The following is a 52,117-nucleotide window of genomic DNA, read 5'->3' as shown; positions in this document are numbered from 1 at the left end:
GCGTCGAAGTCCATACCGATCGCCTTGGTGAATTCGCTGCCCGCATCGGCGAGCATGGTGATCCCGGCGGCATTTGCCCCGGTTGCCTCACCCCAGGCCTTCATCACGAAGGGGTCGTTGACCGAAACGCAGATGATCTCGTCCACGCCTTTTGCGTCAAACTGATCCTTGGTGCGGATGAAGCTGGGCACGTGGGCCGAATGGCAGGTCGGGGTAAAGGCTCCCGGCACCGCGAAAATCACGACCTTTCGGCCTTTTGTCTTGTCGGCCAGAGCGACCGGCTCGGGGCCTTTTTCGCCGAGTTGTACCAGCGTGGCCTCGGGAAGCGTATCGCCTTTGGATATTGTCATCATGGTCCCCCTGTTGGTGAATTGCCTTTTGCGTTGTGACGCATATAGGGTCGCGCCACAATATGTCCTGCATCTACCAGAGGTCTAGAAGTCATGAGTCACATCGTCGTCGTCGGAGCAGGACAAGCCGGATCATCCCTTGTGGCAAAGCTGCGCAACAGCGGATTCGACGGCCGCGTGACGCTGATCGGGGCCGAACCGGTGCCCCCTTATCAGCGCCCGCCCTTGTCCAAGGCTTATCTGCTGGGCGACATGGAGGCCGAGCGCCTGTTCCTGCGACCCGAAAGCTTCTACGCCGATAATGACATCGATCTGCGTATGGGCGCCTCGGTCACCGCGATCGACCGCCACGGCAAGACGCTGCACATCGGAGACGAAGTGCTGTCCTATGACCAGCTGGCGCTGACCACCGGGTCCGAACCGCGTCGTCTGCCCTGCGCCATCGGCGGCGACCTCGAAGGCGTCTTCGTGGTGCGCACCCTTGCCGACATTGACGCGCTGGCGCCGCGCGTGACGGAAGGCGCCCGCGCGCTGATCGTGGGCGGCGGCTATATCGGGCTCGAGGCGGCGGCGGTGGCGGCCAAGCGCGGCGTACAGGTGACGCTGGTCGAAATGGCCGACCGCATCCTGCAACGCGTGGCCGCGCCGGAAACCAGCGACTATTTCCGCGCCCTGCATATGAAGCACGGCGTGACGATTCGCGAAGGCGTGGGGCTCGACCGGCTGGTCGGCGATGGCGACCGGGTCACCGGGGCGGTGCTCGCTGATGGCAGCGAGATCGAGGTCGATTTCGTGATCGCAGGCGTCGGCATCGCGCCCTCGACCACCTTGGCCGAACTGGCCGGTGTGACGCTGGAAAATGGTATCCGCGTCGACGCCTACGGTCGCACCTCCGATCCGCACATCTGGGCGGCGGGCGATTGCGCCTCGTTCCCGTATCGCGATGGCCGGATTCGTCTGGAAAGCGTGCCGAACGCCATCGATCAGGCCGAGGTGGTGGCCCGCAACATGATGGGCGAACAGATTGCCTATCAGGCGAAACCTTGGTTCTGGTCTGATCAATACGACGTGAAATTGCAGATCGCTGGTCTGAACACCGGCTATGACCATATCGTGACCCGCCCGGGCGACGGCACCACCGTGTCGTTCTGGTACTACGCGGGCGAGACGCTGCTGGCGGTGGACGCAATGAACGACCCGCGCGCCTATATGGTTGGCAAGCGCCTGATCGAGGCCGGAAAATCCCCGGATCCGGAGGCCATCGCCAACCCCGAAACCGAGCTCAAGACCCTGCTGAAACCGTGAGGATCATCGCTGGCCGGTTTCGCGGACGCGCGCTGACCCCGCTGGGCAAGGGCGACGCTGGCGCGCATCTGCGCCCCACGCCCGACCGGGTGCGCGAAAGCCTGTTCTCGATCCTCGCCGCCCGCGGGGTGGTGGATGGCGCCCGGGTGCTTGACCTTTTTGCCGGAACCGGCGCTTTGGGGCTCGAAGCCCTGTCGCGCGGGGCCGATCACGTCACCTTCGTCGAAAACGGCCGCACCGGCGCCAGCCTGATCCAGCGCAACGCCAAACTGCTTGGCGTCGCAGACTCAACCCACCTTCTTCGCATGGATGCCACCAAGCTGGGCGCAAACACCGCTCAGCCCGCTGATCTGGTCTTTCTCGATCCCCCCTACGGCAAGGGCCTTGGCGCCCGCGCGCTGACCGCCGCCCTAACGGCGAAGTGGATCGCCCCCGAGGCACTGATCGTCTGGGAGGAAAACGCCCCGCAAACCGCCCCCGACGGCTTCGACCTTGTCGATACCCGCCGCTTCGGCGACACGACGCTCACGCTCATCACAGCGCGCTAAATCCTTCTTTGGGGCCAAATATCCCGGGGGACTCCGCGCAGCGGAGGGGGGCAGAGCCCCCGTCCTCCCCAACCACACACGCCGCTCAATAGGTGGGGTGGAACCGCCCCGCAGGCGACAGTGTGAAAATTTCGACCCCGTCGGCGGTCACGCCCACGGAATGCTCGAACTGCGCCGAGAGTGATTTGTCGCGGGTTACCGCTGTCCAGTCATCGGCCAGCGTCTTGGTTTCCGGGCGGCCCAGGTTCACCATCGGCTCGATGGTAAAGAACATGCCCTCCTCCAGAACCGCGCCGGTGCCGGGACGGCCATAGTGCAGAACGTTGGGCGGCGCATGGAACACGCGACCCAGCCCGTGGCCGCAGAAATCGCGCACCACGCTCATCCGGTTGGCTTCGACAAAACTCTGGATCGCGTGGCCGATGTCGCCGAAGGTGTTGCCGGGCTTCACCATCTCGATACCGCGCATCAGCGCCTCGTGGGTCACCTCGATCAGCCGCTCGGCCTTGCGCGGCAGCTTGCCGGCCACATACATCCGGCTGGTATCGCCAAACCAGCCATCCACGATCACCGTCACGTCGATGTTCAGGATGTCACCATCTTTCAGAGTTTTTGGGCCGGGAATCCCGTGGCACACCACATGGTTCACTGAAATGCAGCTGGCGTGCTGATAGCCCTTGTACCCGATCGTGGCCGAGGTCGCGCCAGCGGCCTCCACCATCTCGGTGATCTTGCGGTCGATTTCTTCCGTGGTCTGACCGGGAAACACGTGTTCGGCAATATCATCCAGTATCCGCGCAGCTAGGGCGCCGGCGGTATGCATTCCGGCAAAATCCACCGGATCGTAGATGCGGATGCCGTCCCGAGTGAGCCGGCCACGAAGTTCGTTGTTCAAGTATCGCTCCTTCGATGCTGGCCCATTATGTAATCAAACGGGCGCGAAAGTGCCAGAGGGCGTCACGTCACATTCGGCAGGGCCGTGCCCAACTGCACGCCGCTTGGGTCGATACGGGTTGCGTAGCACAGGATTTCAACATTTTCGCGTCGGGCCGCAGCGCAGGCTGCGGCATACCCCGGGTCGATATCGCGGGCCAGATCGAAGCGCGTGCAATCCGTGCGCTGGACCAGATAGAACAGCATCGCCCGGTGCCCCGCCCGCGCCATCGCTGCCAGCTCGGCCATGTGTTTCGCCCCGCGCGCGGTCACGCTGTCGGGGAATTCGGCCAGCCCCGGTTGGCGCGACAGGGTTACCGATTTCACCTCGAGATACAGATCGGGCAGGCCCGGCTCGCTCAACAGGAAGTCGATACGGCTGTTTTCGCCGTATTTCACCTCTGCCCGCTGGGTACCATAGGCGGCCAGTTCGGGTATCTGCCGCGCCTTTAGCGCCGCGCGCAACGCTCGGTTCGGCACCGACGTGTCGACCCCGGTGAAATGCCCGTTTTCGTGTTCCACCAGCCGCCAGCCGAATTTCAGCTTCTTCTTCGGGTCGTCGTTCGGCTCCAGCCAGATCCGCGTGCCTGGTTCGGACAGCCCCATCATTGAGCCGGGGTTGGCGCAATGGGCCACGACCTCTTGCCCATCGTCCAGTCTGCAATCCGCCAGAAAGCGTTTGTAGCGACGGATCAGCCGGGCGGGCACAAGAGGGGTTTGAAAGCGCATGGCGCGCGGCCTATACCCACAGAAAGATACACGCAAGGGAGCCGCCAGATGCCAAATCCAACCGCCGCGATGCTGGTGATCGGCGATGAAATCCTGTCGGGCCGCACCCGCGAATCCAATATGAACCACCTCGCGGTCCAACTGTCGGCCCACGGCGTCGATCTGAAAGAGGCGCGCATGGTGGCCGATGATCACCCGCGCATCGTCGAGGCGGTGCGCGCGCTGTCGTCGCATTACGATCATGTCTTTACCTCGGGCGGGATCGGCCCGACCCACGATGACATCACCGCTGACGCCATTGCCGAGGCGTTCGGCGACCGTATCGACGTGCGCGAAGATGCCCGGGCGCTGCTGGCCGAACATTACGCCCGCACCGGGCGCGAGCTGAACGCTGCCCGCCTGCGCATGGCGCGCATTCCCGACAGCGCCGCGCTGATCGAAAATCCCGTGTCCATTGCGCCGGGCTTCACTATCGGCAACGTGCATGTGATGGCCGGTGTGCCCTCGGTGTTCGAGGCGATGGTGGCTAGCGTTCTGCCCACGATCACCGGCGGCGCACCTTTGGTTTCGGAAAGCCTGCGGGTGGATCGGGGCGAAGGAGATATCGCTGAGGCGCTGGGCGAACTGGCCGCGCGCTACCCGGATGTGTCGATCGGATCCTACCCGTTTCTGCTCGATGGGCGCCACGGGTCAAACATCGTGTTTCGCGGCGCGGATGGTGCGCGGGTGCGGTCGGCATTGGCCGAATTGGCGGCGCTGATGGGCGAGCCGGAATGACGCAGCCCGATTGGTTTGCCGCACTCGACGGGACATGGCCTGCGGCAGAGTATACGCAGCTTGGCCCGCTGACCCTGCGCCGCGGGCAGGGCGGGGGCAGCCGCGTATCGGCCACCACTGCGGCCCCGGGGTGGGCAGAGGCCGATCTGGAGCGTGCCGAAGCCGCGATGCGTGACATGGGCCAGCCCTGCATTTTTCAGGTGCGCCCCGGTCAGGACGATCTGGACACAGCACTTGCAGATCGCGGGTACGAGGTGATGGACCCGGTGACCATTTTCGCCTGCCCGGTCGATGACCTGTGCGATATCCCGATTCCGCGCGTTACCGTGCTGCACATCTGGGAGCCGCTGGCGCTGATGCGTGAAATCTGGGCCGAGGCCGGAATCGGCCCTGCGCGGATCGCGGTGATGGATCGCGTCAGGGGGCCCCGTACCGGGATGCTGGGGCGCTGGAACGAAAAGCCCGCTGGCGTTGGCTTTGCCGCGTGCCACGGCGAAGTCGCCATGGTGCACGCGCTCGAAGTGCTGGCACACCAGCGGCGCAATGGCATGGGCGGATGGTTCATGCGCGCGGCGGCCTTCTGGGCGCGCAAATCCGGCGCGCGCTGGATGTCGGTCATGTGCACCGAGGCGAATGGCCCGGCCAATGCGCTCTATCGCAACCTTGGTATGCAGGCCGTGGGCCACTACCATTACCGCATCATGCCCAAGGAGGAGCCCAATTGACCGATACCCGTCCGCCCACCGCCCTGAACCTGCCGATGGTCGATCCGCTGCCGGCCGAGACGCAGAAATATTTCGATATCTGCATGGAAAAGCTGGGCATGGTGCCGAATGTGCTGAAGGCCAATGCTTTCGATATCGCCAAGCTCAACGCCTTCACCGCAATGTACAACGATCTGATGCTGGCCGACAGCGGCCTCAGCAAACTTGAGCGCGAGATGATCGCCGTCGTGGTGTCGTCGGTGAACAAGTGCTTTTATTGCCTCGTTGCCCATGGCGCGGCGGTGCGCCAGCTGTCGGGGGATCCGACGCTGGGCGAAATGCTGGTCATGAACTGGCGTGTCGCGGCGCTGGACGCGCGCCAGACCGCGATGCTGACCTTTGCCGAAAAGGCCACGGTGGCCAGTGCGACGATCACCGAGGATGACAGGCAGGCCCTGCGTGAAGTCGGGTTCAGCGACCGCGATATCTGGGACATCGCCAATGTCACCGGCTTTTTCAACATGTCCAACCGCGTGGCCAGCGCGACAGGCATGTATCCGAACGATGAATACCACGCGCAGGCGCGCTAGGATGCGCCATGCGGCGGCTTTGGTGGCGGCCTGTATGGTCGCCGCCCCGCCGGTGCTGGCGCTGGATCTGGCACTTCCGAAAGGGGCCGAGCAAATCTCGGACAGGGCCAGCCCGCTCGACAGCTACGCCCTGCCAACCGGCCCTTTCGCCGAGACCGGCCTTCCCGTGCGCCGCATGGAAGGCAGGGTTGACCGTCAGACCTGGCGGATTTCGGGCACCGGGCTGACCACGTTGCAAATCCTTGCGGCGCTGCGAAAGCAGGTGCTGGCGGCGGGCTACGAGGTCGTCTTCGAATGCAACGACGTCGACTGTGGTGGCTTTGATTTCCGTTTCGCGACCGAGGTTGTGCCTGCGCCCGACATGCATGTGGATGTGCGGAACTATCGCTTTCTCTCGGCCACGCATGGAGACAGCGAAGCCACGGGCATCCTTGTCAGCCGCACACGCAACGCGGCATATGTTCAGATCATCCTTGTCAGTCCGGATGGCGCTTTGCCGCTGGGAATGGCACCAAGCACTGCGCCAGACGTGCAGACGCCGGTCGGGTCAAGTGCCGATGCCAGTTTTGCAGACAGGCTGATCGCACAGGGCCATGTCGCGCTGGACAGGCTGACGTTTGCCACGGGCTCCGACGCGCTTGCGCCGGGCGAGTATGCCTCACTCGACGCGTTGGCGGAGTTTGCTCAGGAAAACCCCAATGCGACCATGGTGCTTGTGGGGCACACCGATGCGGTCGGCGCCCTGGAGCAGAACATCTCGCTGTCGCGGCGCCGCGCGCAATCGGTACGCGCACGCCTGATTGACCGCCATGAAGTGTCTGCGGATCGGCTTCAGGCTGAAGGTATGGGATACTTGGCGCCGGTGGCGTCAAACCTGACTGCCGAAGGGCGCGAGTTGAACCGGCGGGTCGAGGTGGTCCTGCTTTCGAGGTAGTGGACACCCGAACGTGGTAGGGGGCTCTGCCCCCGTCCCAGCGGGACTCCCCCGGAGTATTTTCGGAACAGTGATGCGGAAAAGTGCCACCAGCCTCTTTGGGGGTCAAATATCCCCGCCGGAGGCATTGCGCGGTAGCGCAATTTCGCCTGTCTCCACAACAAAAGGCCCCCGCGCCGAGACGCGGGGGAGGTTGGTTGCCAAGGGAAGCAACGAGAAATCTGTTACCAGTCCGAAGGGCCTTTTTCGGCAAAGGCGTTCACCAGGAAGTCGATGAAGGCGCGGACCTTGGGCTGGGTGAAACGGCCCGGCGGGTAGACTGCATAGATGCCCTGGGTTTCGACCGGAAGGCTGGGCATGGCGTATTCCACGAGCCCTTTTTCCATTGCCTCCGAGAACAGGAAGCTGGGCAGGTAGGCGATGCCAAGGCCCGAGATCGCGGCATTCAGCAGCGATTGACCGTCGTTCACCGAGAGCCAGCCAGCCGTCCGGACTTGCCGTTTCTCACCCGAGGGAGCGGTGAGTTTCCAGACATTCCCGGACGACTGATTCGAATAATGCAGCAGCTTGTGTTCGTTCAGATCGTCGATTTTCTGCGGACGTCCGTATTTTTCGAAATAGGCGGGGCTGGCGATCATCGCCTTGGTGGTTTCGGTCAGCTTGCGGGCGCGCAGGGTGCTGTCTTCCAGCTCGCCGATGCGGACGGCCATGTCGAATCCTTCCGAGATCAACTCGACGTAGCGGTTGTTCAGCACCATGTTCACGGTGATTTCCGGGAAATCGGCCAGGAATTCGGACAGCACCGGCGAGAGGTGGTTCACGCCGAAGTCGGTTGCGACCGAGATGCGCAGCAGGCCCGACGGCGCCGATTGCATCGAGGTGACCAGCGCGTCCGCTTCGCCGGCATCGTTCAGGACGCGGCGGGCGCGGTCGTAATAGGCGAGGCCGATTTCGGTCGGGCTGACGCGGCGCGTGGTGCGGTTCAGCAGGCGGGCGCCCAGCCGCGCTTCGAGGCTGGAGACGTGTTTCGATACGGCGGATTTGGAAATGCCCATTTTCTTGGCCGCGTCGGTAAAGCCGCCTTGGTCCACAACGTTCGCGAACGCTTCCATTTCGGTCAGACGGTCCATGCTCATCCCTCGGGTCAGTCTTTTCGGTTCTCGAGGGTCGTTATCCGGGCCAATCTGGGCAAGATCGGGGCGCGGATGGGATAATAACAGGGTATTCGCGCCATCGTTGAAGCGCTGGAAACGGGTTAAAGCCGGGTTTCTTCCTGTGGGAACAAGTGGTTGAACGCGATTAGACCGTTTTGGGGCACCCGCAGGGCTCGGCTGCCGGGCTGGCGCACCATCCAGCCCAATGTTTCGAATCTCGCCAGCATGGCGCGTCCGATCCGGCCTGCCAGATGGGATTGACGCGCTGACCAGTCAAGACATTCGCGGCAAAGCGGGGCGCGGCTGCGGGGTAGGGTGGCCAGGTCGATCCCCAAATCGCCCATCAGCGCCACGCCGGTATGGGTCAGTGTCAGCCCCTCGCGCCCCAGCGACAGCGCGCCTTGGCGACGCATGGCGGCAAACATCTGAACGCCAAGATCGCCGGCGAGGTGATCGTAACACACACGCGCCTGCCGCAGCGCCGCGTCGCGTGGGCCGGGGCGGCTGCGCAGTTGGCCGGTGCTGGCGGCCAGCCCCATCAGGCCCTCCAGGGCCTGCGCCACCTCTGGCCCGGCCAGTTCGACATAGGCGTGCCGCCCCTGTTTTCGCCGCCGGATCAGCGCGCCGTCTTCGAGCCGGTTCAGGTGCGCGCTGACGGTCTGCGGAGTGACCCCGGCCTCGGCCGCCAGTTCCGACGCGGTCAGCGCATGGCCCGCCATCAGCGCCGTCAGGATGTTGGCGCGCGCCGGGTCGCCGATCAGCGCGGCAAGGGTCACGATGTCGGGGCCGTGTTTCATGCTTCGACGGTAATCGAAGCATCGCGGTTTCAAAAGCCGCTATCGAGGCCCGGCACAGGAAAGGAACTCACATGCTGACTTGCATCATCCGCTATCACATCGATCCGACGAAACGCGCGCAATTTTCCGAATACGCCCGCAACTGGGGCACGGCCATCCCGCGCTGCGGTGCCGATCTGGTCGGGTATTTCGCCCCGCACGAAGGATCATCCACGCTGGCCTATGGCATTTACCACGTCAAAAGCCTTGCCGGTTACGAAGCCTACCGCGCCCGCCTGGCCGACGATCCGCTGGGGCGGCGGAACTATGACTTTGCGCAGCGCGAGAAATTCCTTTTGCGCGAGGATCGGACATGGCTGAAGCTGGTATCGACACCAGAAGGGGAGCAGCCATGATCGCCATCATTTTCGAAGTCACCCCGGCCGAAGGCAAGCAGGCCGAATATCTCGACATTGCCGCCGCGATGAAACCGCTGGTCGATCAGATCGACGGGTTCATCTCGGTCGAGCGGTTCCAGAGCCTGACCACGCCGGGCAAGCTGTTGTCTTTGTCATTTTTCCGGGACGAAGCCGCGGTGCAGGAGTGGCGCGCGCTGACGGCGCACCGCTCGGCCCAAGCGCGGGGTCGGGGTGGCGTGTTTGCCGATTACCGCCTGCGGGTGGCCCATGTTCTGCGCGATTATGGCCTGACCGATCGCGCCGAGGCGCCCGAAGACAGTCGGGCGGCCCATGGCGGCTTGGGCAATTAGCCTTCGTAGTCGGGGTAGATGAAACCGTCGACCGGATAGACCCGCCCAAAGTTGCCTTCATAGCTTTCGACGCGCACGGCGGACCAGTCGTTCTTGTCCGATACGTCGATCACGGCCATGTTCTGCGAAATCTTGTTGCGGTGCCAGTTGGCATGGTCGACCACGATGTTTCGGCTGTCGATCACGCCGGAGACGACGGCGACATGCCCAAGGGGCAGCTTGCTGGTGCCCGAGAACGCCATCACCGCGCCAACCTGCGGCTTGTTCCCGCGGCTGAACTTGTCCTGTGCCTGCGCCCACCATGTGCGGGCATTGCCGCGAATGTCGATCCCGCTGACGTTGCGCGCATAGGGCACGCACCAGACACGCTGGCCAGCGGCACGCAGTTTCTGTGCCGCCTGGAACGCCATCGCCTGGCGGTCTGGGTCCAGTCCTGAGGTCTGCTCCTTCGTGGTGCAGGCTGCAGTGGTTAGTAGAAGTGCAAATACGATCATAAGCGCGCGCAAAGGCGTGCTGGCGTTGGTAACGCGCATGTCCCGTCCCGAAGTCGTTGTCCCTGTGCCCGCCATCCCCGACAGACGCGCAGACCTTCCGGGATTCCGTTGCGGAATCCTAGAGGGTCTTGGCGCAGTTGGCAGATTCTTGCCAATCACGCGACAATCTCGGGAACCTGACTAGAGCGCAGCTGCCAGTCGGGTGCCCTGATCGATGGCGCGCTTGGCGTCCAGTTCTGCCGCCACGTCGGCCCCACCGATCACATGCGGCGTTATCCCGCGCGCGATCAGGGCATCGGCGAGGCTGCGTTCGGGCTCCTGTCCGGCGCACAGCACCACGGTATCGGCGGCGATGACGGTCGGCGTCTCGCGCGCCTCGCCAAAGCTGACGTGCAGCCCGTCGGCGTCGATGCGTTCATAGTTTACACCGCCGACGAAATTCACATCCTTCATCTTCAGGGCCGCGCGGTGGATCCAGCCGGTGGTCTTGCCCAGCCCCTTGCCATGCTTGGTCTTCTTGCGCTGCAACAGGGTGACATCACGGGCCGGCTCCTCGGGCGTGGGGCCTTCGGGGGCCAGACCACCGCGATGGGCTGCAGGGTCCGCGACGCCCCATTCGCGCATCCATAGCGGCAGGTCCTCGGTCGGGCTGGTGCCCTCGTGCACAAGGAATTCGGCCACGTCAAAGCCGATTCCGCCTGCGCCGATCACGGCCACCTGTTTGCCGGGGGCAACGTTGCCGCGCAGCACGTCGATATAACTGGCAACATTGGCCGCATCGCTGCCCGGAATGCCGGGATCACGCGGGCGTACACCGGTGGCGATCACCACCTCGTCGAACCCGGCCAGGTCGTCGGCGCTGGCCACTGTGCCCAGCCGCAGAGTGAGTCCACTGGCCGCGACCATACGGCGATACCAGTCGACCAGACCGTGGAATTCTTCTTTTCCCGGGATCTGCTTGGCCAGGTTCAACTGGCCGCCGATCTCGCTGTCCTTCTCGAACAGGGTCACCTCATGGCCCCGTTCGGCCGCCGTCAGCGCGGTCGACAGCCCCGCCGGGCCTGCCCCCACCACGGCAATGCGCTTGGACGATTGCGTCTGCGCGACCACCAGTTCGGTTTCGTGACAGGCACGCGGGTTCACAAGGCAGGAGGTCAGTTTGCCGCCGAATGTATGGTCCAGACAGGCCTGATTGCAGGCGATACAGGGCGTGACCATCTCGCCCGCGCCGCGCTCGGCCTTCGCCACGAAATCCGGGTCCGCCAGCATCGGCCGCGCCAACGACACCATATCGGCGCAGCCATCCGCCAGCACCTGCTCGGCCACTTCGGGCGTGTTGATCCGGTTCGAGGTGATGACGGGAATGCCCACCTTGCCCATCAGCTTTTGCGTAACCCAGGCAAAGGCCGCGCGCGGCACGCTGGTGGCGATGGTCGGGATCCGCGCCTCGTGCCAGCCGATGCCGGTATTGATGATCGTGGCGCCCGCCGCCTCGATGGCCTGCGCCAGCTGCACCACCTCGTCGAAGGTCGAGCCATTGGGCACAAGGTCGATCATCGAGAGCCGATAGATGATAATGAACTCTGGCCCCGTCACCTCGCGCACGCGGCGCACAATCTCGATGGGCAGGCGGATGCGGTTTTCGTAAGAGCCACCCCAATCGTCGGTGCGCTTGTTGGTGTGGGTTACGATGAACTGGTTGATGAAATACCCCTCCGATCCCATCACCTCGACTCCGTCATAACCGGCCTGCTGCGCCAGCCGCGCGGCCTCTGCGATGTCTGCGATCTGCTTTTCGATTCCGGCCTCGTCCAGCTCGTTCGGCGGGAAAGGCGAGATGGGGGATTTCACCGCGCTGGGCGCGACGCACTTCGGACCAAAGGCATAGCGCCCGGCATGCAGGATCTGCATCGCGATCTTGCCGCCCGCCGCATGTACACGGTCGGTGACAACGCGGTGGTTCTTCACGTCCGTGTCGCTGGTCATCATCGCCGCCCCCGGCGCGACCGAGCCTTCAAGGTTCGGCCCAATGCCACCGGTGACCATCAGCGCCACGCCACCGCGCGCCCGCGTGGCATAGAATTCCGCCACCCGGTTCCAGTCGCCGGTTTCTTCCAGCCCGGTGTGCATGGACCCCATCAGCACGCGATTCTTCAGCGTGGTAAACCCAAGGTCCAGCGGTGACAGAAGATGCGGATAGGTGGCCATGTGTCGCTCCCTCATATGACACACGCAGGATTGCGGGGCGGGGCCGGCTTGTCACCTGAAACGCCGCGTAACGGGGTTGATTGCGCGCGCCGCTTGCGGCACCACGGGCGCGCGTTTCCATGAAAGGTGCCCGACATGACGCCCGAGCAGATTGCCCAATTGCCCTACCGCCCCTGCGTCGGCGTGATGCTGGCCAACGCCGAGGGCGCGATCTTCGTCGGTCAGCGCCGCGACCGCGACACCGACGCCTGGCAGATGCCCCAGGGCGGCATCGACGCGGGCGAAACCCCGGTACAGGCGGCGCTGCGCGAGCTGGGCGAAGAAACCGGTCTGACCCCCGACAAGGTGAAAATCGTCGCCGAGACCGAAGCCTGGCTAACCTATGACCTGCCGCACGACCTGGTGCCAAACATCTGGAAAGGCCGCTTTCGCGGGCAGGAGCAGAAATGGGTGCTGATGCGCTTCACAGGCGAAGATGCCGACGTGAACATCAACACCGAGCATCCGGAATTCTCGGAATGGCAATGGCTGCCCCACGCCGACCTCGTCGCCAATATCGTCCCCTTCAAACGCGAGGTGTACGAACGGGTGCTGGCCGAATTCACCCCCGCGCTTGCGCAGCTCTGACGCCTGCTCTGATCCCCGCGTCCCTGTTTCTTTTCGGCAAGAATACGCGAATCCCAACCGCAGCCCCGGCGCCCGCTGCGGCTTAGGTCACGCAAAGACCGGCATATGCGGCCCGGCATCTGTCGGAAGATCGCCGGTCAGGCGCGGATCGGGCAGCACCTCGACCCGTTGCCGCCAGGGGGTGAACCCGCTGCGGCGATAGAAGGCCAGCGCGCGGGGATGATCCATCGTGCAGGTGTGCAGATGCAGCCGCGCCATGCCGTCGTGGGCGAAAGCCGTGTCAATCGCATGGCTCATCAGAAACCGGCCGGCCGTGGTCCCCGTCAAATCGGGCGCTACTCCGAAGAATGCGATTTCGCAGGCGCCGGATTCGCGGAAATCCAGCTCGAGCAAGGCCACCGCCAGATCGCCTTGGCGCAGGACGTAGACCTCGACATTCTCATCGCCCAGAATCGCGGCAAGGTCCGGCTGCGGCATCTTCAGCCGCGACACCCAGAGCCAGTCCTGCCCACCCACCCGGCTGAACAGTTCCCTGTACCAGACGACATCGGGGCGGCGCACGCGCGCCAGATCGATCCCGTCAGGCAGAGCCACTGTCGCGCCTCGCGCGGGGGGCGCGGTCATCTCCAGATCCGTGACGACAGTTGCCAGATGCCCGGGTGGGACAGCGTGAAACCCCGGCTCCAGCGCCATTACAGCAGCCCGGCGTCGCGCAGCAACTGAGGCATGTCGGCCTCGGGGCGGGGGCCGATGTGCGAAATCACCTCGCCCGCGCAAGCGCAGCCGATGCGCGCGCAGGTTTCCAGATCCAGCCCGCGGGCCATGCCGAACAGGAACCCGGCGGCGAACTGGTCGCCCGCGCCGGTGGCATCCACCGGCACGACTTCGGTCACATCCACGTCGATTCGGGTGTCACCTGCCACAACCGTCACCCCATCGCCCGAGCGGGTGCAGACCACCAGCGGGCAGATTGCGGCGGTCTTGGCAATCGCCTCTTCCGTGTCGTCGGTTTCAAACAGCGAGCGGATCTCGGCGGCATTGCCGATTACGAAGTCCAGGTCGTGTTCGATCAGCGACAGGAAATCGGCGCGGTGGCGTTCGACGCAGAAAGGATCAGAGATCGCGATGCCGGTCTTGCCGCCATTGGCGCGGCAGTCGCGCGCGGCTTCGAGGAACGCAGCTTTTCCCTTGTCCTTGTCGAACAGGTAGCCTTCGAGGAACATGATCGCCGCGCGGCCTGCCACCTCGTTCGGGACGTCCCCGGAATCGAGCTCTGACGAAATCCCGAGGTAGGTGTTCATCGAGCGTTCGCCATCGGGCGCGACAAAGATCATCGAGCGTGAAGTCGGCAGCGCCCCGCCCGCCACCGGCGGGTTCACGAAGTCGATGCCGTTGTCGTTCATCGCGTCGGCATAGAACCGCCCCAGCGCGTCGTCATTCACGCGCCCGATAAATGCGGTGTCCAGCCCCAGTGCCCCGGCGCCCGCGATGGTATTGGCGACCGATCCGCCCGGTGTCTGGACCCGCGTTTGCATGGCGGCGTAAAGCACCTCGGCGCGGTCGCGCTCGATCAGCTGCATGATGCCTTTCTCGATGCCCATATGGTCGAGAAAGCTGTCGTCGGCCTGGGAAATCACATCGACAACGGCATTGCCGATTCCGACCAGATCATAGGGTTTCATAGGGTCTTTTCCTCGAATTGGCACAGGTCTTTGATCAGGCAGGCGGGGCATTTAGGTTTGCGCGCCACGCAGGTATAACGCCCGTGAAGGATCATCCAGTGATGCGCGTGCAGCTGGAAATCGGCGGGAATATTGTCTTCGATAGCGCGTTCCACCGCCTCGACCGTCTTGCCCGGCGCGATGCCCGAGCGGTTGCCAAGGCGAAAGATATGCGTATCCACCGCCTGCGACGGCTGCTGCCACCACATGTTCAGCACCACGTTCGCCGTCTTGCGCCCGACGCCGGGCAGCGATTGCAGCGCAGCGCGGGAATTGGGCACCTCTCCGCCATAGTCATCGACCAGGATCTGCGACAGCTTGATGACGTTCTTGGCCTTCTGGCGGAACAGGCCGATCGTCTTGATGTGCTCGGTCAGACCCTCGAGCCCAAGGTCGAGCATTTTTTGCGGTGTATCGGCGATCTTGAACAATTCTGCCGTCGCGCGGTTCACGCCCGCATCCGTTGCCTGCGCCGAAAGCGCCACGGCCACGACAAGCGTATAGGCGTTCACATGGTCCAGCTCGCCCTTGGGTTCGGGTTCGGCTGCGTGAAAGCGGGTAAAGATCTCGCGGATCGTGTGGTAATTTAGCTGTTTTGCCATCGCGGGCCTTAATGCCGTGGCGCAGGTCGCGCCGCAACGGGAAATGCGCCTTTGCTCATGAAACGGGTCGCAGGGGCGGGGGCGGGCGCGCTATCTTGCGTAGAAAGGAGACCCCGGCGATGAACATTCAGACCACGGAAGACGGCTATCATTATCATGTCATGCGCCGCGCGTTGGACGAGATCGACGCAGGCGGCAACCTGACACTGGACGAATTGGCCGCGCGGATGGACATGAGCCCGGCGCATTTTCAGCGCCTGTTCTCGGCCTGGGTCGGAGTGTCGCCCAAGCGGTATCAACAATACCTGACGCTGGGCCATGCCAAGGCGCTGCTGGCCGAGCGGTTTACCACGCTCGAGACATCGCTTGCGACGGGGCTGTCAGGGTCAGGGCGGCTGCACGATCTGTTCCTGCGGTGGGAGGCGATGAGCCCCGGAGACTTCGCCAAGGGCGGCGGAGGGCTGACGATATACTGGGGCTGGTTCGAGAGCCCGTTTGGCCCCGCGCTGGTGATGGGCACCAAGCGCGGCATCTGCGGCATCGGCTTTGCGGCGGAAACCACCGCCGAGGCGACGATGGAAGATCTGACCGCGCGCTGGCCCAAGGCCGACTATGTCGAAGACCCGATGATGCTGCGGCCTTGGGTCCTGACCGCCTTTGGTGCGGGTGAGGGCGCGCTGGAGCGCGCGCCGCTGTTCCTGATCGGTGCGCCGTTCCAGATCAAGGTGTGGGAGGCGCTGCTGGCGATCCCTTCGGGGCATGTGACGACCTATTCGGAAATCGCGGGCGCCATCGGCCATCCCAAGGCGGTGCGCGCGGTGGGCACGGCGGTGGGGCGCAACCCGATCAGCTGGCTTATTCCGTGCCACCGGGCGCTGCGGAAATCCGGCGCCTTGGGTGGCTATCACTGGGGGTTGCCGGTGAAACGGGCGCTGCTGGCGTGGGAGTCGGCCCGCGAGGATACCCGCGCCGACGCTTAGCGCGCGATCACGTTCCGGCGATTTGCCGCCGATTGCGCGCGATAAAGGCTGCGCCGCGGCGCGCGGCGGTGGTATCACGCGGCAAAGCCCGGGCTTCGGGCGATGCAACGAACAGGTTTCGACATGACATTCACCAAAGCAACCATTGCCGCTGTCGCGGGCATGCTGACCCTTGGGGCCTGCACCGATCCGGGGATGCTGGGCGATCCGGCGGATCCAAACCGCAACCGCAATCAGGGTGTCCTGCTGGGCGCAGGCCTTGGCGCCGTGGTCGGTAACCTGACCGGCGGCGACACCAAGGCGACCGTTGCGGGCGCCGTGCTGGGCGGCGTGGCGGGCGGCCTTGTCGGCACCGAGCTTGACAAGCAAGAGGCCGAGCTGCGCGCCAGCATGGGCAACGACCGGGTGCGCATCACCAACACCGGCGACCGGCTGATCGTGACCCTGCCGCAGGACATCCTGTTCGCGACCGACAGCTTTACCGTCAGCCCCGCGCTGACGCCGGACCTGCGCGCCGTGTCGCAAAGCCTGCAATCCTATCCCAACTCTACCGTGCAGGTGGTGGGCCATACCGACAACACCGGCGAGGCCGCCTATAACCAGGACCTGTCAGAACGCCGCGCGCTGGCCGTGGCGACCGTGCTGATGAACTCGGGCACGTCGCCCAGCCGCATCATGACGATCGGGCAGGGGGAAAACACGCCCGTCGCGTCGAACCTGACGCCCGAGGGCCGGGCACAGAATCGCCGGGTCGAGATCGTGATTCTTCCCAACCGCTGATTGCCGGCAGAAGGGCTGTTAACCGCGTTTCCCCGGGCCATCGCGCCCGGGGATTTGCGTTTCAGGGCCAAAAATCCCGGCCCGCGCGCCATTGATGGGGGATTCCCCTTAGGATGGCCCGATCAGGGGTTGCTTTGCGGGCGGCGTCAGAGTAGTGGAGCCGCTCATCATGAACTCCATCGGACTCAGGGTGACCCTTTGGGGGCTCTCCGGTGATGTGGAAAGGACGAAGGCGATGAACGCCAAGGAACTGCGTGACAAGACGCCGGATCAGCTTCGTGAAGAGCTGGCCAATCTGAAAAAAGAAAGCTTCAACCTGCGCTTTCAGCAGGCCACTGGCCAGCTGGAGAATGCAGCGCGAATCAAGGTTGCGCGTCGCAACGCGGCACGGGTTCTGACCGTGCTGAACGAAAAGGCCGCCTCGGCGGCTGCGTCGGAATAAGGAGCCCGAAAGATGCCCAAACGTATCCTGCAAGGCACCGTGACCAGCGACGCCAACGCCCAGACCGTGACCGTTCTGGTGGAACGTCGTTTCACCCATCCGGTTCTGAAGAAGACCATCCGTAAATCCAAGAAGTACCGTGCCCATGACGAGGCCAACAGCTTCAAGGTGGGTGACACCGTGCGCATCATCGAATGCGCGCCCAAATCGAAGACCAAACGCTGGGAAGTGCTGACCTCGGAAACCACCGAGGCGTAAGCGCCAACAGTTTAATCGAAACCCTGGGGGTAAGGCCCGCAAGGCCCCCCAAAGGTCGGGAGACACCATATGATCCAGATGCAGACCAATCTGGATGTTGCTGACAACAGCGGCGCTCGCCGTGTTCAGTGCATCAAGGTCCTGGGTGGTTCCAAGCGCAAGTATGCGTCCGTTGGCGACATCATCGTCGTCTCGGTCAAGGAAGCCATCCCGCGCGGCCGCGTGAAGAAAGGTGACGTCCGCAAGGCCGTCGTCGTGCGCACCGCAAAAGAAGTTCGTCGTGACGACGGCACCGCCATCCGCTTCGACCGGAACGCGGCTGTCATCCTGAACAACAACAACGAGCCGGTCGGCACCCGTATCTTCGGGCCGGTGGTTCGCGAGTTGCGCGCCAAGAACTTCATGAAAATCATCTCGCTTGCTCCGGAGGTGCTGTAATGGCCGCGAAACTCCGCAAAGGTGACAAGGTCATCGTTCTTGCCGGCAAGGACAAGGGCAAGGAAGGCACGATCGCCAGCGTCGACCCCAAGGCCAACAAGGCCGTGGTAGACGGGATCAACATCGCCATCCGCGCCACCCGTCAAAGCCAGACCAGCCAGGGCGGCCGCCTGCCCAAGGCCATGCCGATCGACCTGAGCAACCTGGCCCTGATCGACGCCAACGGCAAACCGACCCGCGTCGGTTTCAAGATCGAAGGCGACAAGAAAGTGCGTTTTGCTAAGACCACGGGGGACGTGATCGATGCTTGATACTGCCAAGTACACCCCGCGCCTGAAGGCCGCCTTCAACGACACGATCCGTGCCGCGATGAAGGAAGAATTCGGCTACAAGAACGACATGCAGATCCCGCGTCTGGACAAGATCGTTCTGAACATCGGCGCTGGCGCCGAAGCCGTGCGTGACAGCAAGAAGGCGAAATCGGCTCAGGAAGACCTGACCGCCATCGCCGGTCAGCGCGCCGTCATCACCAAGGCCAAGAAATCCATCGCCGGTTTCCGCGTTCGCGAAGACATGCCGCTGGGTGCCAAGGTGACGCTGCGTGGCGACCGCATGTACGAATTCCTCGATCGTCTGATCACGGTGGCACTGCCCCGCGTCCGCGACTTCCGCGGCGTTTCGGGCAAATCGTTCGACGGCCGTGGCAACTATGCCATGGGCCTGAAGGAACACATCGTTTTCCCGGAAATCAACTTCGACAAAGTCGACGAAGTCTGGGGTATGGACATTGTCATCGCCACCACGGCGAACACCGACGCAGAAGCCAAGGCGCTGTTGAAGCTTTTCAACATGCCCTTCAACTCGTAAGCGCGGAAAGGATTAGTAGACATGGCTAAGAAAGCAATGATCGAACGCGAAAAGAAGCGCGAGCGCCTGGTCGAGAAATACGCCGCCAAGCGTGCCGAGCTGAAAGCGATCGTGAACGACGAGAGCAAGCCCATGGAAGAGCGGTTCCGCGCTTCCCTGAAGCTGGCGAAGCTGCCCCGCAACAGCTCGGCAACCCGGTTGCACAACCGCTGCCAGCTGACCGGCCGTCCGCACGCCTATTATCGCAAACTGAAGATCAGCCGGATCGCGCTGCGTGAACTTGGTTCCGCAGGCCAGATTCCCGGCATGGTCAAGTCCAGCTGGTAAGGAGGGCAAGAGATGAACGATCCTATCGCAGACATGCTCACCCGTATCCGCAACAGCCAGCTGCGCGGCAAATCCACCGTCATGACCCCGGCCTCGAAGCTGCGGGCGTGGGTGCTGGATGTGCTGGCGGACGAAGGCTATATCCGCGGCTATGAAAAGGTCACGGGCGCCGATGGTCACCCCGCGATCGAAATCAGCCTGAAGTACTACGAAGGCATTCCGGTCATCCGCGAAATCAAGCGGGTTTCGAAGCCGGGTCGCCGCGTGTACATGGGCGTCAGCGACATTCCGCAGGTCCGTCAGGGTCTGGGCGTGTCGATCGTGTCGACGCCCAAGGGCGTGATGTCGGATGCAAACGCACGCGCGGCCAACGTTGGCGGCGAAGTGCTCTGCACCGTATTCTAAGGAGATCGCAATGTCTCGTATTGGGAAAAAGCCGGTCGACCTGCCCAGCGGCGTCAGCGCCAGCGTGTCGGGCCAGACCATCGAAGTGAAGGGCCCCAAGGGCACCCGCAGCTTCACCGCGACCGACGACGTCACGATCACCGTTGACGACAACGTGGTGAAAATCGACCCGCGCGGCAAATCCAAGCGCGCGCGTCAGCAGTGGGGCATGAGCCGCACGATGGTTGCCAACCTGGTGACCGGCGTGACCGATGGTTTCAAGAAAGAGCTTGAGATCACCGGTGTGGGTTATCGTGCCACCGTTCAGGGCAACTCGCTGAAGCTGAACCTGGGTCTGTCGCACGACGTGGACTTCGTTGCCCCCGAGGGTGTGACGGTGACCGCGCCGAAGCAGACCGAGATCGTGGTCGAAGGCATCGATGAGCAGCTCGTTGGTCAGGTCGCGGCGAACATCCGCGCCTGGCGGAAGCCCGAGCCCTACAAGGGCAAAGGCATCCGTTACAAGAACGAGTATATCTTCCGCAAGGAAGGCAAGAAGAAGTAAGGACGCAACAGATGGCAAACAGCAAAAGACAACTGTTCCTCAAGCGCCGCCTGCGCGTCCGGAACAAGCTTCGCAAGGTGAATGCCGGTCGGGTTCGTCTGACCGTTCACCGCAGCAACAAGAACATCAGCGTCCAGCTGATCGACGATGTGAAGGGCGTGACGCTCGCCTCGGCCTCGTCGCTGGAAAAGACGCTGGGTATTGTCGGCAAGAACAACATCGAAGCCGCGACAAAAGTGGGTTCGGCAATTGCCGAGCGCGCCAAGCAGGCCGGTGTGGAAGAAGCCTACTTCGACCGCGGTGGGTTCCTGTACCACGGCAAGGTCAAGGCTCTGGCCGATGCAGCCCGCGAAGGCGGTCTGAAAATCTAAACGGTTCGGGGCTGGCCATGTGCCGGCCCCGTCCAACCCTGCAGACGGCGCATCGGTGCCGTCTCGATGATCCGGGGGCGCCTGTCGCCCACCTGGATTGACCCATCCGGCGCCGATGCGCCACCAAGCTGAAGGAGCCCGAAATGGCCCGTGAAGACAACCGTCGGGGCAACCGCCGCGACCGTGAGGAAACCCCTGAATTCGCCGACCGCCTGGTCGCAATCAACCGGGTTTCGAAAACCGTTAAAGGTGGTAAGCGTTTCGGCTTTGCCGCGCTTGTCGTCGTTGGCGACCAGAAGGGCCGCGTTGGGTTCGGCAAGGGCAAGGCCAAAGAGGTGCCCGAAGCCATCCGCAAGGCGACCGAGCAGGCCAAGCGCCAGATGATCCGCGTTCAGCTGCGCGAAGGCCGCACGCTGCACCACGACATGGAAGGTCGTCACGGTGCCGGCAAGGTCGTGATGCGCACCGCGCCGGAAGGGACCGGTATCATCGCCGGTGGTCCGATGCGTGCCGTGTTCGAAATGCTGGGCATCAAGGACGTTGTGTCCAAGTCGATCGGCTCGCAGAACCCCTACAACATGATCCGCGCCACCATCGACGGGCTGAAGAAAGAAGCTTCGCCGCGTTCGGTTGCCCAGCGTCGTGGCAAGAAAGTGGCCGACATCCTGCCCAAGCGTGAAGACGCGCCGCAGGAAAGCGCCCAGGTTGCCGAGGAGGCTTGAGTTAAATGGCGAAAACTATCGTTGTGAAGCAGATCGGCTCGCCGATCCGTCGCCCCGCCAAACAGCGTGCCACGCTGATCGGCCTGGGCCTGAACAAGATGCACAAAACCCGCGAGCTGGAAGATACCCCCAGCGTACGCGGCATGGTGGCTTCGATCTCGCATATGGTCGAGATCATCGAAGAAAAAGAGTAATCGCGAGATACGGGGGGCCAGCCCCCAGCGCGAGGGACAGAGAGCGCCCCGGCCATCGGCCGGGGCGTTTTCGTTTTTCGCCCAGCGTTGCCGGAATTGCATAGCGGGCAGACCGAAACGCACATTGTCCATGCGCAGGGCACGCAATATGCTGCATCGCAGAAACACCATTGGTGTCGCGCAGGGGAGGGCGCCGCACCGCAGACGTATAGGACGACCGAAATGGCACATGTCATCAATACTTCCCCGGTAACTTTCGCCGACCGTATCGCCGCCGCAAAGGCTGGCATCAAACTGGCGATGGCGCGCCGCGCCGCATACCGCCGCACCTATAACGAACTGGCGGGCCTGTCCGACCGCGATCTGGCCGATCTGGGCCTGCACCGCTCGGCGATCCGCCGCCTCTCGCTGGAAGCAGCACAGCGCGTCTGACGCGCACGGCATCCCCACTCACGAACACATGCCGCGACAACCCGCCACTGGCGGGTTGTTTCGATTCCGCCTGTGCGCTCTTGCACGTGGGCGGCGATGCCATTATACGCGCCCGGTGGCCGTGCGGCCGCATGGACTAGATGAACCAGAAACGCCGTGGTTGGCCCGTTACGCTTCGGGGGTCACATCCGGCAAGGAGAAGCGACATGAAACTTCACGAACTGCGCGACAATGACGGCGCAACCAAACGCCGCCAGCGTGTCGGCCGTGGCCCGGGTTCGGGCAAGGGCAAGACCGGTGGCCGTGGTATCAAAGGTCAGAAATCCCGTTCGGGTGTGGCCATCAACGGCTACGAAGGCGGCCAGATGCCGCTGTACCAGCGCCTTCCCAAGCGCGGCTTCAACAAACCGAATCGCAAAGCCTATGCCGTTGTGAACCTGGGCCTGATCCAGAAGTTCATCGACGCCAAGAAGCTGGATGCCGGTGCAGAAATCACCGAAGACACGCTGGTTGCCAGCGGTCTGGTGCGCCGCAAGCTGGATGGCGTCCGGGTGCTGGCCAAGGGTGAATTCTCGTCCAAGGTGACCCTGAACGTGACCGGTGCTTCGAAATCGGCGATCGACGCCGTTGAAAAGGCTGGCGGTTCGCTGACGGTCGCAGCAGCAGCCGCGACCGAGTGACGGGTTGTGAGCGGAGTTGCCTCCGCTTACATATTCCCTAGTTTTCCATAGCGCCGCCTGAGCCGGAAAACGGTTCAAGGCGGCGTTTCACCATAAAGAGACCTGTTTCATGGTATCAGCAGCGGAACAAATGGCAGCCAACACAAGCTGGGCTGCCCTGGGCAAAGCGACCGACCTTCGCAACCGCATCCTGTTCACGCTGGGCCTGCTGGTCGTTTACCGTCTGGGCACCTTCCTGCCCGTGCCGGGAATCGACGGCGTTGCCCTGCGCGAGTTCATGGAGCAGGCGGGGCAGGGCATCGGGGGCATGGTTTCCATGTTCACCGGTGGCGCGCTTGGGCGCATGGGCATCTTTGCGCTTGGGATCATGCCCTACATCTCGGCCTCGATCATCGTTCAGCTGATGACGGCCATGGTGCCGCAGCTGGAACAGCTGAAGAAAGAAGGCGAACAGGGCCGCAAGAAGATCAACCAGTACACCCGCTATGGTACGGTGCTGCTGGCCACTGCGCAGGCCTACGGCCTTGCGGTGTCGCTGGAATCCGGCGATCTGGCGACCGATCCGGGCCTGTATTTCCGTCTGGCGTGCATGATCACGCTGGTTGGTGGCACGATGTTCCTGATGTGGCTGGGTGAACAGATCACCGCGCGCGGCATCGGCAACGGCATCTCGCTTATCATCTTCGTCGGCATCATCGCCGAAGTGCCCGCCGCCATCGCGCAGTTCTTCGCCTCGGGCCGCAGCGGCGCTGTGAGCCCCGGTGTAATTGTCGGCGTAATCGTGATGGTCATCGCCACGATTGCCTTCGTGGTGTTCATGGAGCGCGCGCTGCGCAAGATCCACATTCAGTATCCGCGCCGCCAAGTGGGGATGAAGGTATATGATGGCGGGTCGTCGCACCTGCCGGTCAAGGTGAACCCGGCGGGCGTGATCCCGGCGATCTTCGCCAGCTCGCTGCTGCTGCTGCCGACCACCATCTCGACGTTCAGCCAAGGCGCGGCCTCGGGCACTGTGATGTCGTGGATGCTGGCCAACTTCGGCCCCGGCCAGCCGCTGTACCTGCTGTTCTTCGTCGCGATGATCGTGTTCTTCGCCTATTTCTACACGTTCAACGTATCGTTCAAACCCGATGACGTCGCGGACAACCTGAAGAACCAGAACGGCTTTGTGCCCGGTATCCGGCCCGGCAAGAAGACTGCAGAGTACCTTGAGTATGTCGTGAACCGCATTCTGGTGCTCGGCGCGGCCTATCTTGCGGCGGTCTGTCTGCTGCCGGAAATCCTGCGCGGCCAGTTTTCCATTCCCTTCTATTTCGGCGGCACCTCGGTGCTGATCGTAGTTTCGGTAACGATGGACACAATCCAGCAGGTGCAAAGCCATCTGCTTGCGCATCAGTACGAAGGATTGATCGAGAAATCACAGCTGCGGGGACGCGGCAAGAAACGCACGAAACGGAGTCCGGCGCGGCGATGAACATCATTCTCTTGGGGCCCCCCGGGGCAGGTAAAGGTACTCAGGCCAGCAAACTGGTGGAAACGCGTGGCATGGTGCAGCTGAGCACTGGTGACATGCTGCGCGAGGCGAAGGCCAGCGGCACCGAAATGGGCAAGCGCGTGGCCGAGGTCATGGACCGCGGCGACCTTGTGACCGACGAGATCGTGATTGGCCTGATCCGTGAAAAGCTGGAAGCAGGCGGTTCCGCCGGGTTCATCTTTGATGGCTTCCCGCGCACGCTGAAGCAGGCCGATGCCCTGGGTGAGCTGCTGGAAGATATGGGCCAGAAGCTGGATCACGTGATCGAACTGCGCGTCGAGGACGAAGCCCTGGTGCACCGTATCGTCAACCGCGCTGAAGAGGCGCGCGCCGCCGGTCAGCCCGTGCGTGCCGACGACAACGAAGACTCGCTGCGCACCCGCCTTGCGGCCTATTACAAAATGACTTCGCCGCTGGTCGGTTACTACTATGCCAAGGGCCTGTATTGCCGGGTCGACGGCATGGCGCAGATGGAGGCCGTTCAGGCCGAAATCGGCCAGGTTCTGGACGGTACGCGCGCCATGGCGGACGCCGACGCCTGATCGCATGACGGGGCAGGCGGCATGTTCCCGCCGCCCCTTGACGATCGGCGGAAAACCCCATATCGACCCACATCTCGCAAGAGAATCAATTTGTGTGCGATTCCTTTATGGGCGCATGACGATCACCTCATACTGCTGGGCCCGCTGGCGACACTGCCAAGGTCAAGCGTTGTGAAAAAAGGGTCTGGAACTACGGACCCGCAACGAAAAGGAAAGTGAAACGTGGCACGTATTGCCGGCGTCAATATCCCGACTGCAAAGCGGGTTCCCATCGCCCTCACCTATATCACCGGAATCGGCCATACCTCGGCCAAAGCAATCTGCGACGCGGTTGGCATCGACCAAACCCGCCGCGTGAACGAGCTGAGCGATTCCGAAGTTCTGCAAATTCGTGAACACATCGACGCGAACTATACCGTCGAAGGCGACCTGCGCCGCGAAGTGCAGATGAACGTCAAGCGTCTGATGGACCTGGGCTGCTATCGCGGTCTGCGTCATCGCCGCAACCTGCCCGTTCGCGGTCAGCGTACCCACACCAACGCACGCACCCGCAAAGGCCCCGCAAAGGCCATTGCCGGCAAGAAGAAGTAAGGGGGCGCACAGATGGCACGCGACAAGACCCGTACCAAGCGCAAGGTTTCCAAGAACATCGCCGCTGGCGTTGCGCATGTGAATTCTTCGTTCAACAACACCAAGATCCTGATCTCCGACGTGCAGGGCAACGCGATCTCGTGGTCGTCCGCCGGTACGATGGGCTTCAAGGGCTCGCGCAAATCGACCCCCTATGCCGCGCAGATGGCCGCAGAAGACGCGGGCCGCAAGGCACAGGAACACGGCGTGAAAACGCTGGAAGTCGAAGTGCAGGGGCCCGGTTCGGGCCGCGAAAGCGCCCTGCGCGCTCTGGCGGCTGTCGGGTTCAACATCACCTCGATCCGCGACGTGACGCCGATGGCGCACAACGGCTGCCGCCCGCCGAAGCGCCGCCGCGTCTGATTGCGTATTTTTCTGCTGGGGCTGCGTGGAATCACGCGGCCCCAGTCTGGCATTTTGAAACCTCGGGAGTCTGAACCAGCGATGGTCATGGGGTTCAGACAGGAATGGAGGGCTACATGATCCACAAGAATTGGCAGGAGCTGATCAAGCCGACCCAGCTTGAAGTCAAGCCGGGCAACGATCCTGCGCGTCAGGCGACCGTCGTCGCAGAACCGCTGGAACGCGGCTTTGGTCTGACGCTGGGCAACGCCCTGCGCCGCATCCTGATGTCGTCGCTTCAGGGCGCCGCGATCACCAGCGTCCAGATCGACAACGTGCTGCACGAATTTTCGAGCGTGGCCGGTGTGCGTGAAGATGTGACAGACATCATCCTGAACCTCAAGCAGGTCAGCCTGCGCATGGAAGTCGAAGGGCCCAAGCGCCTGTCGATCAATGCCAAGGGCCCCGCCGTCGTCACCGCCGGTGACATCAGCGAAAGCGCCGGTATCGAGGTTCTGAACCGCGATCACGTGATCTGCCACCTTGACGATGGCGCCGACCTGTTCATGGAACTGACCGTGAACACGGGCAAAGGCTATGTCTCGGCTGACAAGAACAAGCCGGAAGATGCGCCCATCGGCCTGATCCCGATCGACGCGATCTATTCGCCGGTCAAGAAAGTCAGCTATGACGTTCAGCCCACCCGTGAGGGCCAGGTGCTGGACTATGACAAGCTGACCATGAAGGTCGACACCGATGGTTCGATCACGCCGGATGATGCCGTGGCCTATGCCGCGCGTATCCTGCAAGACCAGCTGTCGATCTTCGTCAACTTCGACGAACCGGAATCGGCTTCGCGTCAGGACGACGACGACGGTCTGGAGTTCAACCCGCTTCTGCTGAAGAAAGTGGACGAACTGGAACTGTCGGTGCGTTCGGCGAACTGCCTGAAGAACGACAATATCGTCTACATCGGCGACCTGATCCAGAAGACCGAAGCCGAGATGCTGCGCACCCCGAACTTCGGCCGCAAGTCGTTGAACGAGATCAAGGAAGTGCTGTCCGGCATGGGTCTGCACCTTGGCATGGATGTCGAGGACTGGCCGCCCGACAACATCGAAGATCTCGCCAAGAAATTCGAAGACGCGTTTTAAGCGCGTCTTCCCAATGCCCGGGTCTGCCGGGGATATCAGGGCAATCCCGCCCCAACAGAGCCGCTGACACGCATCGGCGGCCGTACAAAGCATAAGTCAAGGAGACTACCAGATGCGTCACGCAAGAGGTTACCGCCGCCTGAACCGCACCCACGAGCACCGCAAGGCGCTGTGGGCGAACATGGCCGGCTCGCTCATCGAGCACGAACAGATCAAGACGACCCTGCCCAAGGCAAAGGAACTGCGTCCGATCATCGAAAAGATGATCACGCTGGCAAAGCGTGGCGACCTGCACGCCCGCCGTCAGGCCGCTTCGAAGCTGAAGGAAGATCAGTACGTCACCAAGCTGTTCGACATCCTCGGCCCCCGCTACAAGGATCGTCAGGGCGGTTACGTCCGCATCCTGAAAGCCGGATTCCGCTATGGCGACATGGCACCGATGGCGATCATCGAATTCGTCGATCGTGACCGCGACGCCAAAGGCGCCGCAGACAAGGCCCGCGTTGCGGCCGAGATGGAAGCTGAAACCGCGGAATAATCCCGCGGCGCAAGCTGACCGAATAAAGAAAGGGCGCCGCATCCGCAGCGCCCTTTTTTTGTGCCTCGATACCCGTGTCAGGCGGCGTCGAGTTCTTTCTTCACCAGGTCTTCGATCTTGTTCACCGGGTGATTGGTCAGCGTTTTTGGCACTTCGGCGATGATCTTGTCGGTCACCTCCTTGTGCATGTCGTCGCGCAATACGCCCAGAACCTGCGGCGAGGCGACGATCACCAGTCGCTCGAACTCGCCTTTGTGGGCCATCTCGTACAGCTTGTCCGACAGGTCTGACGCGAACCGCTCTTTTGCCAGTTCGTGCCAATCGGTGTCGTCAAGCGCCGAGCGTTGGTTCACACCCGTGTCGTTCATGCGTCCCGGCCGGTTGGCCGATTGCTCGCGGTCCGACGGGTTGTCCTGCTCTTCGCTGCCTTCAAAGTCCAGATTGGGGTTCTCATGGTCGGTCAGGTTGCGCAGAAACAGCGCCTTTTCACTGTCGGCCACAACCACCAGCGTGCCTTGTTTCAAACGTGCCATGATGTCCTCCTATGATCCGGTGCCGTGGTGGCCGCCCAGGTTGCCTTCGCCTTTTTCGTCGGATTTGGTGACCCGCGTGGCGCCGGGGCGGTCCTGTTCTGCGCGTTTCAGCGCGTCGCGTGTGCCAACCTTACGCTCCAGATTGCCGCCAGCGCGGCCCTGCTGGCCCGGTGTTTCGGCATCGTCGAGGTAGTCCTTGGTTTCCTGACGCCCGTCCTGTGACCGATATCGCTCTGCCATGTCGTCCTCCTGTGTTTGCCTGGGGAATGAACGCCCCGCCGCGGGGGCGGGTTCCGACGGGCCGCTTGCATCGGCGGCGCATGGTTTGCATATCGGGGGCATAACGCGAAAGGTTCGACATGCTGCGACATATCCTTGCCCTTGTGGTGCTGGCCCTGCCGTTGACCACCCCTTCCAACGCCCAGACGCAGGTACCGCAAAGCCAGACGGAAATTGCGCTGGGCTTTGCGCCGCTGGTGAAACAGGCCGCCCCCGCCGTGGTGAACATCTACGCCAGCCGCGTGGTCGAAACCCGCGCCAGCCCCTTCGCGGGCGATCCGTTCTTTGAACAGTTCTTCAAGGGCTTCGGCCAAAGTCGCCCGCGCGTGCAGAACTCGCTTGGCTCTGGCGTGATCCTGTCAGCCGACGGCATCGTGGTGTCAAACTTCCACGTTGTTGGCATGGCAACCGAGATCCGCGTCGTCATGACGGACCGGCGCGAATATTCGGCCAAGGTGATCCTGGCCGACCGCGAATCCGACCTTGCGATCCTACAGTTGGACGGCGCGGCGGACCTGCCGCATCTCGACCTGCGCGATTCCGACAAGGTCGACGTGGGCGAGCTGGTGCTGGCCATCGGCAACCCCTTCGGCGTCGGCCAGACTGTCAGCAGCGGAATCGTCTCGGGTCTCGCACGGTCTGGCATCGCCACGGGCAACGCCCGCGGCTATTTCCTGCAGACCGATGCGCCGATCAATCCCGGCAACTCGGGCGGGGCGTTGATCGACGTGAACGGGCGGCTGATGGGAATCAACACCTCTATCCTGTCACGCTCGGGCGGGTCGAATGGGATCGGTTTTGCCATTCCATCGAACCTTGTCGCGGAATTCGTGCGCCAGGCGCGGGCCGGGAACGCAGCCTTCGAACGCCCTTGGGCCGGTATGGCAGGGCAGGCGGTTGATTTCGATCTCGCGGGCTCGCTTGGCCTTGGCGTGCCGGGCGGCGTGCTGATTTCCGACATTCACCCCGACAGCCCTTTCGCGGCCACCGGGTTCCGCGTGGGCGACGTGATCACCCATGTCGGCGGAGAGCCGGTGAATTCCCCGGCCGAGATGCTGTTCCGCATGACGATCACCGGGATTGGCGGCAAAACAACCGTGTCGCGGGTGCGGGATGAAGAAACATCCGAGATCGAGGTGGCGATGATCGCTGCGCCCGATACGCCCCCGGCGGAGGAAACCGCACTGGACGACACGACCCCCTTGCCGGGCCTCAACGTCGCCCGCGCCAACCCGGCCACCATCGCCCGCTTTGGCCTGCCGCTGACCCTGACCGGCGTTCTGGTCACCGATCCGGGGCCCTATGGTGCGCGTGTCGGGCTGCGCACAGGCGATGTGATCGCTTCGATCAACGGGGCCGAGGTCGAGGCCCCCGGCGATGTGGCACGCATCCTGGCCGCCTCGGGGCGCGGCGTGCGGATGGAGGTGCTGCGCGGCGGCCAGCGCATCGGCCTGCGGTTCCGGATCTGACCATGGCCGACCTGTTCGATACCGGCGCTACGCCAACCGCTCCGTCCCCCCGCAATCGCCCGCTGGCCGACCGGCTGCGCCCGGCCGCGCTGGATCAGGTCATCGGGCAAGCGCATATCCTGGGCCCCGATGGCCCGCTGGGCGCGATGCTGGCGGCCAACAGCCTGTCGAGCCTGATTTTCTGGGGCCCACCCGGCGTGGGCAAGACCACCATCGCCCGGCTGCTGGCGGATGCCACGGACCTGCATTTCGTCCAGATCAGCGCCATTTTTACGGGCGTCCCCGATCTGAAAAAGGTGTTCGAAGCTGCCCGCATTCGCGCGGGAAACGGGCAGGGCACGCTCCTGTTCGTCGACGAAATTCACCGTTTCAACAAGGCGCAGCAGGATGGGTTCCTGCCGCATATGGAAGACGGGACGATCCTGCTGGTGGGGGCAACCACTGAAAACCCGTCGTTCGAGCTGAACGCCGCCTTGCTCAGCCGCGCCCAGGTGCTGGTGCTAGAACGGCTGGACCACGACGATCTGGAACGCCTCGCGGGCCGGGCAGAGGCCGAACTCGGGAAACCGCTTTCTCTGACGCCGTCCGCCCGCGAACGCCTGATTGAAATGGCCGATGGTGACGGCCGGGCGCTGCTGAACCTCGTCGAACAGGTCGCCGCCTGGACGGTCGATGCACCGCTTGATCCGCAGGCGCTTGGCGCGCGGCTGATGCGGCGCGCCAGCAAATACGACAAGTCGGGCGAAGAACACTACAACCTCATCTCGGCGCTGCACAAATCGGTGCGCGGGTCCGACCCGGACGCCGCGCTCTACTGGTACGCCCGCATGCTGACCGGAGGCGAAGACCCGCGATTTCTCGCGCGTCGCCTCACGCGCATGGCGGTGGAAGACATCGGCCTCGCCGATCCGCAGGCCCAGACGGTCTGCCTGCACGCCTGGGAAACCTACGAACGCCTCGGCAGCCCCGAAGGCGAATTGGCGCTGGCGCAGGCGGTCATCTATCTGGCGCTCGCCCCTAAATCGAACGCAGGTTACGTCGCCTACAAGGCGGCCATGCGCAGCGCACGGGAAACCGGCAGTACGCCACCGCCAATGCATATCCGGAATGCCCCGACCAAGCTGATGAAAGAGCAGGGCTACGGCGCCGGCTATGCCTATGACCACGACGCCGAGGATGCCTTCTCGGGGCAGAATTATTTCCCCGACGACATGCCGCGCGCCGAATTCTATGCACCCGTCGAACGCGGCTTCGAACGCGATCTGAAAAAGCGGCTCGACTGGTTCACGCGCCAACGCGCGACGCGCGAGGGCCAGACGTAGCAAACCGCGCGGGCGCGCGGTGCCTCCGGCGGGGATATTTGGACCCCAAAGAAGCAGGTCTCCCGGCCGCCCTTTCATTATTCCTCAAATACTCCGGGGGAGTCCGCGCAGCGGGCGGGGGCAGTGCCCCCTTCCGAAGCCTGTGTCGCTTGACTCCATCGCGCGGTCGCGCGACAGACGCGGCATGTACACAACCCTTCCCCTTGTGGCCCTTGGCGGTGCCATTGGCGCCAGTCTGCGGTACCTCTCCGGCATCGGCATCGCGCGTCTGTTTGGCGCGTCCGGCTTCCCTGTGGCCATCCTCTCCGTCAACATCCTGGGCTCGTTTCTGATGGGGGTGTTCGTGGTGGCGGCGGCGCAGCGCGGCCTGACGCACGTCAGTCCCTTCGTAATGACGGGCGTGCTGGGCGGTTTCACCACTTTTTCGGCCTTCTCGCTGGAAACGGTCACGCTGATCGAGCGGGGGGCGCTGGGACAGGCGGCGCTTTACATCACTCTGTCGGTGGGGTGTTCCGTTGGCGGCTTGATGTTGGGCATGATCCTTGCGCGCGGAGTATTCGCATGAGCGGCGTTCAGACCATTACTGTAGAAGATGGCGATCAGCGGCTGGACCGCTGGCTGCGCCGGATGTTCCCGCACATCAGCCAAGGCCGCATTGAAAAGATGTGCCGCAAGGGCGAAATCCGTGTCGATGGCGGGCGGGTCAAGGCCTCGACCCGGGTTGAAAACGGCCAGCAGGTGCGCCTGCCGCCGCTGCCGGACAGCGACAACCGTCCGGCGCCCGAGCCCACCCGCATTTCAGAGGCGGATGCCCGCATGATCCGCGATTGCGTGATCTATCGCGACGCCCATGTGCTGGCGTTGAACAAGCCCGCCGGTCTTGCGGTGCAGGGTGGCAGCGGGCAGCGGCGCCATGTCGATGGCCTGTCCGAGGCGCTGTGTTTCGACCTGGATGAAAAGCCGCGCCTCGTGCACAGGCTCGACAAGGATACCTCGGGCGTTTTGCTGTTGGCGCGCACCCGTGCCGTGGCGGCCGACCTGACGGCCGCCTTCCGGCATCGCGAAACCAAAAAGATCTACTGGGCCGTCGTCGCCGGGGTGCCGCACCCCAAGGCAGGCCATATCCGCACCGGGCTGGTGAAAGCGCCCGGGCATGGGTCCAAGGGCGAAGGCGAGAAGATGCTGAATGTCCACCCGCGCGATATCGACTCGACCCCGGGCGCCAAGCGCGCGGTGACCGATTACATGGTGATCGAAGCGGCAGCCAAGCGTGCTGCCTGGATGGCGCTGAATCCGATCACGGGCCGCACGCACCAGCTGCGCGCGCATATGGCCGAGCTGGGGCATCCCATCGTGGGCGATGGCAAATACGGCGGTTCGGGGCAGGACAACCTTGGCGATGGCTGGGGCGCGCAGCTGGGCGGGGACATCTCTCGCAAGCTGCATCTGCACGCGCGGTCGCTGACCATCGAGCATCCGGTGACCAAGGCGCGGCTGCATCTGACCGCCCCTTTGCCGGATCATATGCAAGACACCTGGGACACGTTCCAGTGGGACACCCGCGATCAGCCCGAAGACCCGTTCGAGGAAGAGGAATGAGCCGGTTGCGACTGGTCATTTTCGATGTCGACGGCACGCTGGTCGACAGCCAGGGCGCGATTGTCGGCGCGATGACGGCGGCGTTTTCGGCGCAGGGCCGTCCTGCGCCGGCGCGATCCGACATTCTGGGGATTGTCGGGCTGTCACTGGACCACGCGGTGCTGCGTCTGGCGCCGGAGGCAACGCCCGAGTGCCGCGCCGCCTTGGTGCAGGGCTATAAGGACTCATATCATGCCACGCGCTCGGCACAGGGCGCGGCGGTGGGCTCGCCGCTTTATCCCGGTGTGGCGCAGGTGTTGCAGGCGCTGTCTCGGCGGGACGATCTGTTGCTTGGGGTCGCCACGGGCAAGTCGCGGCGCGGGCTGGACGCGCTGATCGAGGCGCATGGGCTGACCGGCATGTTCGTGACACGGCAGGTGGCCGACGATCACCCGTCGAAGCCGCATCCCTCGATGGTGCTGACCTGCCTTGCCGACACCGGTATCGACGCCGCCGACGCGGTGATGATTGGTGACACGACCTACGACATGGAAATGGCAGGTGCCGCCGGGGTGGCCGCCGTCGGCGTAAGTTGGGGCTATCACCCGGCCAAGATGCTGGCGCCCCATGCGCGCAAGCTGATCGACAGCTTTGACGCTCTGCCCGGCGCAATCGACGATATTCTGGGAGTACCCGCATGAGCACTTGGGCCGCGCGCCGGTTCTGGAAACAGACCACAACCGCCCGGACCGATGGCGGGTTCGAGGTGTTGCTGGATGGGCGCCGTGTGCGCACCCCGGCCAAGGCGGCGCTGATCCTGCCGACGCAGGGCATGGCCGCGGCGTTGGCAGCAGAATGGGAGGCGCAGGGCGAAAAGATCGCACCTGAAACCATGCCTTTCACCCGTTCGGCCAATGCCGCCATCGACAAGGTCGCCCCGCAGCGCGCCGAGGTGATCGAGATGCTGGCCGCCTATGGAGACAGCGATCTGCTGTGCTATCGCGCCGATGCTCCCGAGGAATTGATCGCACGGCAGGCGCAGCAGTGGGACCCCGCTCTGGACTGGGCCGAAACCGAACTTGGCGCGCGCCTGCACCCGCGCACCGGTGTGATACATGCCCCGCAGGACGCGCAGGCGTTGCAGCGCCTTACAGAACCTTTGACGGCGGCCACGAATTTCGAAATCGCGGCCCTGCACGATCTGATCTCGCTGTCGGGTTCGCTGGTTCTGGGCCTTGCCTGCGCGCGTGGCTGGGCCTCGCCCGAGACAATCTGGGATGTATCCCAACTGGACGAAAGCTGGCAGGCCGAACAATGGGGCGCGGATGAAGAGGCCGACGCGCAGACCGCGCTGAAACGGGCCGCGTTTCTGCACGCCGCCGAGTTCTATCGCCTGTCGCGCGCTTAGGCGCGAGACCGGGCAAAGGTATAGATTAACCTTTGGTCAACCCGGGCCTTGTCATTGATTTCTTTGATCGACGTCTTGACGTTTGTTGATGAATCCGCCCAGAATTGCGGCACACAAGGGGGAGCCCCCACTATCCGTGTTTCAAAGGGCGTCAAAAGACGCCGCGAAAGTCGCCCGCTACGAGGCGTAAATCAGGAAGAGGTTACTATGAAAAAATCCGTACTTTTTGGCGCGCTCACCGTCGCCGGTCTGGCAGCGACTGCTGCTGCAGCCGGTACGCTGGATGACGTCAAGGCTCGGGGCAAGCTGAACTGCGGTGTCGCCACCGGCGTTCCGGGCTTTGCCACGCCGGATGCCAATGGTGTCTGGAACGGTTTCGACGTTGCCGTCTGCCGCGCCGTTGCTGCTGCCGTGCTGAGCGATCCGATGGCCGTGGAATTCGTTCCCACCACCGGCAAGACCCGCTTTACCGCGCTGGCGTCGGGCGAAATCGACATGCTGGCACGTAACACCACCTGGACCTTCAGCCGCGACGTCGATCTGAAGTTCACCTTTGTTGGTGTGAACTACTATGACGGTCAGGGCTTCATGGTTCCGAAGGAACTGGGCGTGTCCTCGGCCAAGGATCTGGACGGCGCCACCGTCTGCATCCAGACCGGCACCACGACCGAGCTGAACCTGGCGGACTACTTCCGCATCAACAACATGAGCTACGAGCCGGTTCCGATCGAAACCAACGCCGAAGCACAGCAGCAGTACCTTGCCGGTGCCTGCGACGTGTACACCACCGATGCTTCGGGCCTGGCTGCAACCCGCGCCACCTTCGAAGACCCGTCGGCACACGTTCTGCTGCCCGAAATCATCTCGAAAGAGCCGCTGGGCCCGCTGGTCCGTCACGGCGATGACGAGTGGGGCGACGTTGTGCGCTGGTCGCTGAACGCGCTGATCGCGGCGGAAGAACTGGGCGTGTCGTCGGCAAACATCGCCGAGCTGTCGAAAGGCACCGACAACCCGGAAATCAACCGTATGCTGGGCACCGAAGGCACGCTGGGCGAAATGCTGGGCCTCGACGCCGAGTGGGCCAAGCGCGCCATCATGGCGGGCGGCAACTATGGTGAAGTCTTTGCAAAGAACATCGGTGAGAACACACCGATCGGTCTGGCGCGCGGCCTGAACGCGCAATGGAAAGACGGCGGTCTGCAGTACGCTCCGCCCTTCCGCTAAGACGGGACACGAAAAGGGGCGCAGGATCAACCTGCGCCCTTCTTCTTTGAACTATAATCACCCGATCTGCGGGGAGCCGGGAAAAACCTGGCCAAATCACGAGATCGGGATGCCAACAGGGACGTCACATGACGACACTTTCCGATCCTCCGAAGGAGCAGTTTCGGCTATCCATGCTGCTCTACGATACCCGGTATCGTTCTGCCACGATCCAGGTCATAGCGATGCTTGGCTTCATGCTGCTTGCGGCATGGCTGATCAACAATACCGCCCAGAACCTTGCAGCCCTTGGCAAGCCGATCGACTTCGGGTTCTTCACCGAACCGGCCAGCTATGACATCAACCAGCGCCTGATCGATTACACCTCGCAGGATTCGCACCTGCGCGCGTCGATCGTTGGCCTGTTGAACACGCTGGTGGTGGCGGTTCTGGGGTGTGTGACGGCGACGATTCTTGGGGTTATCATCGGGGTTCTGCGCCTGTCGAAAAACTGGCTGGTGTCGCGGCTGATGGCCGTCTACGTCGAAATGTTCCGCAACGTGCCGGTGCTGCTGTGGATCGTGTTCATCATGGCAATCATGATCGAAACGCTTCCCAGCCCCCGCGATTTCCGGGGCGACGACGCCGAAGCTTCGATGAGCCTGTTCGACACGGTCGCCGTGACCAACCGGGGTGTCTATATTCCCGACGTTCTGTTCGGCCACCGCGATCCGGAAACCGACGAATTCACCAGCTGGCGCACCGGCCTTGGCGATTTCCCCGTTGGCGCCAGTGAAAGCAACCCGGCCTGTGCCAGCTATTTCGCAAGCGAGGGCCCCTTTGCCGGCCGTCCGGGCGAAGGCTGTGGCACCTTCCAGATCAGCCTTGACCTGATGGTCATCCTGATCGTCCTGGGCGCGGGCATTTACGGCGCGCGCGCGATCGCCAACCGGGCCGATCGTATCCAGGAAGCCACCGGCGACCGGCCGACCACATGGTATCTGCGCCTTGGCGTGATTGCGGTGCCGCTGATCATCACGCTTTGGGTTCTGGGCTTTCACCTGGGCTACCCCGAATTGCGCGGCTTCAACTTTTCGGGCGGGACGCACCTGCGCAACTCGCTGATCGCGCTGTGGCTGGCTCTGTCGCTCTATACGGCGGCCTTCATTGCGGAAAACGTCCGCGCTGGTATCCTCGCCATCAGCCAGGGCCAGACCGAGGCCGCTTCGGCGCTTGGCCTGCGTCCGAACCGCACGATGAACCTTGTGATCCTGCCGCAGGCGCTGCGGGTCATCATTCCGCCGCTGATTTCGCAGTATCTGAACCTGACCAAGAACTCGTCTCTGGCGATTGCGGTGGGCTACATGGATCTGACCGGCACGCTGGGCGGCATCACGCTGAACCAGACCGGACGCGAGCTGGAATGCCTGCTGCTTCTGATGCTGATCTACCTGATCGTCAGCCTGCTGATTTCGGGCGTGATGAACTGGTATAACGAATCCGTAAAGCTGAAGGAGCGGTGAGATGAGCGATACACACGCAAACACCGTTGCCTACGTCCGTGAAACCATGCTGCCGCAGGTGGCGCCTCCGGCGTCATCGACGGGGCCGGTGGGCTGGGCGCGCGAGAACCTGTTCTCGGGCTGGTTCAACACCGTCGTCACGGTCATTTCCCTGGCGATCATCGCCTGGATCCTGATCGGTATCGTTCCGTGGATCCTGTCACCCACATGGGGCGCGACCTCGCTCAGCGAATGCCGCGAGATCCTGACCGCCGCCGGATCGGTGGGCGAACACGGCACTTCGGGTGCCTGCTGGGGCGTGATCCGCGAACGCTGGGTTCAGTTGCTGTTCGGGTTCTACCCATCCGATCTGTACTGGCGGCCGATCCTGTCCTTCGTGCTGATGGGGGTGGCGCTGGCGCCTGTCCTGTTTGCCGACCGCGTGCCCAGCCAGCTGATCTGGTTCTCGGCCGCGTTCCCCTTCATCTTTCCTTGGCTGCTGTGGGGAGGCACCATCTGGGGCCCGCTTGCCGTGGCCGCCGGGTTCGTCATCGGCTACTACGTCTTCCGCATCCTTGGCGCCGCCACCAGCAATCTGATCGGGCTGGTCGTGGGCGTGCTGGCGGCGGTGATCTGGTGGCTGTTCCTGTCGGGGTATGTGGTTGATGCGCTGGCGTCGGTCCTGCCCCTCGGGATCGAGGAAGTGCCCAGCCGGAACTTCGGGGGCTTCATGCTGTCGATCACCATCGGCGTCGTCGCCATTGCCTGTTCGCTGCCGCTTGGCATCGTTCTGGCGCTGGGGCGGCAATCGGACCTGATGATCGTCAAATACATCTGCATCGGCTTCATCGAATTCATCCGGGGCGTTCCGCTGATCACGCTGCTGTTCGTGGCCTCGACCCTGCTGAACATCTTCATGCCGCCGGGCACCAACTTTGACATCATCCTGCGGGTGCTGATCATGGTGACGCTCTTCGCCGCGGCCTATATGGCCGAGGTGGTGCGCGGGGGGCTCGCGGCCCTGCCCAAGGGGCAGTACGAGGGCGCCGACAGCCTTGGCCTTGATTACTGGCAGGCGCAGCGGCTGGTGATCATGCCGCAGGCGCTGAAGATTTCGATTCCGGGCATCGTGTCCACCTTCATCGGCGTGTTCAAGGATACCACGCTGGTGTCGATCATCGGGTTGCTTGATCCGTTGGGGCTGTCGAATGCAATTCGCGCCGACAGCAACTGGAACGGCATCGTGTGGGAGCTGTACGGCTTTATCGCGGTGGTGTTCTTCATCTTCTGCTTCTCGATGTCCCGTTATTCCATGTACCTGGAGCGCAAGCTTCGGACTGGCCACAAATAAGGAGTTCCGCATATGTCAGAACTTGCCACCGACCGCGAAATCGACCGTTCCAAGATGCAGGTCTCGGATGAGGTCGCGATTGAAATCAGCAACATGAACAAATGGTACGGCACCTTCCATGTGCTGCGCGACATCGACCTGACGGTGTATCGCGGCGAACGGATCGTGATCGCCGGGCCGTCGGGGTCGGGGAAATCCACGCTGATCCGCTGCATCAACAGGCTGGAGGAACACCAGAAGGGCCGCATTGTCGTGGATGGAACCGAGCTGAGCTCGGACCTGAAGAACATCGACAAGATCCGGTCCGAGGTTGGCATGTGCTTTCAGCACTTCAACCTGTTCCCGCACCTGACGATCCTGGAAAACTGTACGCTGGCCCCGATCTGGGTGCGCAAGGTGCCCCGGAAAGAAGCCGAGGCCACCGCGATGCATTTCCTTGAAAAGGTGAAGATCCCCGATCAGGCGCACAAGTATCCCGGTATGCTTTCGGGCGGTCAGCAGCAACGGGTGGCGATTGCCCGCTCGCTGTGCATGAAGCCGCGCATCATGCTGTTCGACGAACCCACGTCGGCGCTGGACCCGGAAATGATCAAAGAGGTGCTCGACACCATGATCGAGCTGGCCGAGGAAGGCATGACCATGCTGTGCGTGACGCATGAAATGGGCTTTGCCCGTCAGGTGGCGAACCGCGTGATCTTTATGGATCAGGGCCAGATTGTGGAACAGAACGAACCCGAAGAGTTCTTCAACAACCCCAAGAGCCCGCGGACCCAGCTGTTCCTCAGCCAGATCCTGGGCCACTGAACGGGTCACAGTATTGGAAACGCCCGGCCAATCGGTCGGGCGTTTTTCGTTTCATCCGCCGATCAGATCGCGGGGCACCGTGAAATCCACCGGCTGACCGCTGCGCCATTGCAGCGCCGTCCAGTCGGCAATATCGAACCGCGCCACCAGCGTCGCGCAGGTGGGGTAGTCGTGAAACCGGATGTGGTCGGGCGCGTCCTCCATAAGCATCTGGGCAAAATCGCAGATGCCGGGATTGTGGCCGATCATCAGAACCGTATCGCTGCTGGCACGTTTCAAAACCTGAAACATCACGTCTGCTTCGGCGTGATACAGATCGTCGCTATAATTGACGGTCGTATTCATAAGCCCCAGCCCAGCCAGCGTTTCCCGCGTCCGGATTGCCGAAGAGCACAAGACAGTCTGCGGCAGATGCCCCTTGGCCCGAAGCCAATCGCCAAGCGCCGTGGCCGAGCGCTGCCCCCGCGCGTTCAGCGGGCGCAGCTTGTCGGGCAAGGACGGCGCCCCCCAATCGGATTTCGCGTGGCGCATCAGGATCAGGGTCTTGGTCATGACGGGTGGAACGCTCTCATATGGTGGGCCGATTGGGCCGGTTGTCGCTGCGCGCCCGTGCTGACGGGGCAGGCGCGCCGCACGGCACAGCCGTTTACCATGCACTCTTGTCCGGCGGGCGTGTCAAGGTAGGCGTGGCAGGCGGCCAGATTGTAAGGCGTATCACCCGACAGCGCCCCGACCGGGCAGGCGGTGATACAGGGCGCGGCGCAGGTGGGGCAGGGGCTGGCGGTGCGCGGTGTTGGCGTGGGAATGACGCGGGGCAGCCGCAGCGCGCCCCGGTAAGATATCATCATGCCCACAGTGTCGTGCACCAGCATCCCAACCGGGCTTTGAAACGCGCGCCCGCTATCCATCGCCCAGCGGATGAAGGGCGCATAGGGCGGCCCGCCAAAGGGAAATTCGGCCTGCGCGCCGAATTGCGCGGCCAGCGCGCCGATGACACGGCTCGACCAGCGGTCAACCGGATCGGGCGCGCCATCAAGGGCTTCTGGAGCCGCTTGCAGATGGTCCCAGAACGCAGGGCCTGCCCCCAGCAGGATCAGGCTCTCGCCGCCGTCGCGCAGCGCCCCCATGACGATCAGACCGTGGGCCTGCGCCGCCTGATCGATGTCGTCATACTCGGGGTGCGCCGAAACGGGCATTCAGCGGCGGATCATCGACCCGGCGCCATGCTCGGTGAACAGTTCAAGCAGGCAGGCATTGGGCGCGCGCCCATCAATGATAACAGCGGCCCGCACCCCGCCTTCGACCGCATCCAGCGCGGTTTCCGTCTTGGGGATCATGCCGCCCGCGATCACGCCATCGGCGGTCATCTGGCGGATTTCGGCGGCGGTCAGTTCCGTCACAACGTCGCCCTCGGCGTTCTTCACGCCGGCCACGTCGGTCAGCAGCAGCAGCCGGTCGGCCTTCAGCGCCTTGGCATAGGCCCCGGCGGCAGTATCGCCGTTCACGTTATAGGTTTCACCGTTCCGCCCTGCGCCGATGGGCGCGATCACGGGGATGATTTCCTTTTCAAACAGCAGCTTCAGCAGGCTCGGGTCCATATCCGCGGGCGTGCCCACCAGCCCCAGCGCGGGGTCGGTCTGGTCGCAGACCATCAGGTTGGCATCCTTGCCCGACAGGCCCACGGCCTTGCCGCCCTGCCGCTGAATCGCCTGCACGATGGACTTGTTGACAGACCCCGAAAGTACCATTTCGACCACGTCAACGGTGGCCTTGTCGGTGACACGCTTGCCGTTCACGAAGTCCGATTTGATCTCCAGCTGTTTCAACAACGCGTTGATTTGCGGCCCGCCGCCATGCACCACCACCGGGTTCACCCCGCACAGACGCAGCAGCACCACGTCGCGCGCGAACTCGTCCATCGCCTCGTCGCTGCCCATGGCGTGACCGCCCAGCTTGATGACAACAATCGCGTCATCGTAGCGTTGAAGATAGGGAACCGCCCGTGACAGCGTTTCGGCGGTGTTCGTCCAGTCGCGATTCATGTCCTGAGTCTTCATCCCGATATCCCCTGTTTGGCGGGTTTATCGGAAATGCGGGGCTGTCACGCAAGCCGTTTTGCCGAGACCCGCCTAGGACAGGCCCGCAATAATGCCGCGGAGCGTTTCAATCCCGTCGCCCTTCTCGGACGATGTCAGCACGATTTCCGGATATGCGGCGGGGTGTTTTGCCAGCGCGGCGCGCACCTGTTTCAGCGTGTTTTCCATATCCTTGGCTTTGACCTTGTCGACCTTGGTCAGAACGCATTGGAACGTCACGGCCGAGGTATCAAGCAGGCGAAGGATTTGATCGTCCACGTCTTTTACGCCATGGCGCGCGTCGATCAGCACGAAGGCGCGGCGCAGCGTCGGCCGCCCCGACAGGTACTGTTTCAACAGGCGCTGCCATTTTTCCACCACCGGCAGCGGCGCATTCGCATAGCCATAGCCGGGCAGGTCGACCAGATAGAGGTCAGGCCCTTGGTTGAAATAGTTGATCTCCTGCGTGCGCCCCGGCGTGTTCGACGCGCGCGCCAGCGCCTTGGTTCCCGTCAGCGCGTTGATCAGCGTGGATTTGCCCACGTTCGACCGTCCGGCAAAACATACCTCGATCCGGTCGGCCGGGGGCAGGCCCGACATCGCAACCACACCTTTCACAAAGGTCGATTCGCGCGCGAACAGCAGGCGTCCGGCCTCTGCCGTGGTTTGGTCGGGCGTTTCCGCCAAGGGAAAGGGCAGCGCCATCAGAGCACGCGCAATGCGTCGCCGGTGCGGATGGTTCCGCCCTGCGTGACCTCGGCATAGATGCCGAAATGGGTGTGGTTCCAGTTTTCCTTCAGCGCGCCCAGCGTGTCGGCATCGCGTTCACCGGTTTCGGGATTCGCCGTTGTCGCCATGCAGCGTTTGATCCGCTCGCGCACGATGAACCGGCAGTCGCCAATCTCGATCTCTTTATCGACCATGTCGAATTCGGCCCAGGGCGTGCCAAGGTCGGTCCAGATGTTGCCGCGCCAGCGGTGCATCGACAGATCGCGGCCCATCGCCTGTTCCAGCGCCCGGCTGGAGGCAAGGTTCAGGATCGAAATCGACGGGAAGGGCGTGTCGGTCATGCCGCGCCCCGGCACCCGCAGCACCCGGGCCGAGGCGGCGCGGTCTTCCGGCATCAGCGGCGCGGCCCAGTCAATCAGCGCCTGCGGATCGCGATCGGGCTGCACTGTCAGATCGGGGCGGTCCGGGTGGCTCAGCGTTACGGTTTCACTGTCCGCATCATAGCGCGAGGTGATCGCCATCAGCGCGGGCGCCTTCACCCCGCGAGAGAAATTCGCCGACATGGCCCATTCGCTGCCGTCGGCCTTGCTGGCTTCGTGCGCGACGGCCCAGACACGATCGCCGGGCATGGTCTGCCCGGCGGTCAATGTCACTTGGTCCAAAGCCTCGCGGCCGTGGCTTTTGATAGGGTGGCGCCAGAGTGCCTCAACCGTTGCCATCACTTGCCCGCCGTTTTCTTCTTGCGGCTGAAGCTGGACTTGATGTTGCCGAACACGTCCGGCTTGTAGCCCTGGCTGCGCATGATCAGGTATTGCTGGGTGAAGGTGATCGTGTTGTTCGCGATCCAGTACACCACCAGCCCGCTGGCAAATCCGCCCAGCATGAACATGAAGATCCACGGCATCCACGCAAAGATCATCTGCTGGGTCGGATCGGTGGGCGCCGGGTTCAGTTTCTGCTGCAGCCACATCGAGATACCCAGCAACAGCGGCAGGATGCCAATGAAGACCAGCGCCATGATCGAGCCGGGTTCAGGTGCGGCAACCGGCAACAGGCCGAACAGGTTCAACAGCGTGGTCGGATCGGGCGCCGAGAGATCCTGAAACGGGCCGAACCACGGTGCGTGACGCAGTTCGATCGTGACAAAGATCACTTTGTACAGCGAGAAGAAGATCGGGATTTGCAGCAGGATCGGCAAACAGCCTGCGGCGGGGTTCACCTTTTCCTTCTTGTACAGCTCCATCATGCCCTGCTGAAGTTTCTGACGGTCGTCGCCCGCCTGTTCCTTCAGCTTTTCCATCTGCGGCTGCAGTTCCTTCATCTTCGCCATCGAGACGTAGGATTTATAGGCCAGCGGGAACAGCACGGCCTTGATGATCAGTGTCAGCCCGATGATCGACCAGCCCATGTTGCCGATCAGCTGGTTGATGTTGTGCAGCAGCCAGAAGATCGGTTTGGTCAGGAAGAAGAACCAGCCCCAGTCGATGCTATCGATGAATCCGGCGATCCCGCCGCGTTCGTAGTTGCGGATGGTTTCCCATTCCTTTGCACCGGCAAACAGCTGCGTGGTCACGCTGATCGAGGCGCCGTCGGCCACGGTTTGCGTCGGCATTACCGCTTCGGTCTGGAAGATATTGCGCCGTTCGTCGTATTTCGCGACAGATTTGAACGCGGTGCCCGGTTCCGGGATCAGGGTCGACATCCAGAAGTGATCGGTAAAGCCGATCCAGCCGCCTTCGGTGACCTGCGTGACCTCGGCGCGGGCGCCTTCATTGGCGTTCACGTCGAAATCGGGCATGTCATCATAGTCGATCTCTTCCAGCTCGCCGTCCGACATGCGAACGACGCCCTCGTGCAGGATAAAGAACTTCTTGCGATCGGCAGGTTCGCCATGACGCGCGATGATGCCATAGGGCGCAAGGCCTGCCGTTTCGCCCGAGGCGTTTTCGACAGACTGCGTGATTGTGAACATGTAATCTTCGTCGACCGCGATGGTGCGGCGGAAGGTCAGACCCGCGCCGTTGTCCCAGCTCAGCGTTACGGGTGTGTCGACACCCAGCGTTTCGCCGCTTTCGAGCGCCCATTCGGTTTTCGGACCCGGTACGCGATCGGGCGAAACACCGGCACCAGCGGCCCAGCCGTAGAGTGCGTAATAGGCGCCTTCGGTCCCGGCGGGGGCCAGAACACGCACGATTTCGGATTCGGGGTCCAGCGTGACGCGGTAATCCTTCAGCGACAGATCGTCGATCCGCCCGCCAAGCAGAGAAATGCTGCCAGTCAGCCGCGGCGTGTCGATATCGACCCTCGGCGCATCAGCGACGGGTTCGGCACCAGCGTCCACCGACCCGGCCGGGTCGGCGCCGTCGGCGGCCATCGGTGTGGTCGCCACGCCATCGGCTTGCACGGTTTCCTGCGCAGGCAGAGTGTCATTTGTCTGGGTCTGCTTCTCGGGCGGGAACAGAACGAACCAGCCCAGGATCACCAGAAAAGACAGGACGGTTGCCAGGATGAGATTTCTGTTCTGTTCGTCCATCGGGGACAGGCACCTTGCTAGATTATGACAGGGTGGTTCAACAGAGTGCGGGCCGAAAGGTCAACCCCAATCCCGGTGCAATCCGGGCACGCCAGTGTCACATGGGGCAATCGTGATGCCTGATCGTTTGCAAGTTGGCCCGAAGCCGGGTGTTGGCCGCACAAGCGAGTGGCCGGGGGTGTCAACCCACGTCACGGCCGATGATGGGGGCCTCGGTCAGCTTGGCCGCGTGGTTGCTGATCCAGTCGAGCGTCTGTTCGAAGGGCATCGGGCGGCCAATTCCGAACCCTTGCACATGATCGCAGCCAAGCTGCGCCAGCAATGCATGTTCGCCCACGGTTTCCACCCCCTCGGCAAGCGTTGAGACGCCCAGCCGCTCGGCCATGGTCAGGATCGCGGCGATCATCCGCTGTTGGTCCGGGTCCTGATCTGCCTTGAGCACGAAAGAGCGGTCGATCTTGATCCGGCTTACGGAAAACCGGCGGATCGACGCGATAGAGGCATGGCCGGTGCCAAAATCGTCAAGGTCGATCCGGCAACCCAGCCCAGCAAGCCCGCGGATATTCCGGGCGACCATGTCATCGGGCGAGTCGGCAACCACAGTTTCCAGAACTTCGACGGCAAGGCGGTCGGGAGTCAGGTCGAACCGGTCCAATGCCCATTTGATCTGTTCGACCAAACCGGGATTGCGCAATTCGTCTCCGGCAAAGTTCACGCCGATGCAGGGCACGTCGGCGCCAACCTTGTCCCAGGCGCAGATGGCCGTCAGCGCGTGGTGCAGCATTGTCTGGCCCAGCTTTTCCATCTGGCCGGTTTCTTCCATCAGCGGCAGAAAGTCGGACGGCGGGATCATGCCATGGGCGGGGTGCAGCCAGCGCGCCAGCGCCTCGAACCCTGTCACCCGGCCTGTATCCGTCGAGATCTGGGGCTGAAACCATGGGATGATCTGCCCCTTTTCCAATGCCACCTCCACCTCTTTGCGCAAATCCTGGCGGGTGCTGGCGCGGCGCTTCATGTCGGTGGAATAAGCGCGAATCGAAGATGGGCCAGACTGGCGGGCATCCGCCAGCGCGGTTTCGGCGGCGCGCATCCATTCCTTGGAGTCGCCATCGCCGCCCGCATTCAGGCAGAATCCGATCGAACATGAGACATACAGCGACAATCCGTCCAGCGCGATCGGTTCCTCTATCGCGGATTGCATCCGGCCCGACAGTTGCACGCAAAGTTCCAGATCAAGCTGGCGCACGGCTTTGAGGCAGACTGCAAATCTGTTGTCATCAAGCCGGGCAACGGTATCGCCCTGACGCAGAGCGCCATACAGACGTTCGCTGCAGCAATGCGCGACCGAATTCGCGGCCTCTTGTCCGTGGCGGTTTGCCAGTTCCCTGAAATCGTCGATTTCCAGAATGAACAGAGCCGAGCGCATCCCCGTCCGCGCTGTGGCCTGGTGCACGCTTTGGACAACTTCGGCAAAGCCGTCACGCAGGATAAGCCCTGTCACCGTATCGCGGGTTTGTTCAGTAGCCCCTGACCGGCTGAACATGCCAAGCGCCGCGAAGATCAAGGGAACCCCAAGCGACACCAGCAACAGGGCCGTTTCGCCACCGATCCAGAAGGTTGCCAACGACAGAGCGGGCAGGAACGCCAGGGCGGGCGGGCCCATCAAACCGGGTGCGATCCAGCGGCTAGCGCGCCTGAGCGGGTCGATGGTGGCCATGGGGAATCCTTCCGCGTCGAGATTGTACGACTGTCGGGAAGACTAGCGCCATGTCCTGACCGAGACGTTAACGCAGCTTGGGAATTCCGTCGTCTTCCGAGCCCTTTTGCGATCCGCGCGTCAGCCCGGCGAAATCGAACAGCCCCGGATCCAGCAGATGCGAGGGCCGCGCGTTCATCAGCGCGCGGAACATCACCTGACGGCGGCCGGGGCTGTTGCGCTCCCACCCGTCGAGGATTTGTTTCACCTGCTGGCGTTGCAGCCCATCCTGACTGCCGCACAGATCGCAGGGGATGATGGGGTAGTTCATCGCCCGGGCGAACTTGTCGCAGTCTTCCTCGGCCACATGGGCCAGCGGGCGATAGACGAACAGGTCGCCTTCTTCGTTCACCAGCTTGGGCGGCATCGTCGCAAGGCGGCCGCCGTGGAACAGGTTCATGAAGAAAGTCTCAAGGATATCATCGCGATGGTGGCCCAGCACCACGGCGGAACAGCCTTCTTCCCTGGCGATCCGATACAGGTTGCCGCGCCGCAGCCGCGAGCAGAGCGCGCAAAACGTCCGCCCCTGCGGCACCTTGTCGACGACGATGGAATAGGTGTCCTGATATTCGATCCGGTGCGGCACGCCCATCTTTTGCAGGAATTCGGGCAGAACCGTTGCCGGGAACCCCGGCTGCCCCTGATCCAGATTGCAGGCGAGGATGTCGACGGGCAGCAGCCCGCGCCATTGCAGCTCGTGCAGGACGGCCAGCAGGGTATAGCTGTCCTTCCCGCCCGACAGGCAGACCAGCCAGCGCGCGCCGCGTTCGATCATGCCGTATTGCTCGATCGCCTCGCGCGTCTGACGTACGATCCGCTTGCGCAGCTTGCGAAAGGCGGTGGTGTCAGGCGCGCCGGCGAACAGCGGATGGATATCGTCGTTTTCGTCAAGCATGGGCCGAGCTTTAGTCGAGCGCCCGCATTCCGGCAAGAGGTCGGAACAGGCGTGCGCGCCGCGCGTTGGGCCAACGCACCACGAAAGGATCAAAACGATGCATACCTCAGCGAAACTGACCGCCTGCGCGCTGGCGCTCGCCCTGTCCTCGACGGCGGCAATGGCCGCAGAGGCCACAGCCGACATGAAGGACGCCAATGGCAACCCGGCTGGCACCGTTACCATGCAGGATAGCAACGAAGGCGTCCTGTTCCAGATCGAATTGACCGGGCTCGCGCCCGGCTGGCATGGGTTCCATGTCCACCAGACGGGCGATTGTGGCGATGGCTTCAAGGCGGCGGGCGATCACTATGCTCCCGAAGGCCAGTCGCATGGCCTTCTGGCCGACGGCGGCGCCCATGCAGGCGACCTGCCCAATGTCTACGCCGACGAGAACGGCGAGGTGCGGGCTCATGTCACCGGTGCGCGGCTGAGCGTCGACGGCGAGATAGGGGCGATGCTGGATTCCGACGGTTCGGCGATCATCGTCCACGAGAACCCCGACAGCTACGGTGCCGACGCAGGCGCTGGTGGGCGAGTGGCCTGCGGCGTGATCGAGTAGCCTCAGGGTACGTTATCGATCCCGCTGCCGCCGAAGGGATGGCAGCGGGCGATTCGCCGCAGCGCCAGCCAACTGCCGCGCAAGCCACCGTGTTTCTCCAGCGCTTCCAGCGCATAGGCGGAACATGTCGGTTGATAGCGGCAGTTATGGCCAACCCAAGGCGAAAAAATCAGGCGATAGGCCCGCACGGGCAGGGCGGCGATCCGGGCCAGGGGGCTCATGTGGTCTTGCGCGGGGCGTGCAACCGCGCCACGGCACCGCGCAGATCGTCACACAGCGCGTCAAACGGGCGGTTGGCCGTGGCCTCGGCACGGCCGATCAGCACGTAATCCCACCCGTTATGCCCGATGTGCGGCAGAACCAGCCGCGCCGCTTCGCGCAGGCGGCGCTTGGCCCGGTTGCGGGCCACTGCATTGCCGACTTTCTTTGAACAGGTAAAGCCGACGCGAATGCCGCTGGCCGCTTCCTCGGGCTGGCGCTGGCGGGCCTGCACCATCATGCTGGCCGTGCCCTGCCTCCGGGCGCGCGCTGCCCGCAGGAAATCGGCGCGTTTGCTTAGAACGGTCAGGCCCGTGGTGCCTTTGGCGCCCAAGCATGACGAAACCGCCGGGGGCGTGTTCCCCGGGTTGGCGATGCCATCCTCGGGGGCCTCCGGCGGTGTCATGGTCTGTACCTGATCGGTGGCGCTTATGCGCTCAGCGATTTGCGGCCGCGCGCGCGACGTGCGTTCAGGATCTTGCGGCCGGCCTTGGTTGCCATGCGCGCACGAAAGCCGTGGCGGTGTTTGCGAACCAGGTTCGACGGTTGAAAGGTGCGTTTCATCGCGCGTCTCCATTTAAGTCGGTCGGGCCGGGCAGGGCGCGGATTCGCCGGTGCCGGGGGAATTGAAGCCCGGTCCATAATGTGGCTTTGGACACAAGTCAAACCCGCAGGCGCGGGATTCGTGCGCTTTGCGAAAGATTTTTGACGATCACGCGGGGTGCCCGGGAAATCAAGGGTTTGTGATCGTGGCGCCGGGCATCTGTTTGCCCCAGGGGATTGCGTGCATCCTGTTGGCCACCCTGTTGCCTGGATTGGCCCGCCCATGCGCTCTTTACCCCTGCCACGACACATTGCGCTGCGCGCACTGGCTTTTGCCGGACTGGTGGCGATTGCCGTGCTTGGCATTTTTCTGCTGCGCGACCACCTGAATTTCGAGACGCTGCGCACCCACCGGGAAAGCCTGCTGGCGCTGCGGGCCGCGCATCCGATCCTGACAGCGGCGGGCTTCGTCGGCGTATATTTCGCGATTGTCGCGCTGTCGCTTCCGGGGGCGGCCGTTGCCTCGGTCACCGGAGGGTTCCTGTTCGGACTGGTCGCGGGTGTGGCTTTGAATGTCACCGCCGCAACGCTCGGGGCCTGCGCGATCTTTCTGGCGGCGCGCTGGGGGCTGGGCGATTGGCTGGCGGGCCGGATCGACACGGCGCAAGGGCGCGTGGCCAAACTCCGTCAAGGGCTTCGAGACAATGAAATCAGTGTCTTGCTGCTGCTACGCCTGTTGCCGGCTGTGCCGTTCTTCGTCGCGAACCTGCTGCCTGCGCTGGTGGGTGCACGGTTTCGCAACTTTGCCTGGACAACGGCCATCGGCATCCTGCCGGGGGCCATCGTCTTCACCTGGATTGGCGTCGGCCTTGGTGCGGTGTTCGACCGGGGCGGCACGCCCGATCTGTCGCTGATCCGCGAGCCCCATGTCATCGGGCCGATTCTTGGGCTGTGCGCGCTGGCCGCGCTACCTATCGTGGTCAAGGCATGGCGGAAGGAACGTGTATGAGCCGGATAAGCTGTGACATTGCGGTAATCGGCGCGGGCTCGGCGGGGCTGTCTGTGGCTGCCGGGGCCAGTCAGATGGGCGCCGATGTGGTGCTGATCGAGCGCGCCGAGATGGGCGGAGATTGCCTGAACCATGGTTGCGTGCCGTCCAAGGCGCTTCTGGCCGCCGCCCATGCCGCCCACGCCCAGACGACGACCGAACCCTTTGGCACTGCCCCGGTGCAACCGCACACCGACTATGCCGCCGCGATGGACCATGTGGCGCAGACCATTGCGCGGATCGCGCCGGTCGACAGCCAGGAGCGATTCGAAGGGTTCGGCGTGCGGGTGATCCGAGACACTGCACACTTTGTCTCTCCGCGCGAGATACAGGCGGGCGACACGCGTATTCGCGCCCGCCGCTTCGTGATTGCCACCGGCTCGCGCCCGGCGGTGCCGCCGATTCCGGGGTTAGATGGCGTGCCCTACCTGACCAATGAAACCCTGTTCGCGCAGCGCGACGCGCCCGGGCATCTGCTGATTCTGGGTGGTGGGCCGATCGGTGTGGAAATGGCGCAGGCGCACGCGCGGTTGGGCTGCAAGGTCACGATCGTCGAGGCCGACCGTGCCCTTGGCCGCGAAGACCCCGAGGCCGCCGCCGTGGTACTGGACGCGTTGCGCCGGGACGGAGTGCGCATCGTCGAACAGGCCCGCGTGAGTCGTGTGGCCGGGCAGGCTGGCGCCATCACCCTGACGACCGAGGCGGGTGAAACACTCACCGGCACGCATCTGCTGGTGGCGGTGGGGCGGCAGGTGATGACGGACGGCCTCGGCCTTGACGCGGCGGGGATCGAGACCACCAAGAGCGGCATAAAGGTCGACGCCGGGCTGCGCACCACCAACCGGCGCGCCTATGCCATTGGCGACGCAGCGGGGGGGCCGCAATTCACTCACCTTGCCGGATACCATGCCAGCGTGATCCTGCGTTCGATGCTGTTCGCGCTGCCCGCCCGCGCCGCCACGCACTACATCCCCCGTGTCACCTATGCCGACCCGGAGCTGGCTCATGTCGGGCTGACCGAGGCCGAGGCGCGCGAGACACACGGCGACCGACTGACGATCGCCCGCTTTGACATGGCCGAAAACGACCGCGCCATCGCCGAACGCCGCACCGAAGGCGCGATCAAGGTAATGGTCGTGCGCGGCCGCCCGGTTGGCGCCACCATCACCGGCGCGCGCGCCGGCGAACAGATCGCGATCTGGGGGCTTGCCATCGCGCAAAAGCTGAAGATGAGCCAGATCGCAGGCATGATCGTGCCCTATCCAACCTACGCCGAGGTTAACAAACGCGCCGCGGGGGCCTATTTCTCGCCAAGGCTGTTTGATAGTCAGGCGGTCAAACGGGTGGTCCGGCTGGTGCAATCCGTGCTGCCGTGACACCGGAAGGGGTGCGATGCTGAATACGCTGTCGGGGCGGTTTCTGATCCTGACCACGGTCTTCGTGATGTTGGCCGAGGTGCTGATATTCGTGCCCTCCGTCGCCCGCTTCCGCGAGGATTACCTGCTGGACAGGCTGGAGCGCGCGCAGATCGCCTCTCTCGCCCTGCTGGCCGACGACATGCTGGAAATGGAGCTTGAGGCCGAGCTGCTGAAAAACGCCGAGGTCTACAACGTCGTGCTGCGCCGCGACGAGATGCGCCAGCTGGTGCTGTCTTCGCCCATTCCGAAACCGATCAGCCAAACCTATGACCTGCGCGACCCCGGTGCGCTGGTGCTGATTCGCGATGCGATGCTGCGCCTGTTCCGCCCCGGTAACGATCTGATCCGCGTGATCGGCGCGCCGGTGCGCGATGCGGGCCTGCTGATCGAGGTAACGATGGATTCGCTGCCGCTGCGCGCCGCGATGGTTGAATACGGCTTGCGGGTGCTGCTGCTGTCGGCGGTGATCTCGGCCTTTACCGCCGTTCTGCTGTTTCTGGCCGTGCGCCTGCTGCTAGTGCGCCCGATCAAGGGCGTGGTCGAGAACATGAAACGCTATGCCGCCGACCCCGAAGATGCCCGCGCCATCATTGCCCCCCATGCGAGCGTGCGCGAGTTGCGCGAGGCCGAGGATGCGCTGCTGTCGCTTCAGACCGACCTGACGCAGGCCCTGAAGCAGAAGGAACGGCTGGCCCAGCTGGGCGGCGCGGTGGCCCGCGTGAGCCACGATCTCCGCAATATCCTGACCTCGGCCCAGCTGTTCACTGACCGGATCGAGGCCAGCGAAGATCCGGCCGTGCGCCGCCTTGCGCCCAAGCTGGTGAATTCGATCACCCGCGCCGTGTCTCTCTGCGAAAGCACGCTGGCCTTCGGCCGCGCCGAGGAACCCGCGCCAACGCTGACCATGGTGCGCCTGCGCGACGTGGTGCAGGACGTGTTCGACGGCGAGGCGCTGACGCTGGAAGGCGCCGAGGTAGAGCTGGTCTGCGGCGTTCCTGCCGGGATGATGGTGCGCGCCGACCCCGAACAGATGTTCCGCGTGATTTTGAACCTTGTGCGCAACGCGCACCAGGCGATTGCGGCGACCAAGGCGGGTGGCACCGTGGTGGTAGAAGCACGCGAGGATGACGACGCCTGGCGCATCCATGTTTGCGATAGCGGGCCGGGCCTGCCCGCAAAGGCGCGCGATCACCTGTTCAAGCCGTTCCAGGGCGGCGCGCGCAAGGGCGGCTCGGGCCTTGGCCTGGCCATCGCGCAGGAACTGATCCGCGGCCACGGCGGCACCCTGCGCCTGATCGAAACCGGCGAATCCGGCACCCGGTTCGAGATCACCCTGCCGCGCGGCACCGCCGCCGCCTGACCTTGCGCCAGCTTTTTGCCCGGCGGCAAAGTTTCTGTCATTTCCGGGTTG

General features: G+C 63.5%; 67 protein-coding genes (1 of these 67 only partly in view). 44 read left to right on the top strand and 23 right to left on the bottom strand.

Annotated features, from left to right (window positions below; all coding sequences use genetic code 11):
* A protein-coding gene (locus FGK64_RS06560; RefSeq protein WP_138862951.1) for a peroxiredoxin crosses the window boundary here: on the bottom strand, positions 1–350 show its 5' portion. The gene continues 139 nt to the left of window position 1, outside the view; 350 of the gene's 489 nt are visible here — the first part of the coding sequence; its start codon is at positions 348–350; its stop codon lies beyond the left edge, outside the window.
* A gap of 93 nt (positions 351–443) precedes the next feature.
* Here FGK64_RS06560 and FGK64_RS06555 point away from each other — a divergent pair, with 93 nt between their 5' ends.
* Together FGK64_RS06555 and rsmD are read left to right on the top strand one after the other, a co-directional pair.
* Positions 444–1,655 (top strand): NAD(P)/FAD-dependent oxidoreductase, encoded by a 1,212-nt coding sequence (locus tag FGK64_RS06555; protein ID WP_138862950.1) that lies wholly within the window; start codon positions 444–446, stop codon positions 1,653–1,655.
* Complete coding sequence (rsmD, locus tag FGK64_RS06550) at positions 1,652–2,203, top strand: 16S rRNA (guanine(966)-N(2))-methyltransferase RsmD (RefSeq protein ID WP_138862949.1); 552 nt, start codon at positions 1,652–1,654, stop codon at positions 2,201–2,203. Before FGK64_RS06555 ends, rsmD begins: the two co-directional genes overlap by 4 nt.
* 85 nt (positions 2,204–2,288) lie before the next feature.
* Here the strand turns inward: rsmD and map are convergent, their stop codons facing one another.
* Both map and sfsA read right to left on the bottom strand, forming a co-directional pair.
* Complete coding sequence (gene map / locus FGK64_RS06545) at positions 2,289–3,098, bottom strand: type I methionyl aminopeptidase (protein WP_138862948.1); 810 nt, start codon at positions 3,096–3,098, stop codon at positions 2,289–2,291.
* Between the two features lie 62 nt (positions 3,099–3,160).
* Positions 3,161–3,865 carry a DNA/RNA nuclease SfsA gene (sfsA, locus tag FGK64_RS06540; protein WP_138862947.1) on the bottom strand — a complete coding sequence of 235 codons (705 nt, stop codon included), beginning with the start codon at positions 3,863–3,865 and terminating at the stop codon, positions 3,161–3,163.
* 48 nt (positions 3,866–3,913) lie between these two features.
* On the opposite strand from sfsA, the gene FGK64_RS06535 reads away from it, so the two are divergent.
* From FGK64_RS06535 to FGK64_RS06520, 4 genes are read left to right on the top strand one after another with little or no spacing between them, the layout of a single operon-like run.
* Entirely contained in the window at positions 3,914–4,642 is a 729-nt protein-coding gene (locus tag FGK64_RS06535; RefSeq protein ID WP_138862946.1) for a competence/damage-inducible protein A, read from the top strand.
* Positions 4,639–5,367 (top strand): GNAT family N-acetyltransferase, encoded by a 729-nt coding sequence (locus FGK64_RS06530; RefSeq protein WP_138862945.1) that lies wholly within the window; start codon positions 4,639–4,641, stop codon positions 5,365–5,367. The genes FGK64_RS06535 and FGK64_RS06530 overlap by 4 nt, the downstream gene beginning before the upstream one ends.
* Complete coding sequence (locus FGK64_RS06525) at positions 5,364–5,936, top strand: peroxidase-related enzyme (protein ID WP_171053990.1); 573 nt, start codon at positions 5,364–5,366, stop codon at positions 5,934–5,936. Before FGK64_RS06530 ends, FGK64_RS06525 begins: the two co-directional genes overlap by 4 nt.
* Before the next feature lies 1 nt (position 5,937).
* Positions 5,938–6,870, top strand: coding sequence for an OmpA family protein (locus FGK64_RS06520; protein WP_138862944.1), 933 nt, complete (start codon positions 5,938–5,940; stop codon positions 6,868–6,870).
* A 224-nt stretch (positions 6,871–7,094) separates the two neighbouring features.
* On the opposite strand, the gene FGK64_RS06515 is transcribed toward FGK64_RS06520, so the two are convergent.
* Together FGK64_RS06515 and FGK64_RS06510 are read right to left on the bottom strand one after the other, a co-directional pair.
* Positions 7,095–8,000, bottom strand: a complete 906-nt coding sequence (locus FGK64_RS06515) for a LysR family transcriptional regulator (RefSeq protein ID WP_138862943.1) — start codon at positions 7,998–8,000, stop codon at positions 7,095–7,097.
* A gap of 125 nt (positions 8,001–8,125) precedes the next feature.
* Positions 8,126–8,821, bottom strand: coding sequence for an ArsR/SmtB family transcription factor (locus FGK64_RS06510; protein WP_138862942.1), 696 nt, complete (start codon positions 8,819–8,821; stop codon positions 8,126–8,128).
* 71 nt (positions 8,822–8,892) lie between these two features.
* Between FGK64_RS06510 and FGK64_RS06505 the strand changes: the two genes are divergently transcribed.
* Both FGK64_RS06505 and FGK64_RS06500 read left to right on the top strand, forming a co-directional pair.
* A complete protein-coding gene (locus FGK64_RS06505) occupies positions 8,893–9,216 on the top strand; it encodes an NIPSNAP family protein (RefSeq protein ID WP_138862941.1) in 324 nt (107 codons plus the stop codon).
* Complete coding sequence (locus tag FGK64_RS06500; protein ID WP_138862940.1) at positions 9,213–9,569, top strand: antibiotic biosynthesis monooxygenase family protein; 357 nt, start codon at positions 9,213–9,215, stop codon at positions 9,567–9,569. Before FGK64_RS06505 ends, FGK64_RS06500 begins: the two co-directional genes overlap by 4 nt.
* Here the strand turns inward: FGK64_RS06500 and FGK64_RS06495 are convergent.
* Together FGK64_RS06495 and FGK64_RS06490 are read right to left on the bottom strand one after the other, a co-directional pair.
* Complete coding sequence (locus tag FGK64_RS06495) at positions 9,566–10,102, bottom strand: CHAP domain-containing protein (RefSeq protein ID WP_425456602.1); 537 nt, start codon at positions 10,100–10,102, stop codon at positions 9,566–9,568. The genes FGK64_RS06500 and FGK64_RS06495 overlap by 4 nt on opposite strands.
* Before the next feature lie 141 nt (positions 10,103–10,243).
* A complete protein-coding gene (locus tag FGK64_RS06490) occupies positions 10,244–12,271 on the bottom strand; it encodes an NADPH-dependent 2,4-dienoyl-CoA reductase (protein ID WP_138862939.1) in 2,028 nt (675 codons plus the stop codon).
* 135 nt (positions 12,272–12,406) lie between these two features.
* On the opposite strand from FGK64_RS06490, the gene FGK64_RS06485 reads away from it, so the two are divergent.
* Entirely contained in the window at positions 12,407–12,898 is a 492-nt protein-coding gene (locus FGK64_RS06485; RefSeq protein WP_138862938.1) for an RNA pyrophosphohydrolase, read from the top strand.
* Positions 12,899–12,985: 87 nt separating this feature from the next.
* On the opposite strand, the gene FGK64_RS06480 is transcribed toward FGK64_RS06485, so the two are convergent.
* From FGK64_RS06480 to nth, 3 genes are all read right to left on the bottom strand, one after another.
* The gene (locus FGK64_RS06480) at positions 12,986–13,522 is read right to left on the bottom strand and encodes a GNAT family N-acetyltransferase (protein ID WP_246057684.1); all 537 of its coding nucleotides are present in this window, start codon (positions 13,520–13,522) and stop codon (positions 12,986–12,988) included.
* Between the two features lie 68 nt (positions 13,523–13,590).
* Positions 13,591–14,580: an adenosine kinase gene (locus FGK64_RS06475; protein ID WP_138862936.1), complete on the bottom strand. Its 990-nt coding sequence runs from the start codon at positions 14,578–14,580 to the stop codon at positions 13,591–13,593.
* Positions 14,577–15,221 (bottom strand): endonuclease III, encoded by a 645-nt coding sequence (nth, locus tag FGK64_RS06470; RefSeq protein WP_138862935.1) that lies wholly within the window; start codon positions 15,219–15,221, stop codon positions 14,577–14,579. Before nth ends, FGK64_RS06475 begins: the two co-directional genes overlap by 4 nt.
* Before the next feature lie 119 nt (positions 15,222–15,340).
* On the opposite strand from nth, the gene FGK64_RS06465 reads away from it, so the two are divergent.
* The 21 genes from FGK64_RS06465 (at position 15,341) to rplQ (ending at position 27,401) form a co-directional block, all read left to right on the top strand.
* Positions 15,341–16,201: a methylated-DNA--[protein]-cysteine S-methyltransferase gene (locus FGK64_RS06465; protein ID WP_138862934.1), complete on the top strand. Its 861-nt coding sequence runs from the start codon at positions 15,341–15,343 to the stop codon at positions 16,199–16,201.
* Between the two features lie 123 nt (positions 16,202–16,324).
* Complete coding sequence (locus tag FGK64_RS06460) at positions 16,325–16,981, top strand: YiaD family glycine zipper/OmpA-like lipoprotein (protein ID WP_138862933.1); 657 nt, start codon at positions 16,325–16,327, stop codon at positions 16,979–16,981.
* Positions 16,982–17,216: 235 nt separating this feature from the next.
* Positions 17,217–17,423, top strand: a complete 207-nt coding sequence (rpmC, locus tag FGK64_RS06455) for a 50S ribosomal protein L29 (protein WP_138863083.1) — start codon at positions 17,217–17,219, stop codon at positions 17,421–17,423.
* A 12-nt stretch (positions 17,424–17,435) separates the two neighbouring features.
* Entirely contained in the window at positions 17,436–17,681 is a 246-nt protein-coding gene (gene rpsQ / locus FGK64_RS06450; RefSeq protein ID WP_138862932.1) for a 30S ribosomal protein S17, read from the top strand.
* 69 nt (positions 17,682–17,750) lie between these two features.
* On the top strand, positions 17,751–18,119 hold the full coding sequence (gene rplN, locus FGK64_RS06445; RefSeq protein WP_007118848.1) for a 50S ribosomal protein L14: 369 nt from the start codon (positions 17,751–17,753) through the stop codon (positions 18,117–18,119).
* Positions 18,119–18,430, top strand: coding sequence for a 50S ribosomal protein L24 (rplX, locus tag FGK64_RS06440; protein WP_138862931.1), 312 nt, complete (start codon positions 18,119–18,121; stop codon positions 18,428–18,430). The genes rplN and rplX overlap by 1 nt, the downstream gene beginning before the upstream one ends.
* Positions 18,423–18,986 carry a 50S ribosomal protein L5 gene (rplE, locus tag FGK64_RS06435; RefSeq protein WP_138862930.1) on the top strand — a complete coding sequence of 188 codons (564 nt, stop codon included), beginning with the start codon at positions 18,423–18,425 and terminating at the stop codon, positions 18,984–18,986. The genes rplX and rplE overlap by 8 nt, the downstream gene beginning before the upstream one ends.
* A gap of 21 nt (positions 18,987–19,007) precedes the next feature.
* Positions 19,008–19,313, top strand: a complete 306-nt coding sequence (gene rpsN, locus FGK64_RS06430) for a 30S ribosomal protein S14 (protein WP_138862929.1) — start codon at positions 19,008–19,010, stop codon at positions 19,311–19,313.
* 12 nt (positions 19,314–19,325) lie between these two features.
* Positions 19,326–19,718 carry a 30S ribosomal protein S8 gene (gene rpsH, locus FGK64_RS06425; protein WP_138862928.1) on the top strand — a complete coding sequence of 131 codons (393 nt, stop codon included), beginning with the start codon at positions 19,326–19,328 and terminating at the stop codon, positions 19,716–19,718.
* A gap of 10 nt (positions 19,719–19,728) precedes the next feature.
* On the top strand, positions 19,729–20,262 hold the full coding sequence (gene rplF / locus FGK64_RS06420; protein WP_138862927.1) for a 50S ribosomal protein L6: 534 nt from the start codon (positions 19,729–19,731) through the stop codon (positions 20,260–20,262).
* An 11-nt stretch (positions 20,263–20,273) separates the two neighbouring features.
* A complete protein-coding gene (gene rplR, locus FGK64_RS06415; RefSeq protein WP_138862926.1) occupies positions 20,274–20,633 on the top strand; it encodes a 50S ribosomal protein L18 in 360 nt (119 codons plus the stop codon).
* A gap of 143 nt (positions 20,634–20,776) precedes the next feature.
* Entirely contained in the window at positions 20,777–21,355 is a 579-nt protein-coding gene (gene rpsE, locus FGK64_RS06410; RefSeq protein WP_138862925.1) for a 30S ribosomal protein S5, read from the top strand.
* 5 nt (positions 21,356–21,360) lie between these two features.
* Positions 21,361–21,549 carry a 50S ribosomal protein L30 gene (gene rpmD / locus FGK64_RS06405; protein ID WP_138862924.1) on the top strand — a complete coding sequence of 63 codons (189 nt, stop codon included), beginning with the start codon at positions 21,361–21,363 and terminating at the stop codon, positions 21,547–21,549.
* A gap of 222 nt (positions 21,550–21,771) precedes the next feature.
* Positions 21,772–21,981 (top strand): YjiS-like domain-containing protein, encoded by a 210-nt coding sequence (locus FGK64_RS06400; RefSeq protein WP_138862923.1) that lies wholly within the window; start codon positions 21,772–21,774, stop codon positions 21,979–21,981.
* Positions 21,982–22,187: 206 nt separating this feature from the next.
* A complete protein-coding gene (rplO, locus tag FGK64_RS06395) occupies positions 22,188–22,661 on the top strand; it encodes a 50S ribosomal protein L15 (RefSeq protein WP_138862922.1) in 474 nt (157 codons plus the stop codon).
* A gap of 109 nt (positions 22,662–22,770) precedes the next feature.
* Positions 22,771–24,135 (top strand): preprotein translocase subunit SecY, encoded by a 1,365-nt coding sequence (gene secY, locus FGK64_RS06390; protein WP_138862921.1) that lies wholly within the window; start codon positions 22,771–22,773, stop codon positions 24,133–24,135.
* Positions 24,132–24,737 (top strand): adenylate kinase, encoded by a 606-nt coding sequence (locus tag FGK64_RS06385; protein WP_138862920.1) that lies wholly within the window; start codon positions 24,132–24,134, stop codon positions 24,735–24,737. Before secY ends, FGK64_RS06385 begins: the two co-directional genes overlap by 4 nt.
* 222 nt (positions 24,738–24,959) lie before the next feature.
* Positions 24,960–25,328 carry a 30S ribosomal protein S13 gene (rpsM, locus tag FGK64_RS06380; RefSeq protein WP_138862919.1) on the top strand — a complete coding sequence of 123 codons (369 nt, stop codon included), beginning with the start codon at positions 24,960–24,962 and terminating at the stop codon, positions 25,326–25,328.
* 12 nt (positions 25,329–25,340) lie between these two features.
* The gene (gene rpsK / locus FGK64_RS06375; RefSeq protein WP_109467595.1) at positions 25,341–25,730 is read left to right on the top strand and encodes a 30S ribosomal protein S11; all 390 of its coding nucleotides are present in this window, start codon (positions 25,341–25,343) and stop codon (positions 25,728–25,730) included.
* 116 nt (positions 25,731–25,846) lie between these two features.
* On the top strand, positions 25,847–26,863 hold the full coding sequence (locus FGK64_RS06370; protein WP_138862918.1) for a DNA-directed RNA polymerase subunit alpha: 1,017 nt from the start codon (positions 25,847–25,849) through the stop codon (positions 26,861–26,863).
* A 112-nt stretch (positions 26,864–26,975) separates the two neighbouring features.
* Positions 26,976–27,401 carry a 50S ribosomal protein L17 gene (gene rplQ / locus FGK64_RS06365; protein WP_138862917.1) on the top strand — a complete coding sequence of 142 codons (426 nt, stop codon included), beginning with the start codon at positions 26,976–26,978 and terminating at the stop codon, positions 27,399–27,401.
* Positions 27,402–27,478: 77 nt separating this feature from the next.
* Here rplQ and FGK64_RS06360 read toward each other — a convergent pair whose 3' ends face one another.
* Positions 27,479–27,934, bottom strand: a complete 456-nt coding sequence (locus tag FGK64_RS06360) for a host attachment family protein (RefSeq protein WP_138862916.1) — start codon at positions 27,932–27,934, stop codon at positions 27,479–27,481.
* Between the two features lie 9 nt (positions 27,935–27,943).
* On the bottom strand, positions 27,944–28,174 hold the full coding sequence (locus FGK64_RS06355; protein WP_138862915.1) for a hypothetical protein: 231 nt from the start codon (positions 28,172–28,174) through the stop codon (positions 27,944–27,946).
* 119 nt (positions 28,175–28,293) lie between these two features.
* Between FGK64_RS06355 and FGK64_RS06350 the strand changes: the two genes are divergently transcribed.
* The 10 genes from FGK64_RS06350 to FGK64_RS06305 all read left to right on the top strand — a co-directional run bounded on the left by FGK64_RS06350 (position 28,294) and on the right by FGK64_RS06305 (position 38,850).
* Positions 28,294–29,682, top strand: coding sequence for a trypsin-like peptidase domain-containing protein (locus FGK64_RS06350; RefSeq protein ID WP_138862914.1), 1,389 nt, complete (start codon positions 28,294–28,296; stop codon positions 29,680–29,682).
* A gap of 2 nt (positions 29,683–29,684) precedes the next feature.
* Positions 29,685–31,004 carry a replication-associated recombination protein A gene (locus tag FGK64_RS06345; protein WP_138862913.1) on the top strand — a complete coding sequence of 440 codons (1,320 nt, stop codon included), beginning with the start codon at positions 29,685–29,687 and terminating at the stop codon, positions 31,002–31,004.
* Positions 31,005–31,188: 184 nt separating this feature from the next.
* Entirely contained in the window at positions 31,189–31,569 is a 381-nt protein-coding gene (gene crcB, locus FGK64_RS06340) for a fluoride efflux transporter CrcB (protein ID WP_138862912.1), read from the top strand.
* Entirely contained in the window at positions 31,566–32,603 is a 1,038-nt protein-coding gene (locus FGK64_RS06335) for an RluA family pseudouridine synthase (protein ID WP_138862911.1), read from the top strand. The genes crcB and FGK64_RS06335 overlap by 4 nt, the downstream gene beginning before the upstream one ends.
* Positions 32,600–33,283, top strand: a complete 684-nt coding sequence (locus FGK64_RS06330; RefSeq protein WP_138862910.1) for an HAD-IA family hydrolase — start codon at positions 32,600–32,602, stop codon at positions 33,281–33,283. Before FGK64_RS06335 ends, FGK64_RS06330 begins: the two co-directional genes overlap by 4 nt.
* Complete coding sequence (locus FGK64_RS06325; protein ID WP_138862909.1) at positions 33,280–33,990, top strand: ATP12 family chaperone protein; 711 nt, start codon at positions 33,280–33,282, stop codon at positions 33,988–33,990. The genes FGK64_RS06330 and FGK64_RS06325 overlap by 4 nt, the downstream gene beginning before the upstream one ends.
* A gap of 207 nt (positions 33,991–34,197) precedes the next feature.
* Positions 34,198–35,214, top strand: a complete 1,017-nt coding sequence (locus FGK64_RS06320; RefSeq protein WP_138862908.1) for an amino acid ABC transporter substrate-binding protein — start codon at positions 34,198–34,200, stop codon at positions 35,212–35,214.
* A 128-nt stretch (positions 35,215–35,342) separates the two neighbouring features.
* A complete protein-coding gene (locus FGK64_RS06315) occupies positions 35,343–36,716 on the top strand; it encodes an amino acid ABC transporter permease (protein WP_138862907.1) in 1,374 nt (457 codons plus the stop codon).
* A 1-nt stretch (position 36,717) separates the two neighbouring features.
* A complete protein-coding gene (locus FGK64_RS06310) occupies positions 36,718–38,046 on the top strand; it encodes an amino acid ABC transporter permease (protein WP_138862906.1) in 1,329 nt (442 codons plus the stop codon).
* Between the two features lie 12 nt (positions 38,047–38,058).
* The gene (locus FGK64_RS06305; RefSeq protein WP_138862905.1) at positions 38,059–38,850 is read left to right on the top strand and encodes an amino acid ABC transporter ATP-binding protein; all 792 of its coding nucleotides are present in this window, start codon (positions 38,059–38,061) and stop codon (positions 38,848–38,850) included.
* A gap of 51 nt (positions 38,851–38,901) precedes the next feature.
* Here FGK64_RS06305 and FGK64_RS06300 read toward each other — a convergent pair whose 3' ends face one another.
* The 8 genes from FGK64_RS06300 to ttcA form a co-directional block, all read right to left on the bottom strand.
* Positions 38,902–39,402 (bottom strand): SixA phosphatase family protein, encoded by a 501-nt coding sequence (locus FGK64_RS06300; protein ID WP_138862904.1) that lies wholly within the window; start codon positions 39,400–39,402, stop codon positions 38,902–38,904.
* On the bottom strand, positions 39,399–40,046 hold the full coding sequence (locus FGK64_RS06295; RefSeq protein WP_138862903.1) for a ferredoxin: 648 nt from the start codon (positions 40,044–40,046) through the stop codon (positions 39,399–39,401). Before FGK64_RS06295 ends, FGK64_RS06300 begins: the two co-directional genes overlap by 4 nt.
* Complete coding sequence (gene argB, locus FGK64_RS06290) at positions 40,047–40,907, bottom strand: acetylglutamate kinase (protein WP_138862902.1); 861 nt, start codon at positions 40,905–40,907, stop codon at positions 40,047–40,049.
* Between the two features lie 72 nt (positions 40,908–40,979).
* Positions 40,980–41,630 carry a ribosome biogenesis GTP-binding protein YihA/YsxC gene (gene yihA / locus FGK64_RS06285; RefSeq protein WP_138862901.1) on the bottom strand — a complete coding sequence of 217 codons (651 nt, stop codon included), beginning with the start codon at positions 41,628–41,630 and terminating at the stop codon, positions 40,980–40,982.
* Positions 41,630–42,376, bottom strand: a complete 747-nt coding sequence (locus FGK64_RS06280; protein WP_425456601.1) for an MOSC domain-containing protein — start codon at positions 42,374–42,376, stop codon at positions 41,630–41,632. The genes yihA and FGK64_RS06280 overlap by 1 nt, the downstream gene beginning before the upstream one ends.
* Positions 42,373–44,187 carry a membrane protein insertase YidC gene (gene yidC, locus FGK64_RS06275; protein ID WP_138862899.1) on the bottom strand — a complete coding sequence of 605 codons (1,815 nt, stop codon included), beginning with the start codon at positions 44,185–44,187 and terminating at the stop codon, positions 42,373–42,375. The genes FGK64_RS06280 and yidC overlap by 4 nt, the downstream gene beginning before the upstream one ends.
* Positions 44,188–44,368: 181 nt before the next feature.
* Positions 44,369–45,904: a putative bifunctional diguanylate cyclase/phosphodiesterase gene (locus FGK64_RS06270; protein WP_138862898.1), complete on the bottom strand. Its 1,536-nt coding sequence runs from the start codon at positions 45,902–45,904 to the stop codon at positions 44,369–44,371.
* Between the two features lie 67 nt (positions 45,905–45,971).
* A complete protein-coding gene (gene ttcA / locus FGK64_RS06265; protein WP_138862897.1) occupies positions 45,972–46,838 on the bottom strand; it encodes a tRNA 2-thiocytidine(32) synthetase TtcA in 867 nt (288 codons plus the stop codon).
* Positions 46,839–46,935: 97 nt separating this feature from the next.
* On the opposite strand from ttcA, the gene FGK64_RS06260 reads away from it, so the two are divergent.
* Positions 46,936–47,439: a superoxide dismutase family protein gene (locus FGK64_RS06260; protein WP_138862896.1), complete on the top strand. Its 504-nt coding sequence runs from the start codon at positions 46,936–46,938 to the stop codon at positions 47,437–47,439.
* Between the two features lie 2 nt (positions 47,440–47,441).
* Here FGK64_RS06260 and yidD read toward each other — a convergent pair whose 3' ends face one another.
* Genes yidD through rpmH form a run of 3 tightly spaced genes read right to left on the bottom strand, consistent with a single transcriptional unit; the run spans position 47,442 to position 48,261 of the window.
* Complete coding sequence (yidD, locus tag FGK64_RS06255) at positions 47,442–47,660, bottom strand: membrane protein insertion efficiency factor YidD (RefSeq protein ID WP_138862895.1); 219 nt, start codon at positions 47,658–47,660, stop codon at positions 47,442–47,444.
* Positions 47,657–48,103: a ribonuclease P protein component gene (rnpA, locus tag FGK64_RS06250; RefSeq protein WP_138862894.1), complete on the bottom strand. Its 447-nt coding sequence runs from the start codon at positions 48,101–48,103 to the stop codon at positions 47,657–47,659. The genes yidD and rnpA overlap by 4 nt, the downstream gene beginning before the upstream one ends.
* A 23-nt stretch (positions 48,104–48,126) precedes the next feature.
* A complete protein-coding gene (gene rpmH / locus FGK64_RS06245) occupies positions 48,127–48,261 on the bottom strand; it encodes a 50S ribosomal protein L34 (protein ID WP_104020418.1) in 135 nt (44 codons plus the stop codon).
* 262 nt (positions 48,262–48,523) lie between these two features.
* On the opposite strand from rpmH, the gene FGK64_RS06240 reads away from it, so the two are divergent.
* Genes FGK64_RS06240 through FGK64_RS06230 form a run of 3 tightly spaced genes read left to right on the top strand, consistent with a single transcriptional unit; the run spans position 48,524 to position 52,066 of the window.
* On the top strand, positions 48,524–49,249 hold the full coding sequence (locus FGK64_RS06240; protein ID WP_138862893.1) for a TVP38/TMEM64 family protein: 726 nt from the start codon (positions 48,524–48,526) through the stop codon (positions 49,247–49,249).
* Positions 49,246–50,664, top strand: coding sequence for a dihydrolipoyl dehydrogenase family protein (locus FGK64_RS06235; protein WP_138862892.1), 1,419 nt, complete (start codon positions 49,246–49,248; stop codon positions 50,662–50,664). The genes FGK64_RS06240 and FGK64_RS06235 overlap by 4 nt, the downstream gene beginning before the upstream one ends.
* Positions 50,665–50,680: 16 nt before the next feature.
* Entirely contained in the window at positions 50,681–52,066 is a 1,386-nt protein-coding gene (locus FGK64_RS06230) for a sensor histidine kinase (RefSeq protein WP_138862891.1), read from the top strand.
* Positions 52,067–52,117: the final 51 nt, after the last annotated feature.

Source organism: Arenibacterium halophilum, assembly GCF_005938225.1.
Classification (GTDB): domain Bacteria; phylum Pseudomonadota; class Alphaproteobacteria; order Rhodobacterales; family Rhodobacteraceae; genus Arenibacterium; species Arenibacterium halophilum.
This window is presented reverse-complemented; position numbering and strand designations above follow the sequence as displayed.

Excerpts from the sequence above, each read along its gene's own strand:
- FGK64_RS06500 (WP_138862940.1), top strand. The coding sequence starts at position 9,213 with ATGATCGCCATCATTTTCGAAGTCACCCCGGCCGAAGGCAAGCAGGCC.
- rplE (WP_138862930.1), top strand. The coding sequence starts at position 18,423 with ATGCTTGATACTGCCAAGTACACCCCGCGCCTGAAGGCCGCCTTCAAC.
- FGK64_RS06535 (WP_138862946.1), top strand. The coding sequence starts at position 3,914 with ATGCCAAATCCAACCGCCGCGATGCTGGTGATCGGCGATGAAATCCTG.
- FGK64_RS06370 (WP_138862918.1), top strand. The coding sequence starts at position 25,847 with ATGATCCACAAGAATTGGCAGGAGCTGATCAAGCCGACCCAGCTTGAA.
- FGK64_RS06260 (WP_138862896.1), top strand. The coding sequence starts at position 46,936 with ATGCATACCTCAGCGAAACTGACCGCCTGCGCGCTGGCGCTCGCCCTG.
- nth (WP_138862935.1), bottom strand. The coding sequence starts at position 15,221 with ATGGCAAAACAGCTAAATTACCACACGATCCGCGAGATCTTTACCCGC.
- rpmC (WP_138863083.1), top strand. The coding sequence starts at position 17,217 with ATGAACGCCAAGGAACTGCGTGACAAGACGCCGGATCAGCTTCGTGAA.
- FGK64_RS06315 (WP_138862907.1), top strand. The coding sequence starts at position 35,343 with ATGACGACACTTTCCGATCCTCCGAAGGAGCAGTTTCGGCTATCCATG.
- rplO (WP_138862922.1), top strand. The coding sequence starts at position 22,188 with ATGAAACTTCACGAACTGCGCGACAATGACGGCGCAACCAAACGCCGC.
- rpmH (WP_104020418.1), bottom strand. The coding sequence starts at position 48,261 with ATGAAACGCACCTTTCAACCGTCGAACCTGGTTCGCAAACACCGCCAC.
- FGK64_RS06240 (WP_138862893.1), top strand. The coding sequence starts at position 48,524 with ATGCGCTCTTTACCCCTGCCACGACACATTGCGCTGCGCGCACTGGCT.
- FGK64_RS06495 (WP_425456602.1), bottom strand. The coding sequence starts at position 10,102 with ATGCGCGTTACCAACGCCAGCACGCCTTTGCGCGCGCTTATGATCGTA.
- rpsK (WP_109467595.1), top strand. The coding sequence starts at position 25,341 with ATGGCACGCGACAAGACCCGTACCAAGCGCAAGGTTTCCAAGAACATC.
- argB (WP_138862902.1), bottom strand. The coding sequence starts at position 40,907 with ATGAAGACTCAGGACATGAATCGCGACTGGACGAACACCGCCGAAACG.
- yidC (WP_138862899.1), bottom strand. The coding sequence starts at position 44,187 with ATGGACGAACAGAACAGAAATCTCATCCTGGCAACCGTCCTGTCTTTT.
- FGK64_RS06345 (WP_138862913.1), top strand. The coding sequence starts at position 29,685 with ATGGCCGACCTGTTCGATACCGGCGCTACGCCAACCGCTCCGTCCCCC.
- FGK64_RS06475 (WP_138862936.1), bottom strand. The coding sequence starts at position 14,580 with ATGAAACCCTATGATCTGGTCGGAATCGGCAATGCCGTTGTCGATGTG.
- rplN (WP_007118848.1), top strand. The coding sequence starts at position 17,751 with ATGATCCAGATGCAGACCAATCTGGATGTTGCTGACAACAGCGGCGCT.
- FGK64_RS06230 (WP_138862891.1), top strand. The coding sequence starts at position 50,681 with ATGCTGAATACGCTGTCGGGGCGGTTTCTGATCCTGACCACGGTCTTC.
- FGK64_RS06310 (WP_138862906.1), top strand. The coding sequence starts at position 36,718 with ATGAGCGATACACACGCAAACACCGTTGCCTACGTCCGTGAAACCATG.
- rplQ (WP_138862917.1), top strand. The coding sequence starts at position 26,976 with ATGCGTCACGCAAGAGGTTACCGCCGCCTGAACCGCACCCACGAGCAC.
- FGK64_RS06320 (WP_138862908.1), top strand. The coding sequence starts at position 34,198 with ATGAAAAAATCCGTACTTTTTGGCGCGCTCACCGTCGCCGGTCTGGCA.
- FGK64_RS06325 (WP_138862909.1), top strand. The coding sequence starts at position 33,280 with ATGAGCACTTGGGCCGCGCGCCGGTTCTGGAAACAGACCACAACCGCC.
- sfsA (WP_138862947.1), bottom strand. The coding sequence starts at position 3,865 with ATGCGCTTTCAAACCCCTCTTGTGCCCGCCCGGCTGATCCGTCGCTAC.
- FGK64_RS06295 (WP_138862903.1), bottom strand. The coding sequence starts at position 40,046 with ATGCCCGTTTCGGCGCACCCCGAGTATGACGACATCGATCAGGCGGCG.
- FGK64_RS06505 (WP_138862941.1), top strand. The coding sequence starts at position 8,893 with ATGCTGACTTGCATCATCCGCTATCACATCGATCCGACGAAACGCGCG.
- secY (WP_138862921.1), top strand. The coding sequence starts at position 22,771 with ATGGTATCAGCAGCGGAACAAATGGCAGCCAACACAAGCTGGGCTGCC.
- FGK64_RS06335 (WP_138862911.1), top strand. The coding sequence starts at position 31,566 with ATGAGCGGCGTTCAGACCATTACTGTAGAAGATGGCGATCAGCGGCTG.
- FGK64_RS06300 (WP_138862904.1), bottom strand. The coding sequence starts at position 39,402 with ATGACCAAGACCCTGATCCTGATGCGCCACGCGAAATCCGATTGGGGG.
- FGK64_RS06305 (WP_138862905.1), top strand. The coding sequence starts at position 38,059 with ATGTCAGAACTTGCCACCGACCGCGAAATCGACCGTTCCAAGATGCAG.
- FGK64_RS06330 (WP_138862910.1), top strand. The coding sequence starts at position 32,600 with ATGAGCCGGTTGCGACTGGTCATTTTCGATGTCGACGGCACGCTGGTC.
- rplF (WP_138862927.1), top strand. The coding sequence starts at position 19,729 with ATGTCTCGTATTGGGAAAAAGCCGGTCGACCTGCCCAGCGGCGTCAGC.
- rpmD (WP_138862924.1), top strand. The coding sequence starts at position 21,361 with ATGGCGAAAACTATCGTTGTGAAGCAGATCGGCTCGCCGATCCGTCGC.
- FGK64_RS06510 (WP_138862942.1), bottom strand. The coding sequence starts at position 8,821 with ATGAAACACGGCCCCGACATCGTGACCCTTGCCGCGCTGATCGGCGAC.
- FGK64_RS06385 (WP_138862920.1), top strand. The coding sequence starts at position 24,132 with ATGAACATCATTCTCTTGGGGCCCCCCGGGGCAGGTAAAGGTACTCAG.
- FGK64_RS06270 (WP_138862898.1), bottom strand. The coding sequence starts at position 45,904 with ATGGCCACCATCGACCCGCTCAGGCGCGCTAGCCGCTGGATCGCACCC.
- FGK64_RS06555 (WP_138862950.1), top strand. The coding sequence starts at position 444 with ATGAGTCACATCGTCGTCGTCGGAGCAGGACAAGCCGGATCATCCCTT.
- FGK64_RS06235 (WP_138862892.1), top strand. The coding sequence starts at position 49,246 with ATGAGCCGGATAAGCTGTGACATTGCGGTAATCGGCGCGGGCTCGGCG.
- FGK64_RS06465 (WP_138862934.1), top strand. The coding sequence starts at position 15,341 with ATGAACATTCAGACCACGGAAGACGGCTATCATTATCATGTCATGCGC.
- FGK64_RS06515 (WP_138862943.1), bottom strand. The coding sequence starts at position 8,000 with ATGGACCGTCTGACCGAAATGGAAGCGTTCGCGAACGTTGTGGACCAA.
- ttcA (WP_138862897.1), bottom strand. The coding sequence starts at position 46,838 with ATGCTTGACGAAAACGACGATATCCATCCGCTGTTCGCCGGCGCGCCT.
- rpsH (WP_138862928.1), top strand. The coding sequence starts at position 19,326 with ATGAACGATCCTATCGCAGACATGCTCACCCGTATCCGCAACAGCCAG.
- rplR (WP_138862926.1), top strand. The coding sequence starts at position 20,274 with ATGGCAAACAGCAAAAGACAACTGTTCCTCAAGCGCCGCCTGCGCGTC.
- FGK64_RS06490 (WP_138862939.1), bottom strand. The coding sequence starts at position 12,271 with ATGGCCACCTATCCGCATCTTCTGTCACCGCTGGACCTTGGGTTTACC.
- FGK64_RS06485 (WP_138862938.1), top strand. The coding sequence starts at position 12,407 with ATGACGCCCGAGCAGATTGCCCAATTGCCCTACCGCCCCTGCGTCGGC.
- yihA (WP_138862901.1), bottom strand. The coding sequence starts at position 41,630 with ATGGCGCTGCCCTTTCCCTTGGCGGAAACGCCCGACCAAACCACGGCA.
- FGK64_RS06360 (WP_138862916.1), bottom strand. The coding sequence starts at position 27,934 with ATGGCACGTTTGAAACAAGGCACGCTGGTGGTTGTGGCCGACAGTGAA.
- yidD (WP_138862895.1), bottom strand. The coding sequence starts at position 47,660 with ATGAGCCCCCTGGCCCGGATCGCCGCCCTGCCCGTGCGGGCCTATCGC.
- rpsE (WP_138862925.1), top strand. The coding sequence starts at position 20,777 with ATGGCCCGTGAAGACAACCGTCGGGGCAACCGCCGCGACCGTGAGGAA.
- FGK64_RS06355 (WP_138862915.1), bottom strand. The coding sequence starts at position 28,174 with ATGGCAGAGCGATATCGGTCACAGGACGGGCGTCAGGAAACCAAGGAC.
- rpsN (WP_138862929.1), top strand. The coding sequence starts at position 19,008 with ATGGCTAAGAAAGCAATGATCGAACGCGAAAAGAAGCGCGAGCGCCTG.
- FGK64_RS06520 (WP_138862944.1), top strand. The coding sequence starts at position 5,938 with ATGCGCCATGCGGCGGCTTTGGTGGCGGCCTGTATGGTCGCCGCCCCG.
- FGK64_RS06400 (WP_138862923.1), top strand. The coding sequence starts at position 21,772 with ATGGCACATGTCATCAATACTTCCCCGGTAACTTTCGCCGACCGTATC.
- rnpA (WP_138862894.1), bottom strand. The coding sequence starts at position 48,103 with ATGACACCGCCGGAGGCCCCCGAGGATGGCATCGCCAACCCGGGGAAC.
- crcB (WP_138862912.1), top strand. The coding sequence starts at position 31,189 with ATGTACACAACCCTTCCCCTTGTGGCCCTTGGCGGTGCCATTGGCGCC.
- FGK64_RS06460 (WP_138862933.1), top strand. The coding sequence starts at position 16,325 with ATGACATTCACCAAAGCAACCATTGCCGCTGTCGCGGGCATGCTGACC.
- FGK64_RS06530 (WP_138862945.1), top strand. The coding sequence starts at position 4,639 with ATGACGCAGCCCGATTGGTTTGCCGCACTCGACGGGACATGGCCTGCG.
- rpsQ (WP_138862932.1), top strand. The coding sequence starts at position 17,436 with ATGCCCAAACGTATCCTGCAAGGCACCGTGACCAGCGACGCCAACGCC.
- rplX (WP_138862931.1), top strand. The coding sequence starts at position 18,119 with ATGGCCGCGAAACTCCGCAAAGGTGACAAGGTCATCGTTCTTGCCGGC.
- FGK64_RS06350 (WP_138862914.1), top strand. The coding sequence starts at position 28,294 with ATGCTGCGACATATCCTTGCCCTTGTGGTGCTGGCCCTGCCGTTGACC.
- FGK64_RS06480 (WP_246057684.1), bottom strand. The coding sequence starts at position 13,522 with ATGACCGCGCCCCCCGCGCGAGGCGCGACAGTGGCTCTGCCTGACGGG.